The 55,576-nt window shown below is 67.2% G+C and carries 54 protein-coding genes and 1 tRNA gene (2 of these 55 cut by a window edge); 19 read left to right on the top strand and 36 right to left on the bottom strand.

The features are described 5' to 3' along the window. From OLX23_RS05155 to hflX, 5 genes are all read left to right on the top strand, one after another. Positions 1-428, top strand: the 3' portion of a protein-coding gene (locus tag OLX23_RS05155) for a sigma-54-dependent transcriptional regulator (protein ID WP_264443501.1). Its footprint begins 988 nt before the window's first position; 428 of the gene's 1,416 nt are visible here — the last part of the coding sequence; its start codon lies off the left edge, out of view; its stop codon occupies positions 426-428. Between the two features lie 89 nt (positions 429-517). After that, complete coding sequence (locus OLX23_RS05150; protein WP_264443500.1) at positions 518-2,746, top strand: ATP-binding protein; 2,229 nt, start codon at positions 518-520, stop codon at positions 2,744-2,746. A gap of 25 nt (positions 2,747-2,771) precedes the next feature. Further along, positions 2,772-4,172, top strand: coding sequence for a sigma-54-dependent transcriptional regulator (locus OLX23_RS05145; protein WP_264443499.1), 1,401 nt, complete (start codon positions 2,772-2,774; stop codon positions 4,170-4,172). 142 nt (positions 4,173-4,314) lie between these two features. Continuing rightward, positions 4,315-4,881 (top strand): RNA chaperone Hfq, encoded by a 567-nt coding sequence (gene hfq / locus OLX23_RS05140; protein WP_264443498.1) that lies wholly within the window; start codon positions 4,315-4,317, stop codon positions 4,879-4,881. 13 nt (positions 4,882-4,894) lie between these two features. Beyond that, positions 4,895-6,235, top strand: a complete 1,341-nt coding sequence (gene hflX, locus OLX23_RS05135; RefSeq protein ID WP_264443497.1) for a GTPase HflX — start codon at positions 4,895-4,897, stop codon at positions 6,233-6,235. 107 nt (positions 6,236-6,342) lie between these two features. Here hflX and mazG read toward each other — a convergent pair whose 3' ends face one another. The 10 genes from mazG to OLX23_RS05085 form a co-directional block, all read right to left on the bottom strand. Next, positions 6,343-7,134 (bottom strand): nucleoside triphosphate pyrophosphohydrolase, encoded by a 792-nt coding sequence (gene mazG, locus OLX23_RS05130; protein ID WP_264443496.1) that lies wholly within the window; start codon positions 7,132-7,134, stop codon positions 6,343-6,345. A gap of 62 nt (positions 7,135-7,196) precedes the next feature. Next, the gene (locus OLX23_RS05125) at positions 7,197-7,367 is read right to left on the bottom strand and encodes a hypothetical protein (protein WP_264443495.1); all 171 of its coding nucleotides are present in this window, start codon (positions 7,365-7,367) and stop codon (positions 7,197-7,199) included. Then, positions 7,364-8,143 carry an MBL fold metallo-hydrolase gene (locus OLX23_RS05120; RefSeq protein ID WP_264443494.1) on the bottom strand — a complete coding sequence of 260 codons (780 nt, stop codon included), beginning with the start codon at positions 8,141-8,143 and terminating at the stop codon, positions 7,364-7,366. Before OLX23_RS05120 ends, OLX23_RS05125 begins: the two co-directional genes overlap by 4 nt. Beyond that, entirely contained in the window at positions 8,140-8,931 is a 792-nt protein-coding gene (locus tag OLX23_RS05115) for a TatD family hydrolase (protein WP_264443492.1), read from the bottom strand. The genes OLX23_RS05120 and OLX23_RS05115 overlap by 4 nt, the downstream gene beginning before the upstream one ends. Continuing rightward, a complete protein-coding gene (gene metG, locus OLX23_RS05110; protein ID WP_264443491.1) occupies positions 8,931-10,490 on the bottom strand; it encodes a methionine--tRNA ligase in 1,560 nt (519 codons plus the stop codon). Before metG ends, OLX23_RS05115 begins: the two co-directional genes overlap by 1 nt. A gap of 24 nt (positions 10,491-10,514) precedes the next feature. After that, positions 10,515-11,489, bottom strand: coding sequence for a DNA polymerase III subunit delta' (locus tag OLX23_RS05105; RefSeq protein ID WP_264443490.1), 975 nt, complete (start codon positions 11,487-11,489; stop codon positions 10,515-10,517). Then, a complete protein-coding gene (gene tmk / locus OLX23_RS05100; RefSeq protein ID WP_264443489.1) occupies positions 11,486-12,133 on the bottom strand; it encodes a dTMP kinase in 648 nt (215 codons plus the stop codon). The genes OLX23_RS05105 and tmk overlap by 4 nt, the downstream gene beginning before the upstream one ends. Next, positions 12,130-13,281, bottom strand: coding sequence for a D-alanyl-D-alanine carboxypeptidase family protein (locus OLX23_RS05095; protein ID WP_264443488.1), 1,152 nt, complete (start codon positions 13,279-13,281; stop codon positions 12,130-12,132). The genes tmk and OLX23_RS05095 overlap by 4 nt, the downstream gene beginning before the upstream one ends. Before the next feature lie 45 nt (positions 13,282-13,326). Beyond that, positions 13,327-14,328: an SPOR domain-containing protein gene (locus OLX23_RS05090; protein ID WP_264443486.1), complete on the bottom strand. Its 1,002-nt coding sequence runs from the start codon at positions 14,326-14,328 to the stop codon at positions 13,327-13,329. Next, positions 14,312-15,340, bottom strand: coding sequence for a lytic transglycosylase domain-containing protein (locus tag OLX23_RS05085; protein WP_264443485.1), 1,029 nt, complete (start codon positions 15,338-15,340; stop codon positions 14,312-14,314). Before OLX23_RS05085 ends, OLX23_RS05090 begins: the two co-directional genes overlap by 17 nt. Before the next feature lie 173 nt (positions 15,341-15,513). Here OLX23_RS05085 and OLX23_RS05080 point away from each other — a divergent pair. Further along, a tRNA-Ser gene (locus OLX23_RS05080) sits at positions 15,514-15,603 on the top strand. 29 nt (positions 15,604-15,632) lie between these two features. Here OLX23_RS05080 and OLX23_RS05075 read toward each other — a convergent pair. The 3 genes from OLX23_RS05075 to OLX23_RS25805 all read right to left on the bottom strand — a co-directional run bounded on the left by OLX23_RS05075 (position 15,633) and on the right by OLX23_RS25805 (position 20,402). Next, positions 15,633-16,877, bottom strand: a complete 1,245-nt coding sequence (locus OLX23_RS05075; protein WP_264443483.1) for a hypothetical protein — start codon at positions 16,875-16,877, stop codon at positions 15,633-15,635. A 66-nt stretch (positions 16,878-16,943) separates the two neighbouring features. Next, positions 16,944-19,436 carry an ATP-binding protein gene (locus OLX23_RS05070; RefSeq protein WP_264443482.1) on the bottom strand — a complete coding sequence of 831 codons (2,493 nt, stop codon included), beginning with the start codon at positions 19,434-19,436 and terminating at the stop codon, positions 16,944-16,946. A 258-nt stretch (positions 19,437-19,694) separates the two neighbouring features. Further along, a complete protein-coding gene (locus OLX23_RS25805) occupies positions 19,695-20,402 on the bottom strand; it encodes a glycine zipper 2TM domain-containing protein (RefSeq protein ID WP_413629774.1) in 708 nt (235 codons plus the stop codon). 191 nt (positions 20,403-20,593) lie between these two features. Here OLX23_RS25805 and OLX23_RS05060 point away from each other — a divergent pair, with 191 nt between their 5' ends. The 3 genes from OLX23_RS05060 to OLX23_RS05050 all read left to right on the top strand — a co-directional run bounded on the left by OLX23_RS05060 (position 20,594) and on the right by OLX23_RS05050 (position 22,702). After that, positions 20,594-21,676, top strand: a complete 1,083-nt coding sequence (locus OLX23_RS05060) for an ecdysteroid 22-kinase family protein (protein WP_264443481.1) — start codon at positions 20,594-20,596, stop codon at positions 21,674-21,676. 57 nt (positions 21,677-21,733) lie between these two features. Continuing rightward, positions 21,734-22,309 (top strand): alpha-ketoglutarate-dependent dioxygenase AlkB, encoded by a 576-nt coding sequence (locus tag OLX23_RS05055; RefSeq protein WP_264443480.1) that lies wholly within the window; start codon positions 21,734-21,736, stop codon positions 22,307-22,309. Positions 22,310-22,372: 63 nt separating this feature from the next. Beyond that, positions 22,373-22,702: a PilZ domain-containing protein gene (locus tag OLX23_RS05050; RefSeq protein ID WP_264443478.1), complete on the top strand. Its 330-nt coding sequence runs from the start codon at positions 22,373-22,375 to the stop codon at positions 22,700-22,702. 48 nt (positions 22,703-22,750) lie between these two features. Here OLX23_RS05050 and lpdA read toward each other — a convergent pair whose 3' ends face one another. The 3 genes from lpdA to OLX23_RS05035 are packed head-to-tail and all read right to left on the bottom strand — an operon-like array spanning position 22,751 to position 25,919. After that, a complete protein-coding gene (lpdA, locus tag OLX23_RS05045) occupies positions 22,751-24,172 on the bottom strand; it encodes a dihydrolipoyl dehydrogenase (protein ID WP_264443476.1) in 1,422 nt (473 codons plus the stop codon). A 4-nt stretch (positions 24,173-24,176) separates the two neighbouring features. After that, on the bottom strand, positions 24,177-24,515 hold the full coding sequence (locus OLX23_RS05040; protein WP_264443739.1) for an acyl-CoA thioesterase: 339 nt from the start codon (positions 24,513-24,515) through the stop codon (positions 24,177-24,179). Positions 24,516-24,560: 45 nt separating this feature from the next. Continuing rightward, positions 24,561-25,919, bottom strand: a complete 1,359-nt coding sequence (locus OLX23_RS05035; protein WP_264443474.1) for a pyruvate dehydrogenase complex dihydrolipoamide acetyltransferase — start codon at positions 25,917-25,919, stop codon at positions 24,561-24,563. 117 nt (positions 25,920-26,036) lie between these two features. Between OLX23_RS05035 and OLX23_RS05030 the strand changes: the two genes are divergently transcribed. Beyond that, positions 26,037-26,489: a universal stress protein gene (locus OLX23_RS05030; protein ID WP_264443473.1), complete on the top strand. Its 453-nt coding sequence runs from the start codon at positions 26,037-26,039 to the stop codon at positions 26,487-26,489. Positions 26,490-26,670: 181 nt separating this feature from the next. Here the strand turns inward: OLX23_RS05030 and rnr are convergent, their stop codons facing one another. Then, positions 26,671-28,950 carry a ribonuclease R gene (gene rnr / locus OLX23_RS05025; protein ID WP_264443472.1) on the bottom strand — a complete coding sequence of 760 codons (2,280 nt, stop codon included), beginning with the start codon at positions 28,948-28,950 and terminating at the stop codon, positions 26,671-26,673. 155 nt (positions 28,951-29,105) lie between these two features. Between rnr and OLX23_RS05020 the strand changes: the two genes are divergently transcribed. Continuing rightward, on the top strand, positions 29,106-31,130 hold the full coding sequence (locus OLX23_RS05020; RefSeq protein WP_264443471.1) for a M3 family metallopeptidase: 2,025 nt from the start codon (positions 29,106-29,108) through the stop codon (positions 31,128-31,130). Between the two features lie 138 nt (positions 31,131-31,268). On the opposite strand, the gene OLX23_RS05015 is transcribed toward OLX23_RS05020, so the two are convergent. The 7 genes from OLX23_RS05015 to radA all read right to left on the bottom strand — a co-directional run bounded on the left by OLX23_RS05015 (position 31,269) and on the right by radA (position 38,615). Beyond that, on the bottom strand, positions 31,269-32,819 hold the full coding sequence (locus OLX23_RS05015; RefSeq protein ID WP_264443470.1) for a proline--tRNA ligase: 1,551 nt from the start codon (positions 32,817-32,819) through the stop codon (positions 31,269-31,271). A gap of 62 nt (positions 32,820-32,881) precedes the next feature. Next, on the bottom strand, positions 32,882-33,445 hold the full coding sequence (gene phaR / locus OLX23_RS05010) for a polyhydroxyalkanoate synthesis repressor PhaR (protein WP_264443469.1): 564 nt from the start codon (positions 33,443-33,445) through the stop codon (positions 32,882-32,884). A gap of 99 nt (positions 33,446-33,544) precedes the next feature. Then, positions 33,545-34,591, bottom strand: coding sequence for an alanine racemase (gene alr, locus OLX23_RS05005; RefSeq protein ID WP_264443467.1), 1,047 nt, complete (start codon positions 34,589-34,591; stop codon positions 33,545-33,547). Continuing rightward, on the bottom strand, positions 34,578-36,224 hold the full coding sequence (locus tag OLX23_RS05000; protein ID WP_264443466.1) for an MFS transporter: 1,647 nt from the start codon (positions 36,222-36,224) through the stop codon (positions 34,578-34,580). The genes alr and OLX23_RS05000 overlap by 14 nt, the downstream gene beginning before the upstream one ends. Before the next feature lie 43 nt (positions 36,225-36,267). Continuing rightward, entirely contained in the window at positions 36,268-36,687 is a 420-nt protein-coding gene (locus OLX23_RS04995; protein ID WP_264443465.1) for an iron-sulfur cluster assembly scaffold protein, read from the bottom strand. Continuing rightward, a complete protein-coding gene (locus OLX23_RS04990; RefSeq protein ID WP_264443463.1) occupies positions 36,687-37,235 on the bottom strand; it encodes a CvpA family protein in 549 nt (182 codons plus the stop codon). Before OLX23_RS04990 ends, OLX23_RS04995 begins: the two co-directional genes overlap by 1 nt. Before the next feature lie 12 nt (positions 37,236-37,247). Further along, positions 37,248-38,615, bottom strand: a complete 1,368-nt coding sequence (gene radA, locus OLX23_RS04985; protein ID WP_264443462.1) for a DNA repair protein RadA — start codon at positions 38,613-38,615, stop codon at positions 37,248-37,250. Between the two features lie 95 nt (positions 38,616-38,710). Between radA and OLX23_RS04980 the strand changes: the two genes are divergently transcribed. Then, on the top strand, positions 38,711-41,032 hold the full coding sequence (locus tag OLX23_RS04980) for a patatin-like protein (RefSeq protein ID WP_264443461.1): 2,322 nt from the start codon (positions 38,711-38,713) through the stop codon (positions 41,030-41,032). Continuing rightward, positions 41,032-41,538 (top strand): STM3941 family protein, encoded by a 507-nt coding sequence (locus OLX23_RS04975; protein ID WP_319641293.1) that lies wholly within the window; start codon positions 41,032-41,034, stop codon positions 41,536-41,538. Before OLX23_RS04980 ends, OLX23_RS04975 begins: the two co-directional genes overlap by 1 nt. Positions 41,539-41,562: 24 nt before the next feature. On the opposite strand, the gene dnaJ is transcribed toward OLX23_RS04975, so the two are convergent. Together dnaJ and dnaK are read right to left on the bottom strand one after the other, a co-directional pair. Beyond that, positions 41,563-42,690, bottom strand: coding sequence for a molecular chaperone DnaJ (gene dnaJ, locus OLX23_RS04970; RefSeq protein WP_264443459.1), 1,128 nt, complete (start codon positions 42,688-42,690; stop codon positions 41,563-41,565). A 72-nt stretch (positions 42,691-42,762) separates the two neighbouring features. Further along, positions 42,763-44,673: a molecular chaperone DnaK gene (dnaK, locus tag OLX23_RS04965; protein WP_264443457.1), complete on the bottom strand. Its 1,911-nt coding sequence runs from the start codon at positions 44,671-44,673 to the stop codon at positions 42,763-42,765. Positions 44,674-44,885: 212 nt separating this feature from the next. Between dnaK and OLX23_RS04960 the strand changes: the two genes are divergently transcribed. Then, positions 44,886-45,383, top strand: a complete 498-nt coding sequence (locus tag OLX23_RS04960; protein WP_264443455.1) for a copper chaperone PCu(A)C — start codon at positions 44,886-44,888, stop codon at positions 45,381-45,383. Positions 45,384-45,442: 59 nt separating this feature from the next. Continuing rightward, positions 45,443-45,871 carry a vgr related protein gene (locus tag OLX23_RS04955; protein WP_264443454.1) on the top strand — a complete coding sequence of 143 codons (429 nt, stop codon included), beginning with the start codon at positions 45,443-45,445 and terminating at the stop codon, positions 45,869-45,871. A 31-nt stretch (positions 45,872-45,902) separates the two neighbouring features. On the opposite strand, the gene OLX23_RS04950 is transcribed toward OLX23_RS04955, so the two are convergent. From OLX23_RS04950 to OLX23_RS04935, 4 genes are all read right to left on the bottom strand, one after another. Beyond that, on the bottom strand, positions 45,903-46,160 hold the full coding sequence (locus OLX23_RS04950; protein ID WP_264443453.1) for a YgdI/YgdR family lipoprotein: 258 nt from the start codon (positions 46,158-46,160) through the stop codon (positions 45,903-45,905). A 136-nt stretch (positions 46,161-46,296) separates the two neighbouring features. After that, complete coding sequence (locus tag OLX23_RS04945; RefSeq protein WP_264443452.1) at positions 46,297-46,857, bottom strand: nucleotide exchange factor GrpE; 561 nt, start codon at positions 46,855-46,857, stop codon at positions 46,297-46,299. A gap of 15 nt (positions 46,858-46,872) precedes the next feature. Continuing rightward, positions 46,873-47,916, bottom strand: coding sequence for a heat-inducible transcriptional repressor HrcA (hrcA, locus tag OLX23_RS04940; protein WP_264443451.1), 1,044 nt, complete (start codon positions 47,914-47,916; stop codon positions 46,873-46,875). Between the two features lie 4 nt (positions 47,917-47,920). Next, positions 47,921-48,424 carry a hypothetical protein gene (locus OLX23_RS04935; protein WP_264443449.1) on the bottom strand — a complete coding sequence of 168 codons (504 nt, stop codon included), beginning with the start codon at positions 48,422-48,424 and terminating at the stop codon, positions 47,921-47,923. A 99-nt stretch (positions 48,425-48,523) separates the two neighbouring features. Between OLX23_RS04935 and rph the strand changes: the two genes are divergently transcribed. Then, complete coding sequence (gene rph, locus OLX23_RS04930; protein WP_264443447.1) at positions 48,524-49,240, top strand: ribonuclease PH; 717 nt, start codon at positions 48,524-48,526, stop codon at positions 49,238-49,240. Next, the gene (gene rdgB / locus OLX23_RS04925; RefSeq protein ID WP_264443446.1) at positions 49,237-49,866 is read left to right on the top strand and encodes an RdgB/HAM1 family non-canonical purine NTP pyrophosphatase; all 630 of its coding nucleotides are present in this window, start codon (positions 49,237-49,239) and stop codon (positions 49,864-49,866) included. The genes rph and rdgB overlap by 4 nt, the downstream gene beginning before the upstream one ends. Before the next feature lie 171 nt (positions 49,867-50,037). On the opposite strand, the gene OLX23_RS04920 is transcribed toward rdgB, so the two are convergent. Then, positions 50,038-50,613: a CAP domain-containing protein gene (locus OLX23_RS04920; protein ID WP_264443445.1), complete on the bottom strand. Its 576-nt coding sequence runs from the start codon at positions 50,611-50,613 to the stop codon at positions 50,038-50,040. Positions 50,614-50,679: 66 nt separating this feature from the next. On the opposite strand from OLX23_RS04920, the gene hemW reads away from it, so the two are divergent. Both hemW and OLX23_RS04910 read left to right on the top strand, forming a co-directional pair. Continuing rightward, positions 50,680-51,831, top strand: coding sequence for a radical SAM family heme chaperone HemW (hemW, locus tag OLX23_RS04915; RefSeq protein ID WP_264443444.1), 1,152 nt, complete (start codon positions 50,680-50,682; stop codon positions 51,829-51,831). Then, the gene (locus tag OLX23_RS04910) at positions 51,828-52,730 is read left to right on the top strand and encodes a tyrosine recombinase XerC (RefSeq protein ID WP_264443442.1); all 903 of its coding nucleotides are present in this window, start codon (positions 51,828-51,830) and stop codon (positions 52,728-52,730) included. The genes hemW and OLX23_RS04910 overlap by 4 nt, the downstream gene beginning before the upstream one ends. Here OLX23_RS04910 and OLX23_RS04905 read toward each other — a convergent pair. The 5 genes from OLX23_RS04905 to rsmI form a co-directional block, all read right to left on the bottom strand. Continuing rightward, entirely contained in the window at positions 52,727-53,077 is a 351-nt protein-coding gene (locus OLX23_RS04905) for a hypothetical protein (RefSeq protein ID WP_264443441.1), read from the bottom strand. The two genes, OLX23_RS04910 and OLX23_RS04905, sit on opposite strands and share 4 nt — an antisense overlap. A 63-nt stretch (positions 53,078-53,140) precedes the next feature. Beyond that, positions 53,141-53,740 (bottom strand): DedA family protein, encoded by a 600-nt coding sequence (locus tag OLX23_RS04900; protein ID WP_264443440.1) that lies wholly within the window; start codon positions 53,738-53,740, stop codon positions 53,141-53,143. Between the two features lie 36 nt (positions 53,741-53,776). Then, positions 53,777-54,748: a glutathione synthase gene (gene gshB / locus OLX23_RS04895; RefSeq protein WP_264443439.1), complete on the bottom strand. Its 972-nt coding sequence runs from the start codon at positions 54,746-54,748 to the stop codon at positions 53,777-53,779. Positions 54,749-54,778: 30 nt separating this feature from the next. Then, on the bottom strand, positions 54,779-55,129 hold the full coding sequence (locus OLX23_RS04890; protein WP_264443438.1) for a YraN family protein: 351 nt from the start codon (positions 55,127-55,129) through the stop codon (positions 54,779-54,781). Continuing rightward, positions 55,126-55,576, bottom strand: partial view of a 16S rRNA (cytidine(1402)-2'-O)-methyltransferase gene (gene rsmI / locus OLX23_RS04885; RefSeq protein WP_264443437.1) — the 3' portion only. It continues 377 nt past the right edge of the window; 451 of the gene's 828 nt are visible here — the last part of the coding sequence; its start codon lies off the right edge, out of view; it ends in the stop codon at positions 55,126-55,128. Before rsmI ends, OLX23_RS04890 begins: the two co-directional genes overlap by 4 nt.

Below are 55,576 nucleotides of genomic sequence, written 5' to 3'. Positions count from 1 at the left end.
GCTTGCCGCGGCGCCAGCTGTCGAGCGATGCGGCTGCGCTGTTGAGCCGCCAGTCCTGGCGCGGAAACGTCCGCGAGCTGCGCAATTTCGTCTATCGCATGGCGCTTTTGGCGCGCGAGGACACGATCGACGCGGCCAATCTGACGCCGCTGCTCGATCAGGTCCGTCCGGCGCCGGCAGAAACGGGCGAGGGCGGGGCGATTGACACCGCGGTCAGCCGTTGGCTCGCCGAAGTACGCCCGGTGTCAGGGACGGTCTACGATGCCGCGCTGGCCGCCTTCGAACGCCCGCTTTTCGCGGAGATTCTGCGGGAAACCGGTGGCAATCAGGTCCGCGCGGCGCAGCAGCTCGGCATCAATCGCAACACCTTGCGCAAGCGGCTCGGCGAACTGGCGCTCGATCCCGAGGAATTCGCGCGCCGAAGCTGATGGGGCGACGCCGATGCGGCCGTGGTTCGCGGCTATCGGTGGAAAACGCTCTTGCCGTGGGGCAACAGTGGTGTTGTAAGGTTGCAACGATGACCGCCGAACCATCCTCGCGCAATCGGCCCTGGCAGCGGCTTTGGCGGCGTGCACAGGTTGCCGCGCGCCGCGCGAACTTCTTCGCGGTCATGGAAGTCGTGTCGGTCGTCGCCTTCCTGATCATGACGCTGACCACCTGGATCGCCTTGGAATCCCAGGCGAAAAAGGGGCAGTTGCTGCCTTCGGACCTCACCGCGACCTTGCTGATCGGCACGCTCGTGCCCGCGATGGCCATCCTGGTCATGATCGGCCGCCGTATGGCGCTCAAGCGGGCCGCTGAGACGATCGGCGGCACCGGGCGCATGCATGTCCGCCTGGTGTTCATCTTCTCGCTGATCGCCGCCGTGCCGACGCTGCTGGTCGTGATCTTCGCCTCGTGGCTGTTCCAGTCGGGCGTCGAATTCTGGTTTTCGGACAATTCGCGCGGCCTGCTCGAGAACGCGAACAAGCTGGCGCGCGGATATTACGAGCAAACTCAACGCGATGTCGGTTACGAGTCGGTGGCCATGGCCGAGGACATGCGCGCTTTCCTGAGCACCGAATCCACCGCCAGCCGCACTTTTGCGGAGTTCTATTCGTACCAGGTGGTCAATCGGAAGCTCAACGAGTCCGCGATCGTGCAGAAGGGCGTCGATGGCGAACTGCGCACGGCGGCGATCGTCGATCCCGAGGGCAACAACCAGCGCCCGCGCATCAGCCCCGACGTGCTGCGCCGCATCGACGGCGGCGAGACGATGGTGATCAACGCCAATGCCAACAAGATCGAGGCGGTGACACCGATCGACAGGCGCGCCGGGATCTACCTTTACACCGCCAGAAGCTCGGATTTGCTGGCTTTCACGCAGGGACAGCGTGCGCAGAATATCGTCCGCGCCTACGAGGTGCTGACCAGCCGGGCGAGGGTGCTCCAGCTGCGCTTCAACGTGGCCCTGTTCGGCGCCTCGCTGGCGCTGGTGGGCCTGTCGATCTGGTTCGGGCTGCGTTTCGCCGACCGCCAGGTCAAGCCGCTCTACGAGCTCGTCGAGGCCGCGCGCCGGGTGGGGGCGGGCAACTACGCGCTACGCGTCGAGGGTCGCACGGGGGCCGACGAGATCGGCCTGCTCAACCGAGCGTTCAACCGCATGAGCGCGCAGATCGAGCGACAGACGCAGGATCTGCTCTCGGCCAACGAGCAGCTCCAGCAGCGCCGCGCCTTCATGGAGGCCGTGCTGGAATCGGTGACCGCGGGGATCATCGCGCTCGATGACACCGGTAACGTTTCGCTTATGAACAGCACCGCCCAAAAGCTGCTGCTCGAGGCCGGAGGCCCCGGTCCGCTGGGATTGTCCCTGGGGGACATTGCCCCGCAGCTTGCCAGTCTCATCGAATCCGGGCTGTCCAGCGGCATCATCCAATACGCTAAGGGCGGCGACCTGCTGACTCTGGCGGTCAAGGTCAGTCGCGACGCCGGCGGGCCGGTGGTGACCTTCGAGGACATTACCCGCCAACTGCTCGATCAGCGCCAGGCCGCCTGGTCCGACGTCGCCCGGCGCATCGCGCACGAGATCAAGAACCCGCTGACCCCGATCCAGCTCGCCACCGAGCGGCTGAATCGCCGTTATGGCAAGCAAATCGAGACCGATCGCCCGCTTTTCGAGGAATTGACCGCGACGATCATCCGCCAGGTCGGCGATCTGCGGAAGATGGTGGACGAGTTCTCGTCCTTCGCACGGCTGCCCAAGCCCGTCTTCCGCGCCGAGGATCCCACCGCGCTGGCGCGGCAGGCGCTGTTTCTCCAGGAAGTCGCGCGCCCGGACATCGATTTCCGTTTCTCGGCCGACGACGCGATCACCACGATCGCCTGCGATCGCCACCAGTTCGGCCAGGCGATGACCAATGTCCTCAAGAACGCGGTCGAGGCGATCGAGGCCAAGGCTAAGGCGGAAACCGCCAATTTCCGGGGATTGATCGCGGTTACCATGACGCTTGTCCGCGAGACAGTGGTCGTGGCGATCGAGGACAACGGCATCGGTCTGCCGCAGGATCGCGAGCGGATCATCGAGCCCTACGTGACCACGCGCGAAAAGGGGACCGGGCTCGGCCTCGCGATCGTCAACAAGATCGTCGAGGAACACGGCGGGGACATGAGCTTCACGGCCGTCGAAGCGGGTGGGGGCACCCGCGTGACGATGAGCTTTGCCTGCGATCCGCTGGCCCAGCGGCGCGGGTCGGAGGCAGCAGAATGAACATTTTCAAATACTTGGAGGAATCATGGCGCTCGATATCCTGATCGTCGACGACGAACGCGACATTCGCGAACTCGTCGCCGGCGTGCTCAGCGATGAAGGCTACGATTGCCGCACCGCCGGCGACAGCCAGTCGGCGCTGGAGGCGGTCGACGAGCGGCGCCCGTCCTTGGTGTTGCTCGACGTCTGGCTGCACGGCAGCGCCATGGACGGGCTCGAAGTGCTCGACGCGCTCAAGGTGCGCGAGCCCGACCTGCCGGTGATCATCTTCTCGGGCCACGGCAACATCGACACCGCCGTCGCCGCGATCAGCCGCGGCGCGGTCGACTTCATCGAAAAGCCGTTCGAGGCCGAGCGTCTGCTCCATCTCGTTGGAAAGGCTACGGAAACCGAGCGACTGCGGCGCGAAAACGCGCGATTGCGGCAGGATTTCTCGAACGTCGAGGAGTTCACCGGCAACAGCTCGGCGATCAACCAGGTCCGCGCCACGCTCAAGCGCGTGGCCAATACCGGCAGCCGTCTGCTGATCACCGGGCCGGCCGGTGTCGGCAAGGAAGTCGCCGCGCGGATGCTTCACGCCTGGTCTCCGCGCGCCGGAAACGCCTTCGTCAGCGTCAATTCGGCGCGGATCACGCCCGAACGCTTCGAGCAGGAGCTGTTCGGCGAGGAGGCTGACGGAAGTCTCGTGCGTCCAGGGCTGCTCGAAATGGCCGATGGCGGCACGCTCTATCTCGACGAAGTGGCGGACATGCCGCTGTCGACGCAGGCCCGGATTCTGCGGGTTTTGACCGAACAGGCCTTCGTTCGCGTCGGCGGCCACCGGCAGATCCGCGTCGACGTCCGCGTGGTTTCGTCGACCTCGCGCAATCTCGAGCGCGAGATCGCCGAAAGGCGCTTCCGCGAGGATCTGTTCTACAGGCTCAACGTCGTTCCGGTCACGGTTCCGGCGCTTTCGGAGCGGCGCGACGATATTCCGGGCCTCGTGAACCACTTTTTCGCGCGCTATGCGAACGAGCAGGGGGTGACCCCGCCCGAGATCACGGCCGAGGCCATGACCGCGCTCCAGGCCTACGAATGGCCCGGAAACGTGCGGCAATTGCGCAATGTCGTCGAGCGGACGATCATCCTGACGCCGCGCGACAAGCTCGACAGCATCGAATCCAACATGCTGCCGCCCGAGATCCTCTCGGGCCGCCTGCAGAGCGACTCGCTAATGTCGGCGATGATGGGCGTGCCGCTGCGCGAGGCGCGCGAAACCTTCGAGCGCGAGTATCTGAAGGTCCAGATTCGCCGGTTCTCGGGCAACATTTCGAAGACCGCCGCGTTCATCGGCATGGAGCGTTCCGCGCTGCACCGCAAATTGAAGCTGCTGGGCATGGCGGAACGGCGGGAAGGGGCGCTCGAGGACGAGGATATCGCCGTCTGAGGCGGCTTGTCTCGCGCCTGCAATCTTTGGCGTTTACGCAGTCGCAGCAAAAGTCTACGAATTCCGTCTCAGTAACGGCCTGGAATGCAAGCCAGGCCAGATTGCGGACCGCTTAAGTGGCCGCCAAGAAAAGGAGAAAGTGATGACAGGACGTACGCTTTCCGCGCGCCCTAAGCCGACGCCGCCGCCCGCGCCGGAGCCGGCCGTTGTTCCCGCTGGCGGGAACGGTAAGGGCCAGAACCTGCAGGACCAGTTCCTCAACCTCCTGCGCAAGAACAAGACCCCGGTGACCATGTTCCTAGTCAAGGGCGTCAAGCTCCAGGGCATAGTCACCTGGTTCGACAACTTCTCGATCCTGCTGCGCCGCGACGGCCAGTCGCAGCTCGTCTACAAGCACGCAATCTCGACGATCATGCCGTCGACGCCGATCGATGCGCGCCAGTTCGGCGGCGGTGCCGACGGCAGCAAGAAGCAGCGCCTGCTCCAGGACGTGTTCCTGTCGAGCATTCGCAACGCGGGCGTGCAGGTGACCATGTTCCTGGTCAACGGCGTGATGCTCCAGGGCCGTGTCGCGGCCTATGATCTGTTCTGCATGCTGCTCGAGCGCGAAGGTTACGTCCAGCTCGCCTACAAGCACGCGGTTTCGACGATCCAGCCCGTCACGCCGGTCGATCTGACGGGCGAAAACGACGAGGACGACGAGGGCTGACCTCGCGCTGACCATGGGACAAGAGGACCTGAAAGGCGAGGTCACCCGCGGTGCGCGGGCGATCGTCGTCTGTCCGCAATTCCGGGGACGTTCCGGGCCTTCGGGCCCGGCCCAGGACGCCGAGGCTCGGCTCGAGGAAGGCAAGGGCCTCGCGCTGGCGATCGGCATCGAAGTGGTCGACGCCTTCGTCATCCCGATCCGCGAGGCCCGCGCCGCCACCCTGTTCGGCGAGGGGCAGGTTTCCAACATCGCCGTGGCTTGCGAGCAATCCGAGGCCGAGCTGGTCATCGTCGACGGCGCGCTCACCGCGATCCAGCAGCGCAATCTCGAGGAAAAGCTCAAGCGCAAGGTCATCGACCGCACTGGCCTGATCCTCGAGATCTTCGGCGAGCGTGCGGCGACGGCCGAAGGACGGCTTCAGGTCGAACTCGCGCACCTCGACTACCAGGCCGGCCGTCTCGTGCGCTCGTGGACCCACCTGGAGCGCCAGCGCGGCGGTTTCGGCTTCCTCGGCGGCCCCGGCGAGACGCAGATCGAGGCCGATCGCCGCATGATCCGCGATCGCATGGGCAAGTTGCGCCGCGAGTTGGACCAGGTGCGCCGTACGCGTGGACTCCATCGCGACCGGCGCGAGAAGGCGCCCTGGCCCGTGGTTGCGCTCGTCGGTTATACCAATGCCGGCAAGTCGACCTTGTTCAACCGCCTGACCGGGGCCTCGGTCATGGCCGAGAACCTGCTGTTCGCCACGCTCGATCCGACGATGCGCGCGGTGCGATTGCCCGGGCTCGACAAGGCGATCCTCTCGGATACCGTGGGGTTCATCTCCGACCTGCCGACCCAACTCGTCGCCGCTTTCCGTGCCACGCTCGAGGAAGTGACTGGCGCCGACGTCATCCTCCATGTCCGCGACATCGCCAATCCCGACACCGAGGCGCAGAAACGGCAGGTGCTCGCCGTGCTCGGCGACCTCGGGATGATCGAACCCGAGGAAACCGACGCGCCGCGCGTGCCGATCGTCGAGGTCTGGAACAAGTGGGATTTGCTCCCGCCCGATCGCATCGAAGACCTGCGCGAGATAATGGCGCATACGACGGACGAGGTCATCGTGCCCGTGTCCGCACTGACGGGCGAGGGTACCGAAGTGCTGCTCGAGGCTGTCGGTCGACTGCTCACCTCGGATGCCAAGACCTACACCTTCGTGCTTCCCGCCGCACAAGGGCACAGGCTTGCCTGGTTGCACGCACATGGCGAGGTGCTGGCCGAAAATCCCGCCGGCGAAGGGGAGGAGGGGCCTTTGATCCGGATCGAGGTGCGACTCTCGCCTCGAGAGATGGGTCGGTACGCGCGGCTCTAGAGAGTTTTTCCGGGTGTCATGCGTCCCGAGTGCTGTCGAGGCATTCTTCGGGCTGTAAGGTGCCTCTGAGGGCATTTTAGACCTTGTTGCGATATCGTGATCGCGTCTCAAGAGTCGTTTTGGGTCTCTTGGAGCTTCACAGCATTCCAAAGAACTTCCTGCTGGTCGAGATTTAGCGCAGCGAAATCGTCGCCACTTCCCGCCGCGAGCTCTTCCATTGCCCGGAAGCGTCGTTCGAACTTCGCATTGGCATCACGCAATGCGTTCTCCGGCGGGATGCCATAAGCGCGAACTAGGTTGACCGCAGCGAACAGCAGGTCGCCAGCTTCCTGCTGGCGGGAACTTTCGTCCGCTTCGGCAAGCTCTGCCATCTCTTCGACCACCTTTGCGGCCGGACCGGCGGGATCGGGCCAGTCGAAGCCGACCCGCGCTGCGCGCTTCTGCAGCTTCTCCGCACGCATGAGAGCCGGCAGCGCCATGGCCACGCCGTCGAGCGCGCTGGTGGCACCCTGGGCCGCACGCTCGGCGGCCTTCAATTCCTCCCAGCGTCGGGTCTGCGTCTGTCCGTCGTCTTCCGCGGTACCGAAGATGTGCGGGTGGCGTGCTTCGAGCTTGCCGGCGATCGCCGCGGCGACGTCCTGGAAGGCGAAGTGGCCGGCTTCCTCGGCCATGCGCGCGTGGAACACGACCTGGAGCAGCAGGTCGCCGAGTTCGTCGCGCAGTGCGCGCAGATCCTGACGCTCGATCGCGTCGGCGACCTCGTAAGCTTCTTCGATCGTATAGGGCGCGATCGAGGCGAAGTCCTGCGCGCGGTCCCATTCGCAGCCGCTCACCGGGTCGCGGAGGCGTGCCATGATGCCGAGGAGGCGATCTAGAGGGGCTTGTGGTGTCTGGGTCATATTGGAATGATAATATATATTATGTTAAATATCGTATCGAGCGATTGCGCCCCGGCAGGGCTTCATGCCGCGAAACGCTGGAGAACGAAAGCCAGCAAGACGATGATGACCACCCAGGCAACCGCCATCGCCGCCTTGTTCTCGAAGCTTATGCCGCGCGATTGCAGGCCGCGGACCGCCAGGAACAACGCGCCGGTCACGCCGACCAGCGCGACGAGCGTGTCCATCGTCACGCCACCAGTTCCAGCCCGTCGTAGCCGACCTCGACATGCGGCGGCACTTCGCGGCTCAGCTCGGCGTAGTCCATCGACTTGTCGAGATGCGTCAGCACCGCGCGGCGCACGCGCGCGGCTTCGGCCAGTTCGAGCGCCATGCCTAGGTGCGCGTGCGTCGGATGCGGCTCGCGGCGCAGGCAGTCGATCACGAGGATGTCGCAGCGATCGAACAGCGTGACCATCTCGGCGGTCAAGGCGCTGAAGTCGGTGGCATAGCCGATCGAGGCGCCGTCGGCCTCGAAGCGATAGGCGGTCGACTGCGCGGGCCCGTGCGGCATCTGGCAGAACGAAACGCCGAAACCCGCGCACATGCGCAGCCGGCTCAGGTTGTCGAGCTCGACGATCGTGGGATAGCCGTGCTCGCCGGCGAACACGTAGGAGAAGCGCTGGCGCAGCCGGCGCGCGGTCTCGTCCGAGGCGTAACCGAGCAGCGGACCGCCGCGGCCGTATCGCATCGGGCGCAGGTCATCGATGCCGTGGACGTGATCGGCATGGTCGTGCGTCCAGAACACGGCGTCGAGTTTCTGGATGTCGTTGGCCAGAAGTTGCGCCCGCAGATCAGGCGACGTGTCGACCAGGATCCGGCGGCCTTCGTTGCTCTCGACGACAATCGAAACGCGCGTGCGGCGGTTTTTCGGCTCGTTTGGATCGCAGAGCCCCCAGTCGCCGCCGGGCACGTCCCCGACGCGCGGTACGCCGGTCGATGTACCGCAACCGAGCATGCGCAACTTCACGGCGCAACCTCGCTCAACCGGGCCTTCGAGAACAGTTCGAGGAAGTTGCGCGAGGTCGTTTCCGCCAGTTTCGCGGGATCCTCGCCGCGCAACTTCGCGACAAAGCGCGCGGTGTCGGCCGTAAAGGCCGGCTCGCAGGTCTGGCCGCGATGCGGGATCGGCGCCAGGAACGGTGCGTCGGTTTCGACCAGGATCCTGCCGGCGGGAAGTTTTGAGGCGACCTCCTGAAGGTCCTTGGCGTTCTTGAAGGTGACGATGCCCGACAGCGAGATGTAGAGCCCGAGGTCGAGCATAAGTTGCGCGAAATGGGCCGAGGCGGTGAAGCAATGTATCAGCGCGGGAAAGGCCCCCTGCTCCATCTCTTCGGCGATGATCCGCGCGGTATCGTCCTCGGCGTCGCGCGTGTGGACGATCAGCGGCAGCCCGGTCTCGCGCGCCACGGCGATGTGCGTGCGGAACAGCGCCTGCTGGGTCTGGCGGTCAGAATGATCGTAGTAATAGTCGAGCCCGGTCTCGCCGATGCCGATGACCTTGGGGTGCGCCGCCGCCTCGAGCAGCGCCGCGGCGCCGAGATCGGCATGCGCGTCGGCCTCGTGCGGGTGGATGCCGACAGAGGCCCAGACGTTGGTTTCGCGCGCGGCCGTGCCGATGACTTGGTCCCATTCGCGCTGACGCGTCGAAATGTTGAGAAAACCGCCGATTCCGGCCTCTCTGGCGCGGGCGATGACGCCCTGCTGGTCCTCGACAAGACCCTTGTATTCGAGGTGGCAGTGCGAATCGATCAGCATCAGGCGTCTTCGGCCGGCAGTTCGAGCCGCGGGAACACGCCAACCGGCTGGGCCACCACAAAGCCACCGGCGACGAGGTCCGCGAACCAGTTCGCATCGGCCAGGGCCGCGAAATCGCGCGCTTCCGCGGTGATGCCCATCTGGTCGAGCAGTTTGTCGGCCGAGCCCGGCACGACGGGGCGCACGGCGATGGCGAGATCGCGCACGCAGCGGAACAGGGTCATCAGCACGGCGGCCATCCGCTCGGGATCGGTCTTGCGCAGAGTCCACGGCGCCTGCTCGTCAACATATTGATTGCAGGCGAAAACCGCCTTCATCCAGGCGTCGAGGCCGTCGCTGAATGCAAGCGCGTCGAAATGGGTTTGCAACGCGACGATTCCGCCCTGCACCGCCTCTGCAAGCGCCTGGTCGGCCGGCGAAGCCTCGAGATCGGCGCGCAGCTTGCCGTCGAGGTTCTTGAAGATCATCGACAGCGAGCGCTGCGCGAGGTTGCCGAACGAATTGGCCAGCTCGGCATTGGCGCGCGTGACGATCGCCTCGGGCGAATAGGAGCCATCCTGGCCGAAGGCGACTTCGCGCAGGAGGAAATAGCGCAGGGTATCAACGCCGTAGCGCCCGGCCAGCTCGACCGGATCGGTGACGTTGCCGAGCGACTTCGATTCCTTCTGGCCGCGGTTCAAAAGGAAACCGTGGCCGAAAACCTGCTTGGGCAGATCGAGCCCGGCGCTCCACAGGAAGGCCGGCCAGTAGACCGCGTGGAAGCGGACGATGTCCTTGCCGATTAGATGCAGGTCGGCCGGCCACCACTGGCTCATGTCCGCGGTGTCATCAGGAAAACCGAGCCCGGTCAGATAGTTGGTTAGCGCGTCGACCCAGACGTACATGACATGGCCGTCCGAACCGGGCACCTTGACGCCCCAGTCGAAGCTCGTGCGCGAGACCGAGAGATCGCGCAGGCCTCCCTCGACGAAGCGCGCGACCTCGTTGCGGCGGCTGTCTGGCAGGAGGAACGACGGATTGTCCTCGTAGAGCGCGAGCAGCCGGTCGGCATATTTCGACAGGCGGAAGAACCAGGATTCCTCGACGGTCCATTCGACCGGCGTCCCCTGCGGCGAGAGCTTCTGCCCCCCTTCCCCGGCCTGCAGTTCGCTTTCGTCGTAATAGGCCTCGTCGCGGATCGAGTACCAGCCCTCGTAACGGTCGAGATAGAGGTCGCCATTGGCTTCCATCCGCTGCCACAGCGCCTGGCTGGCCTTGTGGTGGCGATCCTCGCTGGTACGCAGGAAGACGTCGTATGACACCGCGAGGCAGTCGCACATGTCGATGAAATGCTGGGACATTTCATCGGCCAGGGCCTTGGGCGTGATGCCCAGGTCGCGCGCTTTCTGCGCCATCTTGAGGCCATGCTCGTCGGTGCCGGTCTGGAACCGCACGGCGAAGCCCTGCGCGCGCTTGAACCGGGCCATGACGTCGGCCGCGATCGCCTCGTAGGCATGGCCGATGTGCGGCTTGCCGTTGGGATAGCTGATGGCGGTGGTCAGGTAATAGGGTTCGGCCATTGGCGCGCGCAGTCTTTCACAATGTCAGGTTGCCGCCTCTCTAGGCACGGCGGCCGAGGCCAGCAACCCGCCAATCTCCATGATAAGCAGCCCGGGATCGAAATTGTAGGTCGGTGCCTGCGCGGAAAGCTTGGTCACCGCCTCATGCGCGGCGATCAGCTTGATCTGGCGCGCGCGCGATGCGCTGGCGAGGTCTTCGGCCAGGGTCGCGCGTGCGAGATCGAGCGTCGCGAGCACTCTTTCGCGGTCGGGCCGCGCGCCGATCGCCTCCGAAAGCGCGCCGCGCAGCGCGAAAGCGCCGTCGCCCTCGCGCATGATCCGCTGCATCAGGCCGTGGATCGGACCGAGATCACGCCCGACGAAGGCCAAAGCCGCGCCCGGCGAGCCCGCGGCGGCGGCGATCGCGGCGGCGCGCGTCTCGGCGTCGGCCGAGGGCTCCTCGCGGCGCAGGATCGCGTCGATCTGCGCCGCGTCGAGCGCGGGAAACCGCAAAATCCGGCAGCGCGAGCGCACCGTCGGCAGCAGCCGGCCGGGCTGGTGCGTGACCAGCAGGAAATAGGTGCCCGCCGGCGGTTCCTCGAGGCTCTTGAGCAGCGCGTTGACCGAGGCCTTCTCGAGCCCGTCGGCCGGATCGATGATCACCGCGCGCCGGCTGCCCAGGGTCGGGCGCGTGACGAGCCGGCCCTGCATGCGCCGGATCTGGTCGATCGAGATGTTGCGCTTGGTCTGGTAGGGCTTGCCCTCCTCGCGCTTCTTCTCCTCGTCCTCGTTCGCGGGCAGTGGATCGAGCAGCAGGATGTCGGGATGCGCGCCTTCGGGCTGGTGGACGCCGGGCTCGGCGACGAGCGCGCGCGCGGCGGCGCGGGCAAAGGCGCCCTTCCCCAGCCCCTTGGGCCCGGCGAGGATCCAGCCGTGATGCATGCGCGTGGATTCGAGCGCAGCTGTCCACTCGCGCCAGGCGCCGTCATGCCCCAAAAGCGCGCTGTCCCGTGGTGTCATGACCGGGACAAGCCCGAGGACAATAGCGAAGACAGCGCGGACAGGACCGCGGCATGGGCCTGCTCGGGGCTGCCCGCGGCGTCGATCCGGGCGAAGCGAGCGGGCTCGGCCTCGGCGATCCGCGCGAAGGCTTGGGCCACGCGCGCGTGATAGGCGGCGTCGCGCCCGCCGATGCGGTCGCTTCCCCCGGTGTCCCGCAGGGACAGTCGGGCCTCGGCCACCGCGGGCGGCACTTGGAGCAGCAGGGTCAGGTCGGGGAGCAGTCCCTCGCTGCCGATCCGGTGCAGATCGGCGATGTCGGCATCGGACAGACCGCCACCACCGCCCTGATAGGCACGGCTCGAATCCACGAAGCGGTCGCAAATGACCCATTGTCCCCGGGACAAGGCCGGGCGGATCAGGCGTTCGACGTGGTCGGCGCGCGCGGCGGCGAAGAGCAGCGCCTCGGCGCGCGGATGCCAGCCCTCGCCGTCGAGTCCGAGCAGCAGGCCGCGGATCACTTCGGCGCCGGGCGTGCCGCCGGGCTCGCGCGTGACGACGACGTCGATGCCGCGCGCGCGCAGCGCATCGGCGAGCAGCCGGGTCTGGGTCGACTTGCCCACCCCTTCCCCGCCTTCGAGCGCGATGAATTGTCCCCGGGTCATGAAAACCACCCCATGACACCGTTGACCAGTCGGTCAAGCGGCCCGGCCTTGGCCACGGCCTGCCCGGCGAACAGCGGCAGCCGGCTCGACGGTGCGTCGCCGGCGCGGATTTCGAGCTCGGCGACCTGCGCATCCTTGGCGATCGGCGCGACGAGCGGGCCGCGGTAGTGGACGGTCAGCGTGATCGGTCCGGTTTCGCCCCTGGCCAGGGTCGCGGCGATCGCGCGATGGGTGACGAGCGGCACTTCGCGCGCATCGCCGGCCTGGACCGCGGCCTTGGCCACCGCTTTCCCCGATGCGAACAGCGGGCGATCGTGCCATTCGGCGAAACCCCACTCGAGCAAGGCGCGCGAGGAGCTGGCGCGATCGGCTTCGGTCTTCGCGCCGGCGACGACCATGACCAGTCGGCGTCCGTCGCGCTCGGCCGAGCCGAGGAAATTGTAGCCGGCTTCGTTGGTGTGCCCGGTCTTGATCCCGTCGGCGCCGCGCACCACGCCGACCGTCGGATCATGGCTGATCAGTTCGACGCCGTTCCAGGTCATCCGCTTCTGGCCGAAATAGGTGCGATACAGTTGCGGGTGGCGCGTGATCGTCGCTTCGCCGAGCGTGACGAGATCGCGCGCGGTGACATAGGTCGCGCCCTGATCGGGCCAGCCGTTGGGCGTGGCGAACCGGCTGCCGGTCATGCCCAGCATCGCGGCTGCGCGGTTCATCATCGCGCACCAGCGCGGCACGTCGCCGGCATAGCTTTCGGCCAGAACGATCGAGGCGTCGTTGGCCGAGGCGGTGGCGATGCCGTGAAGCAGATCGTCGGTCGACACCCGATCGCCGGCTTTCAGGTACATCGAGGTGCCGCGCCCGTTCCATTGCCGGGCGGTCGGATCGCTCACGATGAATTGCCGATCGGAGGCGAGACGTCCGGCCGCGATTTCCTCGAACGCGACGAAGGCTGTCATCACCTTGGTGGTCGAGGCGGGGAGAAAGCGCCGGTCGGGCTCGCGCGAATAGAGCGTGCGGCCCGAGTTGACGTCGACGAGCAGCGCGACCGGGATCGGGGCCAGTTCTGCGGGCGGTGCCAGCAGTTCAGCCGTGGCCGGCGCCGCGATCAGCGCCGGAACGAGCAGGATTGCCAGGGATCTTCGCAACAATCGCGCTCCGGTGCAGGATTTCCCGCGCGGCGCGATTGCGTCAGGTCAGTCGGCGCGCTGGATTCGAGCGTCGCTATACCCCGCGGCCTTGGCCTTCGCCAGCGCCGCCTCGGCTTGTCCACGCGTTGTGAAGGGACCCATGCGGACGCGGAAGAAGCGGCCCGCGGGGCTGACGCTGCCGCCGAGCTTGTTCGCCAGGGCCGCCGCGCGGTCGCGCGCGGACAGCGCCGCGACCTGGACCACCAGCGAGCCCGAGGCGGCGGGGGCCGAAGCGATGGGGCGCGGAGCGGCCGGAGCACTCGCCGCCGGTGCGGGAGTGGGCGCAGGCGTCGGGGGAGCCGCAGGCGTCGCGGCGGGTTTCGGCGCGGGGCTCGGCTTCGGCGTGGCGGCAGGCTTCGGAGCAGGACGCGTCGTCGGCGAGGCCGTGGGTGCCGGCGTCGGGCTCGCGCTCGGCCGCGGTGCCGCGGCTGCGGGTGTAACCGGCTTGGGCGACAGAAGTCCTGTCCCTGCGGCGAGCTTGCGGTTCAGCGCGTCGAGCAGGCCCTTGGGCGTCTCCATGCGCTCGGGCGCGCGGCCGCCGGAGCGCAGCATGGCGCGCTCCTGTTCGGGCGGATTGACGCGACGGACGCGCACGGCCGGCCTGGCGCTGCCCGCCAGCCCGAGCTGTGCGGCGGCGCCGGGCGAAAGCTCGATCAGACGGTCGTTCATCGGCCCGCGGCGTTCGGCGCGCACGAGGATGGTCTTGCCGCTCTCGAGCGAGGTGACCTCGATGTAGCTGGGTAGCGGTAGGGTCTTGTGCGCGGCCGAGATGCCCGCACCGCCTTCGGTGCCGATGTCGGCATAGCCGACGGCATCGTAGTTCAGCCGGTCTTCGGGGGTGTAGGTCGTGCTACCGACCTGGAAGGGATCGCCGACAACGACCGGATAGTCGGCCGCGGGGCCGCTGACCGGCGCCGGCGCGGGGCTCTGCTTGGCATAGGCGGTCACGCCGCCGGCAAGCACCAGGACCAGCGCGAGCGGAATAGCAGGGTTAACGGGCAATCTCATCTGCAAGCAACCCCACCGACAAAGCGTAGTAGTTCGAGCAGTTGTACTGGAGGATGACCCTATAATTCCCGGTTAACAGCCACGAAGGCGTGCCGGGTCCATCGGGCTGGAACAGTGCCGCAAGCGTCTGGTCGCCGATCGCGCCGACCGGCGTGACCCCCAGGCGGCGCCATTCGGCCACGGTCTTCCACGCCGAATGGCGCGCGTAGACCGCCGGGCAGGTCGGCGAGACCAGGCGATTGCTCACCTGCGACCAGTCGAAGTTCGCGGGGATCGCGGCGCTGACGCCCCAGGGCTCGCCCGTGCGCCAGCCCGCCTTGCTGAAGTAATTGGCGATCGAGGCCAGGGTATCGGCGCGGCTCGACCAGATGTCGGGCCGCCCGTCGCCGTCGCCGTCGACCGCGGTGGTCAGGTAGACGCTGGGCAGGAACTGCGGATTGCCGAAGGCGCCGGCCCAGGAACCCTTGAGCCGGTCGCGCGGGACGCCGCGGTCGGCCATCTTGAGCACGGCGATGAATTCGCCGGCGAAGAGATCGCGGCGGCGGCCCTCGTAGGCCAGGGTCGCCAGCGAGCGGGCCAGATCGAAATCGCCGGTGTAGGAGCCGTAGTGCGTCTCGTGCCCCCAGATCGACAGCAGCATCTTGCCGGGCACGCCATAGGTCGCCTCGATCCGTGGCAGCAGGCCCGAGACGTTCTGGAGCATCGTGCGCCCGGCTGCGATGCGGCCGGCATCGACGTGGGTGCGGCGATAGGGCGCGAAGGGCGAAGGCTTGGCCGAGGGCGGACCGCCCGGCTGCGCCCGGTCGAGCTGAACCACGCGCGGGTTTACGGTCAGGCCTGCGGTCATGCGCGCGATCGTCGCCTCGCTGACGCCTTCGGCGCGCGCGCGCGCGGCCAGAAGCTGGAGATAGGCCTGGAAACCCGCCTCCTCGGCGGTTTGCGCGATGGCGGGACCGGCCGACAGGGCGAGCGCGAGCGCGGCGGCGATGGAGGACAGACGGCGCAGTTTCATCGCCGACGACTGTTGCACAGGCCCTCCGGCTTGTGAATGCCGGGCGGGCCGATCAGCTGTCGAAAGCCTGCCCCATGCGGTGGCCAGTGTGGAGGCCAGTACGACGATCCGTCGAACGATAGCGTCCGGTGGCGCTTGCGCTTTGCCGCATTCCGGCTATGCCCGCGCTCCGAGGACAGGTGGCCGAGTGGTTTAAGGCAGCGGTCTTGAAAACCGCCGTGGGTGGAAGCTCACCGTGGGTTCGAATCCCACCCTGTCCGCCAGGACCGCGCTCAGCGCGCCAAGACTGCGCTCAGCGCGAGGGCGACGGTTCTTCCTCGTCCTGCGCCAGGGCACCGAGATCGAGCACGTCGCCGTCGCTGCCTTCGAGCCCGGCCAGATCGAGCACCGGTTCGGGCGCGTGGTCGGGCAGCGGCACGCCCAGCGCTTCGAGATCGAGCACCGCTTCCGAAGCGCCTGCGAGCGGCGCGTCCTCGACCGCATCCGATGCTGCGAAGGCCTCGTTCCAGGCGTCTTGTGGCACCTCGGCCAGGCCTTCGAGTACCAGCACGGCCTCGGATGCGCCGGCTTCGGCGGTCTCATCGTCGAGCGTCACGTCGCGCGGCGTCTCGGGCTCGGCCGCGATTTCTTCGAGGTCGAGGACCGAGCCGAAGTCGGCGAAATCGAGCGGCGGCGGGGCTGCCGGTGCAGCGTTGCCTGCCGGTTCGAAGGCATCGGGCGCATCCCAATCGTCAGACGCGTGCGGAAAGAACTCGTCTTCGGCTGGCGGCGTGTCGTCCGTGGCGGCGAGCGCGAGATCGAGCACGTCGTCCTCGACCTGTTCGACCTGCGCGTCGTCGATCTCGTCTTCGGGCATCGCCCGCGCAGCGATGGTGTCATGGTCGATGATGGCATCGGCTGCCGCCTGGGTCGGCAGCTCGAATTCCGCTTCGGCCTGCGGTTCGGGCTCGGGCTCGGGTTCCGCCCTCGCCCGGCCCGTGTCGGGATCGATCTCGGCGCCGCTCTCGGCGAAGGCGGCGAAGGCGCGTGCGGCTTCCATGCGCAGCGCCGGCGACAGCCGGTTGTAGGCGCGGTAGAGCCCGGCGAGTTCGGCCGAGCCGGGGCGCGCCGGGGCGCCGCCGCGGATCGTCGTGACCGCGGCGCGGACCTGCGCCTTCGACATCTTGTCGCGCTCGGCGAGGTCGAGCAGCATGTCGGCGGCATTGGGCGAGAGCGCCGCAGCCTCGGCGTGATGCGACCAGCTCAGCTCCTCGCGCCGTCGGCCGGGCTCGAAGGCGCGGCAGACGCTGGCGATGTTGGCGAGTGTCTTGAACTCCTTGCCGAACAGTCCGCGCGCGGCGAGCCGGGCGCGGTCGCCATAGCGGTGATGCCCCGCCGCCCACCAGTCGCCGATCCACCAGTTGAGCTTTTTGGCGCGGTTGGCGAGCTCGGCTCCGACCGCCTCCCATTCCTCGAAGGACATGGTTTCGGGGAGGCTCAGACTGATGCTGGTCGCCTCGGGTAGCGCCTCGGGCTTCATGGTTACCACCAGGTTCATGAATCGGTTGTGCCACAAGTCGGCGGGCTTGCCAATTTCCCGCCGGCAGGACGCGATGACCGAAAATCAGACGGTCTTGTCGATGGCTTCACGGATCTTCTCGGCCAGGTCGCGCCGCGAATAGGGCTTGGGCAGGAGCGTGGTGTGATCGATCTCGTGCCCGGTCTGGTTCAGCACCTCGTCCGAATAGCCCGAGGAGAACAGGATGCGCAGCTGGGGCTGCAGGACGCGCGCTCTTTCGGCGAGTTCGAGCCCGTTCATCCCGCCCGGCATCATGACGTCAGTGAACAGCAGCGAGACGTCCGGCCGGCCTTCGAGGATCGCCAGGGCGCCGGCGCCTTCTTCGGCTTCCATGACGTCATAGCCAAGCCCGCGAAGCTGGTTGCAGACGTGTCGGCGGACAATGCCGTCGTCCTCGACGACGAGAATCGTTTCGGCGCCGCCGCGGATGGCGTCGGGTGCGGTCGGATCCTCGGCCGCGGCCCTGGTATGCGCGACCGGCAGATAGAGCGAGAAGGTGGTCCCCTCGCCCTCGCGTGTCTCGACGTCGATATACCCGTGCGACTGCTGGACGAAGCCGTAGACCATGCTCAGGCCCAGCCCGGTGCCGCGGCCCGATTCCTTGGTGGTGAAGAACGGCTCGAAGATGCGGTCGAGCACCTCGGGCGCGATGCCGGTTCCCGTGTCGCTCACGCAGATGACCACGAAATCGCCGATGCGCGCGCCCGAATGGGTGCGCACGAACTCCTCGTCGAGCACCGTCCTTCCCGTGGTCACGGTGAGCCGGCCGCCGTCGGGCATTGCGTCGCGGGCGTTGAGACAGAGGTTGATTACCGCGGCTTCGGTCTGGCTGCGATCGGCGAAGATCGTGCCGGCGTCCGGCGCACTTTCGATCTTGAAGTCGAGATTGGGGCCGAGAGTCCGACGGATCAGCGGCTCGCAGTTGTCGAGCAGCCGATTCACTTCGAATGCCGTCGGCGAAAGCGGCTGGCGCCGGGCAAAGGCCAGGAGACCGCGCGTGAGTTCGCCCGCGCGCTCGGCGGTGTCGAGGATCAGCCGTGCCAGTTCGCGCTGTTCCGGGTCATCGAGTTCGTCGGCCAAGGCCTCGCTGCTGCCAATGACCACGGTGAGCAGGTTGTTGAAGTCGTGTGCGATACCACCGGTGAGCTGGCCCACGGCTTCGAGCCGCTGGACGGCGTGCAACTGCTGCTGGAACGCTTTTCGCTCGCTGATGTCCTCGATCATCACGAGCAGGCGGCCGCTGTCGCTACCCGGGATGGTAATGTAGGTCACCGCCAGGTTCACCCAGACGGTACTTCCGTCGGTGCGCGGATAGGACTTCTCGATCTGGAAGGTCGGCACCTCGCCGCTGATCAGCGCCTGGGCCTTGTCGGCCTCTTCCACCAGCGTTCGCGGATCGGTGATGTCCCGCCAGGTTTCCTTGAGGATGTCCTCGCGTTTCCAGCCGGCGATCTCGACGAAGTTCGGATTGACGTCGAGAAAACGGTTCGTCTCGGGATCGACCAGGGCGATGCCGAGTGGTGCGCGTTCGAAGATCGTGCGGAAGCGCTGCTCCGACTGTTCGAGAATCGTCTGGCTCCGGCGGATCGCGGCTTCGCTGTCGGCCAATTGCGCGGCCCGGCGCTCGGCCGCGCTGAGTGCGGCGGCGAGTTCGCTCTCGGTGTTCTTCTGCTGCACGCGTGCGACCGCGACGGGCAGGCTGATCAGGATCGCGGCGTTGTAGAACAGCCCCAGATAGACGCCGATGCTGGTGTTGTCGTAGCCCGCCGCCATCAGCCGCACGGTGATGCCGCTGGTCGTGATCGCGAGCACCGATCCCAGAACGTTGTTCACCAGCGCGCCGAGGCCGGCGGCAAACAGACCATAGCGCCAGGCCAGCAGCATCAGCGGCGGCATGATCAGGTACAGCGCCGTGAAAGCGGGTGGGCCATAGATGATAAAGCCCAGCACGACGATGAAGCCGACGATCGCGGCGCCGAGCGTGTCGAAACGCATGCGTTGCTGCTGTTGCGGGCTTGCGATCGCGAGGAGCGGGAGCGACAGGACGAAAAGCCCGAGCAGGCACGACAGGAACCAGATGAGCGGGATTTCGAGCGTCGCCGCGCGGTGACCGCTAGCGGCGGCTGCGATCGTCTGGATCAGGCCTTTGAGCAGGGTCGCGGGTACGCTCAGCATCAGCAGCCAGCGGACCTGCCGTGCATGGAGTAGATTGAAGTATGCGCCGAAGCGTGCGCGCAGCACCAGGGCGATGAAGCCGTACTGGGCGACGTTGCTGATGCAGGCGGCCATGTTCAGCACGAAGCCCGGCTGGCGGAACAAGAGGCCCGCTACGAAATCCCCCACCACGGCCCCGGCGATCAGCAGCGGCCAACGCTTGCGCGAAGTCCGCAGGAGCACGGCCAGCGGAATGCCGTTGGCCACCCAGAAGCCGACGGGAAACGAATGCGGACCGATATTGGCAATAGTGGCGGTAACGGCGGCGAAGGTCGCCAGGCCCAGCAGGAGGGCCGCTGCGATCTGGCGCGCGGCTTTAGTCATGAAGGACTGCGATCAGCGGCATCGGCCGTGCCTCACCTCCCCCGCAGCAAGACGGTCGTGGGCGGCCTCGAACTGCGCCGCCAGCGCAATCGCTCGATCGCAAGCCATGGCATACCAGCCATATTGCCCCTCCCCAGTTGCATCACGATTGAACGGGAAGCTGGGGATTTGGTCAATAGGATTCGCTAAAGCGATGCGACCAAACGAAAAAGGCCGGCATCGCGGGATGCCGGCCTTCGGGTTTCTGCCGAGCGTTGGTTAGCGGCAGCGCACGTTGCTGTTGGCGCTGTTCTGCTCGACCGTGCGGCCCAGCAGCGCGCCCAGCGCACCGCCGATCAGGGTGCCACCGACGCGGTTGCGCCCGCCGTCGATGACGTTGCCGAGCACGCCGCCGCCGATCGCGCCGACGATCAGGCCGGTCGTGCCGTCGCTGCGCTTGCAGTAATAGCGTCCGTCGGACCCGCGATAGACCTCGTCGTTGTACGACAGCGAACGCTCGGTGTAGCGCGGATCGTCGCGGTAATAGCGCGAGGCGTCGTAGTCGGTGCGATAGCGGTCGTCGTTGTAGCCGTCGCGGTTGCCGTAGCGGTCGTCGCCATCGCGGCGCTGCCAGCGAATCTGCCGGCTCAGATCGTCCATTCGCGCCTGCAGGCTGTCGCGGCGCGACGCGCTCAGCGAACCGCGACGCGCGTCGCGGCGGATCGTGTCGAGCCGGCGATCGAGATCGCGGGCCTCGTTGCGCGTCAGCGATCCGTCGCGCACGCCGGCATCGATGCGCTGCTGGAGGAATTCGACGCGCTGGCGCGTGTCGCTTGGCGCATCGCGCCAGAAGGCATCGCGGTCCCAGCCCCCGCGGTTCTGCCAGGAGGACTGGTTGTTCTGCCAGCTGGCCTGCGCGAGGACCGGCGTGGTCCCGAGTAGCGCGAGCGCGAGAAAGCTTGCGACCGTCTTCGTTGTCCGAGGCATCATTCATCTCCTTCGGTCATTTGTGATCGAAGCAACGTCCTGCGCTCCTCATTGTTGCGTCGGCCTGAATCGCTTCGACAGGCTGGCGACACGTTAGCGAGAACGCCCGCCACGCCTGTTCCAAGGATCGCCTTAGCGCTCGGACGCGCCTGTCCATAGGATCGCGCGCGACACGGATCCGAGGAGAGGCTATGTCCGCCGCCAGCTACTTCCCCCTGCCCGTCACGGTCGAAGGGGTGACCGCCGAATGGTTGACCGCGGCGCTGCGTCAGCGCACACCGGGGGTGACGATCACCGGCGCCGAGGTGGTCGACACTATTTTCACTACTTGCTCGAAGATCCGCCTGCGGCTCGACCGCGACGCGGCCGCGGTCGCCGCCGGCATTCCCGAACTGATCATCGTCAAGGGCGGGTTCGAGGAACACGCGCGCAAGCTCGATCACATGCACCTGCGCGAGGTGCGTGGCTATCGCGACATCTATCCCGAAGTGCCCCTGCCCCACCCGCGCTGCTTCTTCGCCGACTTCGATCCCGAAGCGCGCCAGGGCATCATCATCATGGAGGACCTCGTCGCCAAGGGCGTCGAGTGGTGCCATGCTACCCGGCCGCAGAGCCACGAGCAGGTCGCACAGCGGCTGGCCCTGCTCGCCGCCTTCCATGCCAAGACCTGGGACAGCGCCGCGATCAAGCCCGGGGGCAAATGGGACGACCTCGTCGATTTCTTCGAGGTCATGCAGGGCTTCTTCGACGACAAGGCTTCGCCCGCGAACTGGGCACGGTTCCTCGGCCTGCCGCGCGGCGTTGCCGTTGCCGAGCGCTTCAAGGATCACGGCTGGATGCTCGAGGCCTGGCGCAAGACCGTCGCCTTCAGCAAGACCATGCCGCACTGCGTGCTCCACGGCGACATCCACCTGGGCAATCTCTACATCGATACCGACGGCACGCCGGGCTTCCTCGACACGCTCGCCAGCACCGGCCCGGCGATGCTCGAGGTGTCCTATCACATCTCGGCCTCGATCGACCTCGCCGACCGGCGCAACTGGGAGGGCGCGCTGGTGCGGCACTACCTCGACGCGCTCGCCGCCAACGGCGTGACCCCGCCGAGCTTCGACGAGGCGATGCACCAGTACGGGGTGTTCCTCGTCTACGGTCACTTCATCTGGATGACGACCGAATCGAAGTACCAGCCCGAGACGGTCAACACCGCGAACACCGCGCGGATGAGCCAGGCCATGCTCGATCACGACACGATCGGAATGGTCGCCGCGCTCTAGGGACTTGTCCCGGTCGCGGCCCGCGCGCACCCTGCTGCCAAACACAGGAGAGGCGTGATGTCGTCGACCGGACTGCCGCCGGGGCTGAAGCTGGCGTACGAGGTGATCTCGCCCGCAGAGGAAGCCACACTCGTCGCGCTGATCGAGGCGGCCGATCTGACATGCTCGGCCTATGATCCCGGTAACCCGCGCGCGAGCGCCTCGTTCGGTTGGAAGTACGATTTCGCGAACGACGGCTTCGTGCGCTGCGTAGCCATGCCCGAGGGGTTTCGTGCTCTGGCCGAGACCGCCGCGACCTTCGCAGGTCTGGTCAGCGACGATCTCGCCGAATGCCTGCTCAACCGCTACGCACCCGGCGCGGTGATCCAGCCGCATTGCGACAAGCCGGTATGGGAGCATGTCGTCGGCGTCTCGCTCGGCGCTCCGGCGACGATGCTGTTCAGTCATCCCGACAGCGGCGAGGAGCTTGCGGTCGTCCTGCCGCCGCGGTCGATCTATCTGCTTGCCGGCGAGGCGCGCCACGTCTGGCGGCACGCACTGCCGCCGATGCGCGACACCCGCCATTCGATCACCTTCCGCAGCCTCTCGGCGGAAGGACTGCGCCGGCTCGAGACCTGTCCGAATGCGATCTAGTTCTGCTTTGCGCTAACCGCTTCGAAACCTCCGGCGCCTATCGAGGAAGCAGGGAGTCCAGCGGTGAAGTACGAGTCCATATCGTCCGATCTCGGTTGCACGCGCGCTTTCGCGGAGCGTGCCGAAGTCAGCCTGTCCTGCGAAGTCCGCCTGGGCTCGCGGGCCTGGACCCGCGTCCAGCTCGACGACATCTCGCAGGCCGGTTTCCGGATCGCGGCCTTGCCCGGCGCCAAGCGGGGTACGCCGCTGCGCATCCGTATCCCTGGCCTGGAAATGCTGAATGCGGAAATCCGCTGGCTGCAGGACGAGACCGTCGGCTGCGAGTTCACCAGCCAGCTTCACGTTGCCGTGTTCGAGCACATCGTGCGGCAGTGCCGCATCGCGCCCCGCTAAGCTGAGCGGAGCGAATAGCCCTCCCCGCGAACGGAGAGGGCTTTCACCTTACATGTGGATGACGCGGCCGTAGGCGGCGAGCACCGACTCGTGCATCATCTCGCTGAGCGTCGGGTGCGGGAACACCGTCTGGATCAGCTCGGCCTCGGTGGTCTCGAGCGTCTTGCCGACGACGTAGCCCTGGATCAGTTCGGTCACTTCGGCGCCGATCATGTGCGCGCCGAGCAGTTCGCCGGTCTTGCCGTCGAACACCGTCTTGACGAAGCCCTCCTGCTCGCCGAGCGCGATCGCCTTGCCGTTGCCGATGAACGGGAAGGTGCCGACCTTGACCTCGTAGCCGGCTTCCTTGGCCTTGGCCTCGGTCAGGCCGACGCTGGCGATCTGCGGGTGGCAATAGGTGCAACCCGGGATGTTGCGACGGTCGAGCGCGTGCGGGTGCACGTCCTTGTTGCCCAGCTCCTGCGCGATCGCCTCGGCGGCGGTGACGCCCTCGTGGCTCGCCTTGTGCGCCAGCCACGGACCGGCGGTGACGTCGCCGATCGCCCAGATGCCCTTGACGTTGGTGCGGCCGTAGGGGTCGGTCTTGATGTTGAAGCGCTCGTCGGGCTCGACGCCCACGTCTTCGAGGCCGATGTTCTCGATGTTGGGGACGATGCCGATCGCGGCGATGACGTGGCTGAAGCTCTCGTCGGAGACCTTGCCGTCCTTGTCCTTGATCTTGACCGCGACCGCGTCGGCGCCCGGCTGGATGTCCTCGAGCTTGGCCGAGGTCAGGATCTTGATGCCCTGCTTCTTGAGCTGCTTCTCGAGGAAGGCCGAGACGTCGGCGTCCTCGACCGGCACCACGCGGTCCATCATCTCGATGACGGTCACGTCGACGCCGATGTCGTTATAGAAGCTGGCGAACTCGATGCCGATCGCGCCCGAGCCGACCACGAGCAGCTTCGTCGGCTTCTCGGGCGGGGTCATCGCGTGGCGATAGGTCCAGATGCGCTTGCCGTCGGCCTTGCCCGTCTTCTTGGGCAGTTCGCGCGCGCGCGCGCCGGTGGCGACGATGATGTGCTTGGCCGAAAGCTCGGTGGTCTTGCCGTCGGTCTCGACCGACAGCTTGCCGGCACCGGTGATCTTGCCCGTGCCCATGTGCACGTCGATCTTGTTCTTCTTCATCAGCCCGGTGACGCCCTTGTTGAGCTGGGCCGCGACCCCGCGCGAGCGCTTGACGATCGCCTCGAGGTCGGCGCTGATGTTCTCCGCTGCCAGGCCGAAGTCCTTGGCGTGCTTCATGTTGTGGAACACCTCGGCCGAGCGCAGCAGCGCCTTGGTCGGGATGCAGCCCCAGTTGAGACAGATGCCGCCGAGCAGTTCGCGCTCGACGATCGCGGTCTTCAGACCCAGCTGCGCCGCGCGGATCGCCGCGACATAGCCACCGGGGCCGGAACCGAGGACGATGACGTCATACTGATCGGACACGTTGCTACTTCTCCTGTTTGACCGCTCTGGGTTTCCCCGCTTCGTCGATCGCGACGAAGGTGAAGACCGCCTCGGTCACCTTGATGCTCTCTTCCTGGTGACGGTCGCGCCGCCAGGCCTCGATCTGGATGGCCATCGACGTGCGGCCGACCTTGGCCAGCTTGCCGTAGACCGAAACTTCGTCGCCCACCTTGACCGGGGCGTGGAACTGCATGCCGTCCATCGCCACCGTCACCGCGCGCCCGTGCGAATATCGTGCGGCGATGAGCCCGGCGCCACTGTCCATAAGGCTCATCAGCCAGCCGCCGAAAATGTCGCCATAGGCATTGGCGTCGGCCGGCATGGCCGAAACGCGGATGACGGGCTCCGTGGTGGGCGCTTCGGCCACTTAGGCCAGCATCCCCAGCGGCTTCTCGACGAATTCCTTGAAGGCGGCCATCAGGCGTGCGCCGTCGGCGCCGTCGACCGCACGATGGTCGAACGAGCCGGTGGCCGACATGACCGTGGCGACGCCGAGCGCGCCGTCGATCACGTAGGGGCGCTGCTCGCCCGCGCCGATCGCGAGGATCGTCGACTGCGGCGGGTTGATCACCGCGGTGAACTGCTTGATCCCCATCATGCCCATGTTGGAGATCGAGGCGGTGCCGCCCTGGTACTCGCTGGGCAGCAGCTTGCCCGACTTGGCGCGCTCGGCCAGGTCCTTGGTCGCCGTGGCGATCGAGGACAGGCTGCGGCCGTCGGCATCCTGGACGATCGGGGTGATCAGGCCGCCGGGGATCGACACGGCGACCGAGATGTCGGCGCGCGAATAGCGGATCAGCTCGTTGCCGGCGAAGGTCACGTTGCACTCGGGCACGACGATCAGCGCCTTGCCCAGCGCCTTGATCAGCATGTCGTTGACCGAGAGCTTGACGTTCTGGCTCTTGAGCGCGTCGTTGAGCTCAGCGCGCAGGGCCATCAGCTTGTCGAGCTGGATGTCGACCGTGAGGTAGATGTGCGGCGCCTGCTGCATCGATTCGGTCAGGCGCTTGGCGATCGTCTTGCGCATGCCCGAGAGCTTCTCGACGCTGTGCGGGATGCGGTCGTCGAGCAGCTTGCGCGTCTCGGGGGCCATATCGACCGAGGCCGGCTTGTCGGCGGCGGCCGGAGCCGGCGTCGCCGCGGGGGCACTGGCAGCGGCAGGCGAGGCGGCCTGGTCGTTCGCCGGTTTCGCGGTGCCGGCCTTGGCGCCTTCGATGTCGGCCTTGACGATGCGGCCGTGCGGACCGGAGCCGGTCAGGCCGGAAAGATCGACGCCCTTTTCGGCGGCGAGGCGCTTGGCGAGTGGCGATGCGAGGATACGTCCCTCCTGGGTCTGCGATGTGGTGGATACGGGCTTGGCTTCGGCCTTCGGCGCTTCGGGCTCGGCCGTAGCCTTGGGTTCTTCGGCGGCGGCCTTGGGCTGCGCCGCTTCGGGCTTCTTCTCTTCGGCAGGCTTTTCCGCCTTGGCCGGCGCAGCGTCTTCGTCCTCGCCCGCGAGCGTGGCGATGACCGTGCCGACCTTCACGCCGTCGGTGCCCTCGGCCACGGTGATCGCGGCGATCTTGCCTTCGTCGACCGCTTCGAATTCCATCGTTGCCTTGTCGGTCTCGATTTCGGCGAGGATGTCGCCGGCCTGGACCGCGTCGCCTTCCTTGACCAGCCACTTGGCCAGCTTGCCGGCCTCCATGGTCGGCGAAAGCGCGGGCATCTTGATCTCGATGGGCATGTGGGGAGGTCCTCGGCGATGCTGTGTCCCGTCCTTGGCCAAAATGCCAGGACAGGGCAAGGACCTTGCACAGATCGTCGCTATGGCGGATATCGAGAACCAGCGGGGGCTATTAGAATGCGCGTCTACCTGGTGGTGATCGATGAGAGCGAAGAAGCGCTGAGCGCGCTGCGCTTCGCCTCGCGCCGCGCGGCCAAGACCGACGGCACCGTGCATCTGGTCGCCGTGGTCGCGCCGCAGCCGTTCAACGCCTTCGCCGGCGTCCAGGCGACGATCGAGGAGGAAGCACGCTCGCGCGCCGAGGCGCTGGCAAGTTCCGCCGCGGGCAGCCTGCTGTCGGAAAGCGGGCGCATGCCGGTGATCTCGGTGATCCAGGGCGAGGCCGAGAAGGTCGTGCGCGACTATCTGGCCGAGCATCCCGAGGTGTCGGCATTGGTGCTCGGCGCGGCCAAGGACGGCAGCCCCGGGCCGCTGGTCCAGCACTTCACCAGCCACCTCTCGCACCTGCCCTGCCCGATGTTCGTGATTCCGGGTTCGCTGAATGCCGAGGACATCGATCGGGTCAGTTGAGGGGCGCCACCCTCATCCAAGCTTCGCTAGCCCGCGGTGCGGGCAAGCTGCGCTATCCTTCTCCCGCCAGCGGGAGAAGGGGGCGGTACCTAACCCCCTCTCCCGCTGGCGGGAGAGGAGCGAGACTTACCGAACGCAGTGAGGTTAGTCGCAGCGGTGAGGGTGGCCTGCGCCCCCGCCCCTACTTCCGCTTGCGCCCCTGGTGCCGGATGTTCGCCGGCCGACCACGCGGGCCGACGATGAAGCCGCCCTTGCGCTTGGGCGGCGGTGCCGAGCGACGTCCCCGCGGCTCGATCGGGGCCGAGCCGCCCTCCTCCAACTCGAATTTGAGCGCGCCGGTCAGCGGATTGGCCTCGGCCAGTCGCAGCCGCAGGCGGTTGCCCATGGCATAGGTCGTGCGGCTCTCCTCGCCGACCAGGACCTGTGCCTTCTCGTCGTAATGGAAGCGCTCGTCGCCCAGGGTCGAGACCGGCACTAGCCCGTCGCCGCCGAGGCCGATGATCGTCGCGAAGAAGCCGAACTTCTGCACGCCGGTGATCCGCGTCTCGAACACCTCGCCGACGCGGGCCGATAGCCAAGCGGCGACGTAGCGGTCGATCGTCTCGCGCTCGGCCTCCATCGCGCGGCGTTCGGCGGCGCTGATCGCTTCGGAGACGCGCACGAGATCGGAGCGGTCACGGTCCGATAGGCCCGAGGTCGGCGGAATGTCGCTTTTGGGTGTCGGCTGTTCGAGCCCGAAGGCATCGACCAGCGCGCGGTGCACCAGCAGGTCGGCATAGCGCCGGATCGGCGAGGTGAAGTGCGCGTAGGAGCCCAGCGACAGGCCGAAGTGGCCGAGGTTCTTCGGGCCATAATAGGCCTGGGTCTGGCTGCGCAGCACGGCTTCCATGATCAGCGCCTTCTCGGCCTCGTCGGCCACGTCCTTGAGCAGGCGGTTGAACAGGCTCGGCGTGATGACCTGGCCGAGCGCCAGCTTCTTGTCGAAGGTCGACAGGTAGTCCTTGAGCGCGACCAGCTTCTCGCGCGTCGGCGGCTCGTGTAGGCGGTAGACGACGGGCGCGACCTTGCTTTCGAGCGCCTTGGCTGCGGCGACGTTGGCAGCGATCATGAAGTCCTCGACCACGCGGTGCGCGTCGAGCGCCTCGCGCAGGCGGATCTCGGCGATGCGCCCTTTCTCGTCGAGCATGACGCGGCGTTCGGGCATGTCGAGCGCGAGCGGATCGCGCTCCTTGCGCGCCCTGGTCAGCGCGCCCCAGGCGGACCAAAGGTTCTTGAGGTTATCGCCGGCTTCGTTCTCGTCGATGCGGCGCTGGGCCTCTTCATAGGCGATGACTTCGGCGATGCGGACGATCGCGCGGGTGAAGCGCCAATCCTTGATCTTGCCCTCGGAGTCGATCGACAGGTGGCAGGCCATGGCCGCCCGGTCCTCGCCCGCGCGCAGCGAGCAGACGTCGGCCGAGAGCACTTCGGGCAGCATCGGCACGACGCGGTCGGGGAAGTAGCACGAGTTGCCGCGCTTGCGCGCCTCGCGATCGAGCGAGCCGCCGGGGCGGACGTAGAACGAGACGTCGGCGATCGCGACGAGCGCGTTGAACCCGCCCTTCCCGTCCGGCTCGGCCCAGATCGCGTCATCGTGGTCGCGCGCGTCGCTGGGGTCGATCGCGACGATCGGCAGATGGCGCAGGTCCTCGCGCTTGTCCTGCGACAGCGGCAGCTTCGCGGCGGTCTCGGCTTCCTTGAGCACTTCGTCGGTAAAGACGTTGGGGATGCCGTGCTTGTGGATGGCGATGAGGCTGAACGATCGCGGCGCCAGCGGATCGCCGAGCACTTCGGTGACCTTGACGCCGGCGCGTGGGGATCGGCCGGCGGGCTCGGCCAGCACGAGCTGGCCCTTTTCGGCACCGCCGAGATCGGAAATCTGCACGGCGTTGCGCACGCGCTTGTCGACCGGCGCCAGCCAGGGCTTGCCCGCGCCGTCGAGCTCGACGACGCCGAGCAACTGCTCTTCGGAAGCCGGCAGCTTCTTCATCGGATGGGCGAGCCAGCCGTTGCCAACCTCCTCGGTCCGTGCCAGCACGCGATCACCCTTGCGCAGCGCCGGGCCATGTGCGCGCAGCTTGCCCTTGGGCTCGATCACGCGCAGCCGCGGCGGCGGGGTGGCGTCATCGGGCTGCCAGGAATCGGGGATAGCGATCGGCTGGCCGTCCTCGGTATCGACCACGCGTAGCACGGTGACTCTCGGCAGGCCGCCCAAGCGGTGAAAGGCGGTGCGCTTGCCGTCGATCAGGCCTTCGTCGGCCATGTCCTTGAGCAGCGATTTGAGCTGGATCTTCTCCTGCCCCTTGAGCCCGAAGTATTTCCCAATCTCGCGCTTGCCCGCCGGTTCTTCGGACTGGGCGATGAAATCGAGGATCTGCTGGCGGCTGGGAAGGCCAGGCTGCGGCTTGGATTTTGCGGGCATCGCGCGGATGTGGCGACTTAGCGCGGGGATGACAACGTAAGAATGGCGGCAAGACCGGATCGACGAACGATCGGTGGGATCGACGAGCGGCAATTGCGCGGCTGCTGACATCTCCGTAAGCACGGGCCAGAACATAGTCCCGGAGGCATAACCCCATGAAAACCCTCGTCACCGCCGGCCTGCTGGCGGCCACGATGCTGGCCGGTACGGCCCAGGCTGCGGCATCCAAAACGAACGTCGACACGTTCCTCGGCGCCGACATCTTCGCCACGCCGGCCGACGCGGCGGCGATCACCAAGCGCTGCGACGACATGATCGCCGAGATCCAGCGCCGCCAGGCCGAACTGGCGGCCGAAACGGGACCGGCCACGGTCGACGGCACCCTGCGCCGCTTCGACGACATCGGCAACATCCTGGGATCGGCCGGTGGCGAATTCACGCTCTACCGCGAGGTCATGGCCGACGACGCGCGGCGGGCGGCGGGCGGCGCTTGCGAAGTGCGCATCTCGTCGGAAGCGAGCAAGCTGTCGCTGTCGCGCCCGATCTACGAGCGCCTCAAGGCGATCCCGGCGGCCAGCGCCGATGCCGCCACGCAATATTATCTCAAGCGCACGCTCGGCGACTTCGAGCGTGCCGGCGTCGGCCTGCCCGACGCGCAGCGCGCCAAGGCACAGGCGCTGCAAGACAAGATCGCCGAGCTCGGCACCCAGTTCGACAAGAACATCGCCGATGGCCGCAAGACCGTGACCGCCGATCCGGCCGAGCTCGACGGCCTGCCCGCGGACTACATCGCCCGGCACAAGCCCGGTGCCGACGGCAAGGTCGTGATCTCGACCGACACGCCCGACTACACCCCGGTCATGACCTATGCCAAGAGCGCCGCGCTGCGCGAGCGTCTGTCGCGGGCCTACAACACGCGCGCCTATCCGGCGAACGATGCGGTGCTCAAGGACCTGCTCAACGCGCGCCAGGAGCTGGCGACGCTGCTCGGCCGCAAGGACTATGCGACGCTCGCGGTCGAGAACAAGATGCTCGACACGCCGGCGAAGATCGAGAACCTGCTGACCGAGATGAACACGGCCGCGCGCCCCGCGGGCGAGCGCGACTATGCGCGCAAGCTGGCCTTCCATCAGGGCGAACACCCCGGTGCCAAGACCTTCGAGTTCTGGGACAACGCGATCCTGGCGCAGCAGGTGCAGAAGCGCGACTATGCCTATGACCGCCAGGAGGCGCGCCAGTATTTCGCCTATGACAACGTCCGCGACGGTATCCTCAAGCTGACGCAGGACCTGTTCGGCGTCCAGATCCGGCCGTGGAAGACCGCGACCTGGGATCCGCAGGTCGAGGCCTACGAGATGCTCGATGGTGGCAAGGTCATCGGCCGCTTCTATTTCGACAGTCATCCGCGTCCGGGCAAGTACAACCACGCCAATGCCGTGCCGCTGCGCAATGGCCTGGCCGGGCGCATGGTCCCCGTCGCCGCGCTGGTAATGAACATGCCCGCGGGCGACCACACCACCGGCCTGATGGAACACCGCGACGTCGAGACCTTCCTCCACGAGTTCGGCCACCTGATCCACCACATCTTCGGCGGCCAGACCCCGCGCTGGGCCGGCCAGAGCGGCGTTGCCACCGAATGGGACTTCGTCGAGGCGCCCTCGCAGATGCTCGAGGAATGGGTCTACGACTACGACACGCTCAAGGGCTTCGCGGTCAACGCCAAGGGCGAGACAATCCCGCAGGCGCTGGTCGAGAAGATGAACAAGGCGCGCTATTTCGACCAGGGCATGGGCGACCTGCGCCAGCTGGGCCTGTCGAACATCTCGCTGAAGCTGCACCAGGGCACCGCCCCCGCCGACGTCGGCGCGCGCACGCGCGAGCTGGCGGCGGCCTATGATCTCAACCCCTTCCCCGAATGGTCGCAGATGCAGGACGCCTTCGGCCATCTCAACGGCTACTCGGCGTTCTACTACACCTATCGCTGGTCGAAGGTGATCGCCGACGACATGTTCACGCGGTTCGAGACCAAGGGCCTGCGCGATGCGGCGACGGCGCAGCGCTATCGCAAGATGGTGCTCGAACCGGGCGGCACCAAGCCCGCAGCGGAGCTGGTCCAGAGCTTCCTGGAGCGACCGATCAGCCTCGACGCCTATCGGGCGGAGATGGCGAAGGACAAGTAAGCGAAGTGGGCGGAGCCTCAGCGCTCCGCCTCTTCTTCCGTCACCCCCGCGAAAGCGGGGGCCTTTGGCCGGTGTGTCTCCGCGACGTCGGAATAAACCGATAGAGGTCCCCGCTTTCGCGGGGATGACGGAGCGTCCTCAATAAGCCCGCGCGACGTAGATCGTCTCGACCGCAGGCTCGCCGGTGAACGGGCAGGTGCCCGTCGGCTTGGCCGCATCCATCGGCGTGTTGCGGATCGTCAGCTTGAGCGCCTTGAGCTTGGTCACCACCGCCTCGAGCGCAGCGCCCGTCGGGCGCGACCAGCCGAGTTCGACCCAGCCGGGGAACTTCTGGTCGTCGGCATAGACCTTGGCCAGCCCCTCGAGGCTGTCGATGCCGCGCACGATCTGCGCGTCGCGGCGCGCCGTGGCTTCGGCGTGGAGCGAGGTCTGGATGTCTTCGAGCTCGGCCGCGGCCTTTGCGACGAATTCGTCCTTGGCCTGGCCGACGAAGTTGGGCTTGGCATCCTCGCGCCACAGGCGGTCGCGGCGCAGAACCGAGACCTGGCCGCCGGCGGCATCGCGCCCGCCGATCTCGAGGATCAGCGGCACGCCCTTCTTGACCCAGGCCCAGCGCTTCTGCGTGGCCTTGCCCGGCCGCTTGTCGAGCAGCACGCGCACGGGCTCGCCCAGCGCCGAGAGCTTGACCAGCGCCTTGCGCAGGTCCTCGCAATAGGCGAGCAGCGCCTCGTCCTCGTCATTGTCGCGCAGCATCGGCAGGATGACGATCTGCTGCGGCGCGATCTGCGGCGGCACGCGCAGGCCGTCGTCGTCGCCGTGGGTCATGATGACGCCGCCGATCATGCGCGTCGACACGCCCCAAGAGGTCGTGTGGCAGTGCGCCTGCTGGCCTTCCTTGTTCTGATACTGGATGCCCGCCGCCTCGGCGAAGCCCGTGCCGAGATAGTGCGAGGTGCCCGCCTGGAGCGCCTTGCCGTCCTGCATCATGGCTTCGATCGAATAGGTTGCGACAGCACCGGGGAAGCGCTCGTTCTCGGGCTTCTCGCCGGCGACCACGGGCATGGCCAGCGGGCCTTCGGCGAAGGCGCGGTACATCTCGAGCGCGCGCAAGGTCTCTTCCATCGCGTCGTCGCGATCGGCGTGGGCGGTGTGGCCCTCCTGCCAGAGGAATTCGCTGGTGCGCAGGAACATGCGCGTGCGCATTTCCCAACGCACGACGTTGGCCCACTGGTTGGTCAGCAGCGGCAGGTCGCGCCACGACTGCACCCAGCGCGCCATGGCCGCGCCGATCACGGTTTCCGAGGTCGGGCGGACGATCAGCGGTTCTTCGAGCTTGGCCTCGGGATCGGGCACGAGCCCGCCCTTGCCGTCACCGATCAGGCGGTGATGCGTGACGACCGCCATTTCCTTGGCGAAGCCCTCGACGTGCTCGGCTTCCTTGGCGAAGTAGCTGAGCGGAATGAACAGCGGGAAATAGCAGTTCTCGACCCCGGCGGCCTTGATCTGCTCGTCCATCAGCTTCTGGATGCGTTCCCAGATGCCGTAGCCCCACGGCTTGATGACCATGCAGCCGCGCACGCCGCTCTCCTCGGCCATCTCGGCTTCGGCAATGACTTCCTGGTACCACTGGGCGAAGTCGCCTTCGCGGGTGGTGTTGAGTGCGTGCTTGATCTTGGCGGGCTGATTCATGCGCGCCTGTTAGCGGGATCGGCGCGGCGGCGAAAGACACCGCGTCCCGATGGGACGTCGTCTTAGCGCCCCAGCCCGTCGAGCTTCTTCTGGATCTCGGCCATCTGCTCGCGCAGCGCCGCGAGTTCGTCGTTGGCGGCGGGCGGCGCAGGCGGCGGTGTAGTCTCGCCCTTGTCGGCGCCGGGCATGAAGGCGGCGGCGGCGGCCTTGAACATCGCCATGTTCTGCTCGGCCAGCCGCGCGAGCGGGTTGTTGCCGAGGCTGTCCTCGAAGGCCTTGTGGAGCTTCGCCTGATTGGCGCGGAAGTTCTCCATCGAGGCTTCGAGATAGTGCGGGATCAGCGACTGCATCGAGTTGCCGTACATCGAGATCAGCTGGCGCAGGAAGGAGACAGGCAGCATCTGCTCGCCCGAGCTTTCCTCTTCCATGATGATCTGGGTCAGGATCTGGTGCGTAATGTCGGTGCCGGTCTTGGCGTCGAGCACCTTGTAGTCGACATTGTCGCGGGTCATCTTAGCGAGGTGTTCGAGCGTGATGTAGCTCGACGAACGCGTGTTGTAGAGACGCCGGTTCGCGTACTTCTTGATGATGACGGTATCGCCGGACTTCTCTGCCGCTTCAGCCATTGCCTGATCCCGCTTATAGTTCGTTAGGCATGTTAGCATTTGCAGCAACGGCAATGCAACATGTCTTGCTGCGCAGCAAAGTTCAGAAACGAGAAAAGTTTAGCGGCCGAAACGCGCGCCCAGCAGGGTGAACAGCTCGTACTGCGAAAGCCCGCTTTGCGCCGCTGCGGCAACGGGCTCGTATTCGGCCTCGACCCAGTCGCCTTCGCGCAGATCGGGCGCAGCGGAGAGGTCGATGATTGTCATGTCCATCGATACCCGGCCGAGCACGGCGAGGCGCCGGCCCTGCGACAGCATGACGCCTTTGCCGGACCAGCAGCGCAGGTAGCCGTCGGCATAGCCGAGCGCGATCGTGCCCACGCGCATCGGCGCCGGTGCATGGAAGGTGGTGTTGTAGCCGAGCCCCTCGCCCGCGGCGACCTCGCGGACTTGCAGGATCGCCGCCGCGGGCCGCGCGACCTGTGCGATCCGGCCTTCGAACTCGGCGCGCGGGATGCCGCCGTAGAGCGCCAGGCCGGGGCGCGTCAGGTCGCCGTGATAGGCCGCGCCGAGCGCGATGCCGGCGCTGTTGGCCAGGCTGGCGCGGCGGTGCGCGACCGCGCGCCGCGCCTCTTCCCAGCGTGCGAGTTGGACGGTGTTGAGCGCTGCGTCCTCGTCGGCCGAGGCGAGGTGCGAGAGCAACAGGTCGATCTCGAGCCCAGCGATCGCGGGATCGCCGAGTTCGCTCATCGGCAAGCCCAGCCGGTTCATGCCGGTATCGACCATGAGGTCGCAGAGCCCTCCGCCAGCTTCGCGCCAGCGCTGCGCCTGCGGCAGCGAGTTGATCACCGGCTTGACGCCGAGCGCCTTGGCATAGGCAGCGTCGGCCGCGGTCAGCGGGCCGTGCAGCACCGATATCGCACCGGCGGAAACATGCTGCGCAACCGCGGCGACCTCGCTCCAGTGTGCAACGAAGAACTGCGCGCAGCCCGCGTCGCGCAGCACGGGCACGACTGCGGCCACGCCGAGGCCATAGGCATTGGCCTTGACCGCGGCGCCCGCGCTGGCCTGGCCCGACATGGCATCGAGCATGCGCCAGTTGGCGGCGAGCGCATCACGGTCGATAGCGAGGCGGAGGGCCGCCGGGGGCAGTTCAGGCAGAAGCATCGTCACCATAATCACGCGGCGGTCCGCTGGGGAGGCCCCAAAGCGCCACCACGAAAGCCACTGCCACGACGCCCCAGGTGTACCAGAGGCCGGCATAGGCATTGCCGGCGAGCGCCGAGATCGAGGTGGCGATGAGCGGCAGGAAGCCGCCGAAATAACCGGTGCCGATGTGGTAAGGGATCGACATCGACGAATAGCGGATGCGCGGCGGGAACATCTCCGACAGCAGCGCCGCGACGGGGCCATAGGTCGCGCCCGAAAGCGCCATCAGCAGCAAGAGTGCGGCGAGGATCGTGGCGATCTGGCCGGCCGAGGGCTGGACCTTGGTGAAGTCGTAGCCGGCCTCGCCCAGCCAGGCCTGGAGCTGCTTGCCGCGCGCGACCTTGTCTGCCCAGGGATAGCTGTCGAGCGCCAGCGGCGTGCCGCCCACCGTCGCCGAGAGCTGCGCGGCATCGGCGCGCTCATAGCTGACGCCGAGGCCGGTCAGGTCCGACAGCAGCTTGCCGCAGTCGCTCTTCTGCTCGGCATCGAACAGCGCATAGTGGCAGTCCGGGCCCTGGATCACGACCGGGCTGCGCTCGGCCGCAGCGGCCAGGCTGGGATTGGCGGCATTGCCCATGATCCAATAAGTGGGGAACAGCGCCAGCAGGGTCAGCAGGTAGCCGATGACGATCGGCTTCTTGCGGCCGATCCGGTCGGACAGCTTGCCGAAGATCACGAAGAACACCATGCCGATCGCGGCGCCGGCTCCGATGATGATCTCGGCGGTCAGTTCCTCCACGCGCATCGGCCCCTTGAGGAAGCTCAGCGCGGAGAACATCGCCGTGTACCAGATCACGGTCAGACCAGCGGCGATGCCGAACAGCGCGATGAAGATGCGCTTCTTGTTGCCCGGATAGGTGAAGCTCTCGACGAAAGGATTGCCGGCGAGTTCGCCCTGTTCCTGCATCGCCTTGAACACGGGGCTCTCTGACAGCTTCATGCGCATCCACAGCGAGATCGCAAGCAGCGCGATCGACAGCAGGAACGGCAGGCGCCAGCCCCATTCGGCCCAGGTTTCGGCGCTCATCAGCGCCTTGCAGCCGAGCACGACGATCAGGCTGAGCACGAAGCCACCAACCACTGAGGCTTGGATATAGCTGGTGAAATAGCCGCGGCGTTCGGGCGGCGAGTGTTCGGCGACGTAGATCGCGGCGCCGCCGTATTCGCCGCCGAGCGCGAGGCCCTGGAGCACGCGCAGCAGGATGATGATGATCGGCGCGGCAATGCCGATGCTCGCGGCCGAGGGGATCAGGCCGACGCCGGCCGTGGCGACGCCCATCAGGGTCACGGTCACCAAGAAGGTATACTTGCGGCCGAGACGGTCGCCGAGGAAGCCGAACAGCACCGCGCCGAGCGGGCGGAAGCCGAAGCCGACGGCGAAGCCCGCCCAGACGAGCAGCGTCTCGAGCGTCGCATTGCCCGAAGGAAAGAAGGTCTTGCCGATGATCGCGGCGAGCGTGCCGTAGATGAAGAAGTCGTACCATTCGAACACCGTGCCGGCCGAGGAGGCGGCGATGACCAGGCGGATGTCCGAAGCGCTTGGCTCCGCATGTGTCTGACTGGCGTTCACGGTTGCACTTCCCCCCGACATTCAAATCTCCCGCATTCCCTCGCGCAAACCTCTAGCGAGGCAATCAGTCCGTGGGAAGCAGTTGCCGTGCGGCCTGCCAGGCAAGGCGGATGGCGCCGTGGCGGGCGGGGTAGTCGCGTGCGGCGGCGATGGCGGCCAGGCCGGGCCAGTCGGGCAGACCGCCCTCGCCCGCGAGCCAGGCGGTGATGGCATCGTCGGCGCGGGCGATGTCGCGGGCGTCGCGGCCGCTCGCGGCCTCGGCGAAGATCGCCGCGGCGGCCTGGCCGATCGCGCAGGCCTGCGAGCGCAGCGCGATCCTGGCGATCCGCCCCTCGGCGTCGAGCGCGAGCGCCAGCGCGATCGTGCTGCCGCAGCTCTTCGAGCGGGCATCGGCCTTGAGCGGCAGGGCATCGTCCCAGGGATAGGCGGCCAGACCCGTCGCCAGGCCCAGGACCTCGGGTGTGTAGAGCGCGGCGGTCGCCATCAGCCCTTCTCGGCGTCTTCCTTGGCCGCCTCTTCCTTGGCGGCGGCTTCGGATGCGGCATTGCGGCGCTCGGAGATCATCTTGACCAGCGCCTCGCTGCTCGCGTTGACGAAGCGATAGGAGCGCGCCTGAGTGATCCAGTCGGGCCGGCCGCCGACGCCCCAGACGGTGTCGTAGCCGAGCACGAGCACCGAGAAGGCGAGGACGACGATGATCAGGCCCTTGAGTCCGCCGAAGCCGAAACCGAGCACGCGGTCGATCGGCCCGAGCAGCGAATTGCGGCTCTTGGCGCCGAGCCAGTTGGCCACGAGCTTGACCACGGCATAGGGCACCAGCAGCAGCAGCGCGAAGGCCAGCACGGTCGCACCCGAGCCGGTGCCGATCGTCGGCGTCAGCGCGTGGCTCAGCGGCGTGTGCAGGAAGTGGATCGCGAAGAGCGCGAAGATCCAGGCGAAGAGTGCGAGCATTTCCTGCACGAAGCCGCGCAAGAAACCGGTCACCGCCCCTACGCCGACAAGCAACAAAACAGCGATATCGAAGCCCGTCATGCGCGCCGGTACCTAAGCGTCGGACAGAATCCGGTCAACGACATTCGGGAGCAGCGCAATTTCGGCATAGCGCGTGTCGACCTCAGGCTGGGCGCCGCCGGGCGGACCGAAGGCGCGATGGAAACCGAGCTTGGCCGCCTCGCGCTGACGAATGCCTGAATGGGCGACGGGACGCACCTCGCCGGCGAGCGAGACTTCGCCGAACCAGACGGCATGGCTCGGCAGAGCCCGGTCGCCCAGCGCCGAGATCAGCGCGGCGGCCACGGCAAGGTCGGCGCCGGGATCGGACAGGCGATAGCCGCCCGCGACATTGAGATAGACCTCGGCCGAGGAGAAGTTCAGCCCGCAGCGCGCCTCGAGCACGGCGAGCAGCATGGCGAGGCGGCCCGAATCCCAGCCGACCACGGCGCGCCGCGGCGTCGCGCCGCTCTGCAGCCGCACGATCAGCGCCTGGATCTCGACCAGCACCGGCCGCGTCCCTTCCATCGCCGGAAACACCGCCGAGCCGGGCACCGGGTTCTCGCGGCCCGAGAGGAACAGCATCGACGGGTTGCCCACTTCCTCGAGCCCCTGCCCCTGCATGGCGAAGACGCCGATCTCGTCGACGGGGCCGAAGCGGTTCTTGAGGCTGCGCAGGATGCGGTACTGGTGGCTGCGCTCGCCCTCGAAGCTCATAACCACGTCGACCATGTGCTCGAGCACGCGCGGGCCGGCGATGTTGCCGTCCTTGGTGACGTGGCCGACCAGGACCAGCGCGGTGCCGCTCTCCTTTGCGAAGCGGATCAGCTCGAAGGCGCAGCCGCGCACCTGGCTGACCGTGCCGGGCGCGCCCTCGATCTGGTCCGAATGCATCGTCTGGATCGAATCGATCACCAGCAGGGTCGGCGGTTCCATGCCGCCCAAGGTGGTCAGGATGTCGCGCACCGAAGTGGCCGAAGCGAGTTGCACCGGCGCCTTGGCCAGCCCCATGCGCTCGGCCCGCATGCGTACCTGGCCTGCCGCCTCCTCGCCGCTGATGTAGACCACCGATCCGCCGCTGAGCGCGATCTTGCCCGCGGCCTGCATCAGCAGGGTGGACTTGCCGATGCCGGGATCGCCGCCCATCAGGATCGCCGAGCCCGGGACCAGGCCCCCACCCAGCGCGCGGTCGAGCTCGGCCAGGCCGGTGGTGCGGCGCTGCAGCTTCTCGTTCGGCGCGTCGAGCGGCTCGAAGCGGATCGCGCGGCCGCCCGAGGACAGGTCGTGCTTGGCCGAGAAGACCGTTGCGGGCGCGTCTTCGACGAGCGTGTTCCATTCGGCGCAGTCGGGGCATTGGCCCTGCCAGCGCTGGGAGACGGAGCCGCAAGCCTGGCAGACGTAACGACGTTTCGGTTTGGCCATGCGCGCGGCTTATCGGGAACGTATGGGGAACGCAAGGGGCGGACTTGGCAGTCCCCCTCGCCCGTGCCATCTCTCGTGCAAGAACGGGGAGGCCCATGCGCCAGAAGGAACTCCGCATCGCGCTCGTCTGCTATGGCGGCGTCAGCCTTGCGGTCTACATGCACGGCGTCACCAAGGAGCTGTGGAAAGTCGCGCGCGCCAGCCAGGCCTTCTGCGACGGCACGGGCCGGCTCTCTGGTGTCGAACACGTCTATCGGCGTTTGCTGCAGCACATGGAGGCGCAGCATGGCCTTCGCCTGCGCGTGATGAACGACGTCATCGCCGGGGCCAGTGCCGGTGGGCTCAACGGCGTGTTCCTTGCCCAGGCGATCCATTCGGGCCAGTCGCTCGAGCCGCTGACCCATCTCTGGCTCGAACGTGCGGACGTCGACGTGCTGCTCGATCCCGATGCGCGGCCCGGTTGGCGCTTCGCCAAGATGTGGGCGCTGCCGCTGGTCGGCTGGATGCTGCGGCGGCCGGGTAACGTCGTGTCCGAAAGCGTCGCCCCCGAGACGCGCGCCGAAGTGCGCGGCAAGCTGTCGCGCCTGATCCGCTCGCGCTGGTTCGAGCCGCCGTTCGGCGGGCTCGGTTTCGCGCGGCTGATCGCCGAGGCGCTCGAAGCGATGCAAGACAACGAGACCGGACCGCCGTTGCTCCCCGTCGGGCATCCGCTCGACCTCTTCGTCACCGCGACCGACTTCAAGGGGCACATGGAAGTGCTGCGGCTCAACAGTCCGCCGCTGGTGCAGGAGAGCGAGCATCGCCTGTCAATCGGCTTCCGCGCCGCGACTCCCGCACACCCCGGCGGCCAACTCGCGCCTGTGCCTGAACTGGTCTTCGCCGCGCGCGCGACGGCGAGCTTCCCCGGCGCCTTCCCCGCCCTGCAATTGTCCGAGATCGACAGCCTCGCCCGCGAGCGCGAGATCGGCTGGCCGACACGCGAGGCCTTCGTCGAGCGGATCATGCCCGAACATGCGCGCCGCGGCGTTGCCGATGGCGTGTCGCTGATCGACGGTTCGGTGCTGGTCAACGCACCTTTCGCCGATGCCATGGGCGTGCTGCGCGATCGTCCGGCGCAGCGCGAGGTCGATCGGCGCTTCGTCTACATCGATCCGCGGCCCGATCGCATCGGCGGGCTCGATCGCGGCGATCCCAAGCCGCCGGGCTGGTTCTCGGTGATCTTCGGCTCGCTTTCCTCGATCCCGCGCGAACAGCCGGTGCGCGACAACCTCGAGGAGATCGCACGGCAATCGAGCGAGCGCGCGCACCTGCGCTCGATCGTTTCGGCGCTGCGGCCCGAGGTCGAGGCGACGGTCGACAAGCTGTTCGGCCGCACCCTGTTCCTCGATCGGCCGACGGTGAAACGGTTGTCGAATTGGCGTGGCAAGGCGCAGCAGGCGGCCGCCGAGCAGGCGGGCTTCGCCTATCACGGCTATGCCCAGGTCAAGTTCGCTGGCGTGGTCGACATGCTGGCAGAGATCATCTGCGAGGCGGCGCGCGGGCTCTCGCTGCCCTCGCGCGAGCCGATTGCCAACCACCTGACCAGTTATCTCGCGGCGCACGGGCTCGATCGCATCTCTGATCTCAAGGGCGGCGCGACCAAGGAGGCGATCGCCTTCTTCAGTGATCACGACCTGCCGTTTCGCATCCGCCGACTGCGGCTGCTTGCGCGCCGGCTGACGCAGGACTGGGACGGAGAAGGCGGCGAAGTGGGCGAAGACGCGCGCGAGAAGGCGCGCGAGGCGGTCTACAACGCGCTGTCGCTCTATTTCGATCGCGAGAGTTCGAACTGTCTCGGTCCCGACTTCCCCAAGCTGGCCGAACGCGTGTTCCAGGATCCGGGGGCCGTGCTCGCGGGGATCGCCGAGAGCCGCCGCCTGGCCGAGACCGACCAACTCGTCGATGCGATGCTGGCCACGGCCATGGCCGACATGCCCGCGCCGCTGCGCCGCCGCATGTTGCTCGCCTATCTCGGCTATCCGTTCTACGACACGGTCACCCTGCCCCTGTTGCGCGGCGAAGGCCTGACCGAGTTCGATCCGGTCAAGGTCGATCGCATATCGCCCGACGACGCGCGTTCGATCCGTGCGGGTGGGACCCAGGCGACTCTGCGCGGGGTCGAGTTCTACAACTTCGGTGCCTTCTTCAGCCGTGCCTATCGCGAGAACGACTATCTGTGGGGGCGGCTCCACGGGGCCGAGCGGATGATCGACTTGATGGTCTCGTCACTGCCCGACAATGCGACCCTCTCGGCCGAGGAAATGCAGGCCTTCAAGCGCGAAGCCTTCCTCGCAATTCTCGACGAGGAGGAAGGCCGGCTCTGCGCCGATCCTGGGTTGGTGCGCGGGATACGCGCGGAAGTGATGGGAGGTTCGTGATGCCGGAATTCGTCGCGCGGTCGTCGCCCTGGCGGATGGTCTTGCTCGTGCTCGGTTCCGCGGTCTTCGTGGTGCTTGGCCTATGGATGATCGGTGCGTTTGGCGCGCAGCCTGAAACCGCGCGCTATCCGGCGTCGGTTGCTTCGGCGATCGGCTGGGCCTCTATCCTGTTTTTCGGGCTTTGCGGTTTGGTCGGGCTCAGGCGGCTGTTCGATACCGGTGAGGAGATGCGCATCGGCCCGACGGGCATCCGCTGGGTACGCTGGTCCGATCAGACGATCCCCTGGTCGCAGATAGAGCGCGTGAGCGAGTGGAGCTTTCGCGGCCAGCGCTCGATCATTCTGCATCTGCGCGAACCGGCGATGTTCCCCGGCAAGGGTATTTCCGGAATGCTGGCCAAGGCCAATCGCGGACTAACGGGTGGAGACGTGGCGCTGACGACTTCGGCGACCGATCGCAGCCATGACGAGGCCATGGCTGCGATCGCGCATTTCGCATCGAAATAACCCTGAGCAGATGCTCTTTCGGGGTTAGTCGGTCAGGTCGTTCCAGGCTTCCTTGATCCGGTCGAAAAAGCCCTTCGAACCTGGGCACTCGTCGCCGGTCTCGGTGGCCTGCAGTTCGCGCAGCAGTTCCTTCTGACGCGCCGAAAGCTTGGTCGGCGTTTCGACCGAGATCTCGACCACGAGGTCGCCGCGACCGCGGCCCTGGAGGACGGGCATGCCGACGCCGCGCTTGCGCAGCTGCTTGCCCGACTGGATGCCCGCGGGAATGGCGATCTGATGGCGCTCGCCGTCGAGCCCGGGAATCTCGATCTCGCCACCGAGCGCGGCGGTGGTGAAGGTGATCGGCACGCGCGTGATCAGGTTCGTGCCTTCGCGCTCGAACACCTTGTGACGCTTGACGTGCAGGAAGATGTAGAGGTCGCCCGGAGGTGCGCCGAACGGCCCCGCCTCGCCCTTGCCGGCGACGCGGATGCGCGTCCCCGAATCTACGCCCGGCGGCACGTTGACTTCGAGCGTCTGCGGCTTGTCGACGCGGCCCTCGCCACCGCACGAACGGCAGGGCTTCTCGATCACCTCGCCGCGGCCGTGGCAGGTCGGGCAGGTGCGCTCGACCATGAAGAAGCCTTGCTGCGAGCGGACCTTGCCATGGCCGCCGCACAGCGTGCAGCGACGCGTGCCGGTGCCCGGCTCGGCGCCCTGGCCGTCGCAGGGTTCGCAAACCTGCGAGACCTCGATTTCGATCTGCGCGGACTTGCCGTGGAACGCCTCGTCGAGGCTGATTTCCATGTCGTAACGCAGATCGGCACCGCGGCGCGCCTGCTGGCGTCCGCCGCCACCGAAGGCGCTGCCGAAAATAGACTCGAAGATGTCGCCGAAATCGCCGCCGAAGCCCTGACCGGCGCCAGCTCCGCCGCCACCGTTCTGGAAGGCCTCGTGGCCATAGCGATCATAGGCTGCGCGCTTTTGCGGATCCTTCAGGCAGTCATAGGCCTGGCTGATCGCCTTGAAGCGCGCTTCGGAATCGGCACAGCCGGGGTTCTTGTCCGGGTGCCACTTCATCGCAAGCTTGCGATAGGACGACTTGATAGTCGCGTCGTCCGCGGTCCGCTCGACTTCGAGCAGCTCGTAAAAATCAATCTCGGCTGACGCCATTACCCGACCCCGATCAAATTCCCGCCGCTTCCGCCGAAGCGAAAGCGACGGAAATTCGCTAGTTCGTTACCATCAAGCCTTGTTGTCGTCGACTTCCGAGAACTCGGCGTCCACCACATCGTCGTCACCCGCGGGGGCGTCGGCACCCGGAGAAGCGCCAGCAGCCTGGTCCTTCTCGTAGATCGCCTGACCCATCTTCATGGCCACTTCGGTCAGAGCCTGAGCCTTGGCGGTCATCTCGGCGGCATCGTTGCCTTCGAGCGCAGTCTTGGTCGCGGCGATCGCGGCTTCGACTTCGCCCTTGAGACCGGCGTCGATCTTGTCGCCGTGTTCAGCGATCTGCTGTTCGGTCGCGTGGACAAGGCTGTCGGCGTTGTTGCGCGCCTCGGCCGCCTCGCGCCGCTTCTTGTCCTCTTCGGCGAACTTCTCGGCGTCACGAACCATCTGGTCGATGTCGCTGTCCGAAAGGCCGCCCGAGGCCTGGATGCGGATCTGCTGCTCCTTGCCGGTGCCCTTGTCCTTGGCGCTGACGTTGACGATGCCGTTGGCGTCGATGTCGAAGGTGACCTCGATCTGCGGCACGCCGCGACGCGCCGGCGGGATGCCGACGAGGTCGAACTGGCCCAGGATCTTGTTGTCCTGCGCCATCTCGCGCTCGCCCTGGAACACGCGGATCGTCACCGCCTGCTGGTTGTCCTCGGCGGTCGAGTAGACCTGGCTCTTCTTGGTCGGGATCGTCGTGTTGCGGTCGATCATCTTGGTCATGATGCCGCCCAGCGTCTCGATGCCCAGCGACAGCGGGGTCACGTCGAGCAGCAGAACGTCCTTGACGTCGCCCTGGAGCACGCCCGCCTGGATCGCCGCGCCCATGGCGACGACTTCGTCGGGGTTCACGCCGGTGTGGGGTTCCTTGCCGAAGAACTCCTTCACGACTTCGCGGACCTTGGGCATGCGCGTCATGCCGCCGACGAGGACGACCTCGTCGATGTCACCGGTCTTCAGGCCGGCGTCGGCCAGCGCCTTGCGCATCGGCTCCTTGGTGCGCTCGATCAGGTCGGCGACCATCTTCTCGAGGTCCGAACGCGTGATCGTTTCGACCAGGTGCAGCGGCGTGGTGGCGCCGCCTTCCATGCGTGCGGTGATGAAGGGCAGATTGATCTCGGTCGAAGCCGTGCTCGACAGCTCGATCTTGGCCTTTTCCGCGGCTTCCTTCAGGCGCTGCAGGGCAAGCTTGTCGGTGCGGAGATCCATGTTCTCCTTGGCCTTGAACTTGTCCGCCAGCCATTCGACCAGCTTCGAGTCGAAGTCCTCGCCGCCCAGGAAGGTGTCGCCGTTCGTCGACTTCACCTCGAACACGCCGTCGCCGATCTCGAGGATCGAGACGTCGAAGGTGCCGCCGCCAAGGTCATAGACCGCGATGGTCTTGCCGTCGTTCTTCTCGAGGCCATAGGCCAGAGCGGCCGCGGTCGGCTCGTTGATGATGCGCAGCACTTCGAGGCCCGCGATCTGGCCGGCGTCCTTGGTCGCCTGGCGCTGCGCGTCGTTGAAGTAGGCCGGCACGGTGATGACCGCCTGGGTGACCGTCTCGCCGAGATACGATTCGGCGGTTTCCTTCATCTTCTGCAGGATGAAGGCCGAGATCTGCGACGGCGAATAGTCTTCGCCGCCGGCGTTGACCCAAGCGTCGCCGTTCTTGCCCTTGACGATCGTATAGGGGACGAGCTCAGTGTCCTTCTTGGTCACCGGATCGTCGAAGCGGCGGCCGATCAGGCGCTTCACCGCGAAAATCGTGTTGTCGCCGTTGGTCACGGCCTGGCGCTTGGCCGGCTGACCGATCAGGCGTTCGCCGTCCTTGGTGAAGGCGACGATCGAAGGCGTGGTGCGCGCGCCTTCCGCGTTTTCAATGACCTTGGGCTTGCCGCCGTCCATCACGGACACGCAGCTGTTGGTGGTGCCAAGGTCGATACCGATTACTTTAGCCATTCTTACCCCATTCCTCGCATCGTGTGTGACACCGCGCGGTGCGCATCCCCGAAGGCGAAGCGGCTCGGCGGCTCTCGACAAAGGTTCCACGCCGGGACGCGGGAACCGCCATCGTTGCTGCGCGATATAGGAGCGGTTTTTATTGGCACAAGAGCGTTGCGGCATTAGCGAGGCGGCGGCCCCGTTCTGTCTCGCCCGAAAGGATTCCGCCGATGAAATCGCCGCTTTTTCTCGCCCCGTTGGCGCTGCTCGCGTTGAGCGCATGCGGTGAGGCGAACAAGCCCGCGGCGCAGCCGAGCGACGCGGCGGCGATGCCCGATGCCAAGCCGGGCATCACGGTTGCGGATGGCATGCTGTCGCTGCCGGTGGTGAAAGGGCGCCCGGGTGCGGCCTATTTTGCGGTGACCAACGGCAGCGCCGCCGCGGTCACGCTCGCGGCCGTGACCATCGACGGTGCCGCCAAGGCCGAGATGCACGAGACCAAGGGTGGCACGATGGCGCCACTCGGCATGATCGAACTCAAGCCGGGCGAATCGGTAAGGTTCGAGCGCGGTGGCAAGCATGTGATGGTGTTCGACCTCGCCGAGACGGTGAAGGCCGGCGGCACCGCCGAGATGACCCTGACCTTCGCCGGCGGCGACAAGGTTTCGGTACCGCTCAAGGTCGAGAGCATGTCGGGTGCGATGGATATGGAAGGCCACGGCAACTGAGCGCAGCCGCCTGCCCTGTCGGCGGCGAGCGTAGCCTGACCGCGGGTGAACGCGCGCTGGTGCGTTCGATCTTCGGCACGGCGGTCGATTGCGATCCGGTGCGAATCCGGCGCCGGCGCTGGCATCCGCTGCAACCGCGCACCGTGACGATGGCGCCTTGCGGCCACATCCATTTCCCGCCGGCTTCGCCGTTCTACTGTGACGACTTCGCCCAGGCCGGGCTCGATCGGCAGGGCCTGTTCATCCACGAGATGACGCACGTCTGGCAATCGCAGCGGCACGGCAGGCTCTACCTACCGCTCGCGCGCCATCCGTTGTGCCGCTACGATTACAGCCTCAAACCGGGCTGGCCGCTGACGCGCTACGGCATCGAGCAACAGGCGGAGATCGTCCGCCATGCCTTCCTGCTGCGCCGCGGCGTGAAAATGGCCGGGGTTTCGGACCCGGCCATCTACGATGCTCTTGTGGATTTCCCCGGCGCGGGCTGATGCCGTCACATCGCGCCCGCACCGGAGCGCATCAGCAACGGCGATCCCAGTAGCGGTCGCCATTGCGGTCACGGCGATAGCAGCCGCGGTCGTTCTTCGAGGCGGTAGAGCCGGCCACCGCACCAGCGGCAGCACCGATTGCAGCGCCCGCGCCGACGTCACCCGCCAGCGCACCGACACCAGCGCCGAGCGCGCCGCCCGCGAGGGCGCCTTCACCGGCATAGTTCGAAGCACAGCCACCGAGCGCAAGCGCGCCGGCGGCCATGACGGGAAGGATGAGGGAACGCATGATAAGTCTCCGATTGCCTAACGCTGTACGAGGCAAACGGCTGATTTATCCGCGAGTTCCGTAACGTTTTGTACTTAGCCGCTGGCGACGGGCGGCCCAGCCGACGTTTCGCCGGCCGGGCCCTGCCCCGCGTGGCTCAATCAGGCTTCTTCGCCACGGCGACCATCGCCGGGCGCAGGAGGCGGTCCTTGATCATGTAGCCGGCCTGCAGTTCCTGCACGACGGTGCCGGGTTCGGCGTCGGCGGAGGGCACTTCGAGCATGGCCTGGTGCTGGTTGGGATCGAGCGGCAGGCCCTTGGCGGCGATGCGGCTGATGCCGTGCAGGCCGAAGACCTTGTCGATCTCGCGCGCAGTGGCCTCGATGCCCGCGACGAGGCCCTTGAGCTTGTCGTCCTCGCGCAGGTCGGCCGGAACCGACTCGAGCGCGCGCGACAGGTTGTCGGCGACCGACAGGATGTCGCGCGCGAAGCCGGTCGCGGCATAGGCGCGGGTGTCGGCGATGTCCTTCTCGAGCCGGCGGCGCACGTTCTGCGTCTCGGCGCGCGCATAGAGCACTTCCTGCTTCTGCGCTTCGAGCTGGTCCTGCAAATCCTTGAGTTCGCCGCCGAGCGAGGCGCCGCCAAGCAGTTCCTCGGGCACGCCCTTCAATTCCTCGGCCACCGCCGCATCGTCCTGCTGCGTCTTGTCTTCGTTCATTATACTGTAGTTCCGCTATCCGATAAGCTTGCCCAGGCTCTGGGCGGTGAAGTCCACCATGGGGACCACGCGCGCATAATTCAACCGCGTGGGTCCGATAACCCCCACCACGCCGATGACCCGTCCATCGCGGTCGCGATAGGGCGATGCGATCACCGAGGACCCCGAAAGCGCGAAGAGCCGGTTCTCCGAACCGATGAAGATTCGCGTCGAATCGGCCTCGCGCGCAAGGTCGAGCATCTCGGCGACCGACTGCTTGTTCTCGAGATCGTCGAGCAGCAGGCGTACCCTTTCGAGGTCGCTGAGCATGGCCTCGTCGAGCAGGTTGGCTTGGCCGCGGACGATCAGCACCGGGCGACGTGCAGCATCCTCGCTCCATACCGCGAGCCCACGTTCGACGAGGTCGCGGCTCGCGGCGTCGAGTGCCGAGCGGCCCGACGCGATCTCCGCGCGCATCGCCTGCGCGGCCTGGGCCAGCGTCCGTCCGCCGAGCCGCGCGGTGACGTAGTTCGACACCTGCTCGAGCGCGCCGGGCGGTACGGGTGCCGGCAGCGGCACGACGCGGTTTTCGATTCCACCATCCTCGCCCACGAGCACGGCCAGCGCACGATCGGCGCCGAGCGGAACGAGGCTGAACTGCGCGAGTTGCGGTTCACGCCGCGGCACCATGACGACGCCGGCGCAGGCCGACAGGTCGGACAGCACCGCGCTGGTCGCGGCGAGCGCGTGCTCGATCGGGCCAGGCTCTTTCATCCGCCGCTCGATCGCCGCGCGTTCGTCGGCGGTGGGCTCGGCCGCCTGCATCATGCCGTCGACGAAGAGGCGCAGTCCAACCTCGGTGGGCATGCGCCCCGCGCTGGTATGCGGCGCGGCGAGCAGGCCGAGTTGTTCGAGATCGGCCAGGACCGAGCGTATCGATGCCGGCGAGAGATTGAGCCCGCCGGCTCCGGCCAGGGTCTTCGATCCCACGGGCATTCCCGAGGACAGATAGCCTTCGACCGCCAGGCGAAAGATCTCGCGGGCGCGGTCGGTCAGTTCGGAGATCGGGAGCGTGGGCATGGTCTCAACGCGGTCCTGCAGGATCCACCATGTAGGGCGTCGCCTCGATCTTCGCCAAATTCTCGACGTTGTCGTTCGCCAAGGTGAGCAATTCCTGCGCGGCGTCGCCCGCTTCCGAGCGGCAGCCCGCGTCGAAAGCATAGGTCTGCCTGGCTCCTGGGAAATCCCAGGTGATCGAGCCGTAAGGCAGGTCGAAGATTTCCTTCTTGCAAGCAATACCCTCGCGGGTGGCCAGGCGCGCATCCTCGACGTTCCGTGTGAAGGTGCGCAGGGCGTCGCCCTCCAGCCGCAGCCGGTACTTGCTGATTGCGCCGGCATCCTTCTGTTGGCGGGCGCCGCGCCAGATCTCGCCGCTACCGTCGGGATTGACCTGCCAGCGCACTAGCAGACGGCCCCAGCTGCGCACCTCGTAGCTGACCGGCCCGGCCAGCACGGCGGCACTTGCCGGCGCGGCGGGATTCGTCGGTGCCGCCGCGCTGGCCGCGCAGGCGGACAGCGGCAGGATCATCAGCAACGACAGCAGGCGTGCATGCAACGGTCTTCTCCACGGATTGCCACTGTCATGGCTAGGGGATAGGGCGCCGCCAACTCAAGTGAAAGGATTCCCATGCGACCCTCCGGCCGCGCGCCTGACGAAATGCGCGCCCTGTCTTTCGAGACCAACTTCACGATTCACGCCGAGGGTTCGGTGCTGGTCTCGTTCGGCAACACCCGTGTGCTCGTCACCGCCTCGGTCGAAGAGAAGGTGCCGCCCTTCATGCGCGGCAAGGGCGAAGGATGGGTCACGGCCGAATATTCGATGCTGCCTCGCGCCACCCACACCCGCGGCAGCCGCGAGGCGGCCAAGGGTAAGCAGTCGGGTCGCACGCAGGAAATCCAGCGCCTGATCGGCCGCGCGCTGCGCTCGGTGGTCGACTTCAAGAAGCTCGGCGAGCGCCAGGTCGTGCTCGACTGCGACGTGATCCAGGCTGACGGCGGCACGCGCACCGCGGCGATCTCGGGCGCCTGGGTGGCGCTGCGCATCGCGATCGACAAGCTGATGGCCGCCGGCCTCGTCAAGGAAGACCCGCTGACCCGCAAGGTCGCCGCGGTCTCCTGCGGTATCTGCGAGGGCGTGCCCGTGCTCGACCTCGACTACGTCGAGGACAGCTCGGCCGATGCCGACGCCAACTTCGTGCTGATCGAGGGCGGCCACATCGCAGAGGTCCAGGCAACGGCGGAAGGCGCGACCTACGACGAGGAAAGCCTGCTGCGCCTGCTGCGCCTCGCGCGCATCGGCTGCGACCGCATCATGGCGGCTCAGGCGGAGGCCGTCGCCAAGTGACCCGTCGGCTCGGCTCCGAGACGCTCGTCATCGCCACGCACAATGCGGGGAAGCTCAAGGAGATCTCCGCGCTGCTCGCCCCGCATGGCGTGCAGTGCGTATCGGCGGGCGCGCTCGGGCTGGCCGAGCCGGTCGAGGACGGCACGACCTTTGTCGAAAACGCACTGATCAAGGCGCGCGCTGCGGCGCAGGCTTCGGGGCTGCCCGCCCTCGCTGACGATAGCGGCATGAGCGTGGCGGCTCTGGGCGGACGGCCCGGCGTCTACACCGCCGACTGGGCCGAGCGGCAGAGCTTCGAAGGCGAGCCCGGCCGCGACTGGTACATGGCGATGGGCAAGGTCGAAGGTCTGCTTTGCGAACAGGGCTCTGAGGTCGACCGCTCGTGCTGGTTTTCCTGCGTGCTCGCGATCGCCTGGCCCGATGGCGAGACCGCGGTCTACCAGGGCCGCGTCGACGGCACCTATTCGTGGCCGCCGCGCGGGACCATGGGCTTCGGCTACGATCCGGTCTTCGTGCCCCAGGGCGACACGCGCAGCTTCGCCGAGCTCGATCCCGAGGAAAAGCACAAGATCAGCCACCGGGCGGATGCTTTCGCCAAGCTGGTGGCGGCGCAGTTCGGCGGCTGAGAGACAGGTAGTTACCTGCAACCGCACTCCTTAACGTCATCCCCGCGAAAGCGGGGATCCATCTCCTACCGTAGCAGCAAACACGGCCGCAGTGCGGAACGCAACCTCTGGTGGTGGATCCCCGCTTTCGCGGGGATGACGGGGTGTGGGGGAAGAGAGGCTACCCGGACCTCACCCCACGCTCTGCCCATAGACATTCCCCGCCGGCCAGTAGCGGCAGACCATGACCTCATCCCGCCCGCCGCGGACGACGGCGCAGCCGACTTCCTGCGTTTCGGGCCAGATGATCTGGGTATAGTGGCCGACGTCGGCCCAGTTGCCCGTGCGCGAGACGTTAGGGAAGCGGCCGGGGCGGAAGGCGCGGCGTTCGGAGAGGAACGAGCCGACCATCTGCTCGGGGCTGTAGCCGTTGGCCGTGCCCATCCACAGGTTCTCGCCATCGTCGCCGTTCGAATGCTCGAAGGCGCCGCGGCGCGCGAGCGAAGAGGCCCATTGCTGCGCCTGGGCCGAGAGGCGCGCGTTCCAGCGCAGCGGTCGCAGGCCCATGCGCGCGCGCTCGCCATTGTGGGTGTTCAGTACGCGCGCGGCGAAATCGGTCGCCGGAGCGGCGGAGTAGCGCGAGGCGTAGCCCGCATAGCGCGGCGCGTAATCTGCGGCTTCGCCAGCGGAGACGGTTGATGGTACGAGAGTGGCGGTCAGCGCGGCACCGGCGGCGGCGAGGACCAGGGCATTGAGCAGGCGTTTCATGCCGCTGATTTTGGCGAAGCGGGGTAAAGCCCGGTTCAAGTTCGAGGTTTAACGAGTTTTAACCCCATGGCGCGCGCGCTCTACATCCACTGGCCCTTCTGCTTGGCGAAGTGTCCTTATTGCGATTTCAACAGCCATGTCCGCGACCGGGTCGACGTGGCCCTGTGGGAGCGCGGGCTGCTCGCCGACATGGCGCGCGAGGCCGAGATCGCTAGTGGTGAAAGGCTCGCTTCGATCTTCTTCGGCGGCGGCACGCCATCGCTGATGCCGCCTGCGCTGGTCGAGCGGCTGCTCGCCGAGGCCGAGCGGCTCTGGGGCTTTGCCGAGGGGATAGAGATCACGCTGGAGGGCAATCCCTCTTCGGTCGAAGCGGCGAACTATGCGACTCTCGCGCAGGTCGGGATCAATCGCGTATCGCTCGGGCTGCAGGCGCTCGACGACGAGACCCTGCGGTTTCTCGGCCGGTTGCACGATGCCAGGGAAGGTCTCGCCGCGCTCGACGTTGCGCAGAAGCATTTCGATCGCGTCAGCTTCGATCTGATCTATGCGCGGCCCGGACAGTCGCCCGACATGTGGCAGGCCGAGCTGGCGCGTGCACTGTCGTTCGGCACCGGCCATCTCTCGCTCTACCAGCTGACGATCGAGCCGGGCACGCGCTTCGCGACCCTGGTGCGCGAGGGCAAGTTCGATCCGCTCGACGACGATGCCGCGGCAGACCTGTTCGAATTGACCCGCGCCATGACCGAAGCGGCCGGCCTGCCCGCTTACGAGATCAGCAACCACGCCCGCCCCGGCGAGGAGAGCCGGCACAATCTCACCTATTGGCGCTACGAGGACTATTGCGGGATCGGCCCCGGCGCCCATGGGCGGCGTGCGAATCGCGCGACGGTGCGCCACAAGAAGCCCGAGAACTGGCTCGCCGCGATCGAGCGTCAGAGCGACGGGATCGCCGAGGCGCGCGAACTCGGCGTGCACGAGCAGGCGAGCGAAGCCATGCTGATGGGGCTGCGGCTGGCCGAGGGCGTCGATCTCGCGGCCAAGGCTCGGCGGTTCGAGCTGCGCGAGGATCAGCTCTGCGATCCCGCCAAGCTCGACTTCTACACCGGCCAGGGTCTCGCCTGGCGCGAGGGGACGCGCGTGGGCGTGACGCCGCAGGGCATGCCGCTACTCGATGCACTGCTCGGTGAACTGGTCCCTGCGGACCTGGTCGAGGCATGAATCTGACCCATGCCGACATCCTAGAGGCCTGGGGTACACACCTCGCACAGGGCCGCCGGCGTTCGCCGCATACGGTGCGCGCCTATGTCGCGACGGCGGCACGGCTGCTCGACGAACACCCGGTGACCGATTGGCCCACGCTCGCGCGGTTCGATACCGCGGTGCTGCGCGAACAGCTGGCTTCGCGGCGCGCCGACGGCCTATCCAACGTCTCGGCCGCGCGCGAGCTTTCGGCGCTCAAGGGCTTCCTCGCTTTTGCGCGCAGCCAGGCCGGCGAGATCGATGCCAGTCTGCCGCGCATGCGCGGGCCGCGGATCAAGAAGGGTCTGCCACGTCCCATCACCCCCGACGAGGCGGTAAACCTCGCGGTCGCGGTCGACGAGGATGCCGCCGAGCCCTGGATCGGCGCGCGTGATCGCGCCGTGCTGCTGCTGCTCTATGGTGCGGGCCTGCGTATCGCCGAAGCGCTGTCGCTCAAGGGCAGCGCGCTGCCGCTGGGCGAGGTGCTCCAGGTCACCGGCAAGGGCGGCAAGCAGCGGGTCGTGCCGATCCTGCCGATCGTGCGCGACGGCGTCGCCGACTATGTCGCCAAGTCACCCTGGGGCGCGCCGCGCGACGAGCCGCTGTTCCGCGGCGCCAAGGGCGGGCCGCTATCGCAGGGCATGGTGCAGAAGGCCGTGGCCCGCGCGCGCGTCTCGCTCGGTCTGCCGCCGACCGCGACACCGCACGCCTTGCGCCATTCCTTCGCGACGCATCTGCTCGGCGCCGGTGCCGACCTGCGCTCGCTGCAGGAACTGCTGGGGCATGCCAGCCTGGGTTCGACGCAGATCTACACCAAGGTCGATGCGGCCGTGCTACTCGACGTCTACCGCAACGCGCACCCGCGCGAGCAGGCCTAGCGTCGAACGGCGTTGAACGTCCCGCTGCGCCCGGCAGCGCGCATGGTTCCGGTGATGCGATTGCCCGCAACGCGGCCCGCGAAGCTCAAGGTCACGCTCATGATCGCGACCTTGGTCTTGAAGCTCCAGGCGACCTGATCGCCAGTCGCCGAAAGGCTGGCCAGCGGGTGCGTCTTCTTGCTGTCGGTATCGGTGCAGGTGCCGGCATTGCCGTTGAACTGACAGTCGAGCACGAAGGTCCGCCCGGCGATCGCGCCGTTTACCCGCCAGGCGCCGTTGGCTTCGGCCTGGGCCGAAGAGGCCGAGAGAGCCAGCGCCACCGCGCCGAGCCTGGTCCAGAGCCGCATAGACGATACCTCCCGTGGTTATGATCCACGATGTATCGCAGTGACGGGGAAAGTAAAGGCGGGCTAGCTGCGCGGCTTCCAGGTGACGACGCGCCAGGCATAGGCGACCAGAGCGACGATCACCGAACCGATGATCAGCGCGTTGAGCCAGACCTCTGCCTCCGCGAGATAGCGTGAGAGCCAGCGGCCGCCCTGGATCAGCCCGGCGTTCCACACCGCCGCACCGACGAAGGTGAAGGCCAGGAACTTGCCGTGCTTCATGTGCGCGAGGCCTGCGGGCAGCGAGATCATCGTGCGCAGGAACGGCGAGAAGCGCATGGCGAAGACGACCCACTGGCCGTGGCTGCGGAAGAACCGGCTAGCCCGTTCGATGTCTTCCCATTCGAGCGTCAGCCAGCGGCCCCAGCGATCAACCAGCGGCTGGAGCCGCCGGTAGCCGAACCTGTCGCCGACGAGGAACCAGACGTAGTTGCCCAGGGTCGAACCGACCGTGCCGATGAACAGCAGCGGCCAGAACTCCATCGATCCGCGCGCGACGGCGATGCCGCCGAGCCCCATGATCACCTCCGACGGAATCGGCGGGAACACGTTCTCGATGAACATCAGGAAGGCGATGCCCCAATAGCCGCCCTGCTCGATCAGCCGGAGAATCCATTCGGTCATGTAACGGTCAACGTCCGGCGGCGGGGTGGGTTCGCATCAGCCCTGCAGCATTGCGGCGTGGCGTGTCTCGATCGCGTCCCAGATCATGCCGGCGACGTCCGAGCCGTTGAACCGGTCGATCGCGACGATGCCCGTCGGCGAAGTGACGTTGATCTCGGTCAGGTACTTGCCGCCGATCACGTCGATGCCGACGAAGACCAGGCCCTTCTCCTTGAGTACGGGACCGAGCGCGGCGCAGATCTCTTCCTCGCGTGCGGTCAGGGTCGTCGCCTCGGCATAGCCGCCGACCGCGAGGTTCGAGCGGAACTCGCCCTGCCCCGGCTTGCGGTTGATCGCGCCGGCGACCACGCCGTCGACCAGGACGATGCGCTTGTCGCCTTCGGACACTTCGGGGAGAAACGGCTGGACCATGAACGGCTCGGGCCAGACCGTGCCGAACAGCTCGGTCAGCGCGCCGAGGTTGCTGCCGTCGGCGGGCACGCGGAACACGGCCTTGCCGCCATTGCCGTGGAGCGGCTTGACCACGAGATCGCCCGGATGCTTGGCGTGGAAGATCTTCACGTCCTCGATCCGCCGCGCGACGAGCGTGGGCGGCATGAATTCGGCGAAATCGAGCACCATGACCTTCTCGGGCGCATTGCGCACCGAAACCGGATCGTTGACCACCAGGGTGCGGCCCGCGAGCCGTTCGAGCAGGTGGGTGCCGGTGATGTAGCCGAGGTCGAACGGCGGATCCTGGCGCATCAGCACGACGTCGATGTCGTCGGCCAGGTCGATCAGCTGGTATTCGCCGCGCTGGAAGTGATCGCCGGCGACGCGTTGCACCGTCACCGGCGCAGCCCAGGCGGTCAGCCTGTTGCCGTCGGTGTCGTAGGCCAGGGTTCGCACGTCGTAGTGCCATAGCGGATAGCCGCGTTCCTGCGCCGCCAGCATCAGGTGGAAGCTCGAGTCGCCGGCGATGTTGATCGTCTCCAGCGGGTCCATCTGGACCGCCACGCGCAGGGTCATCGAATATCCTTTTCTAACGGTTCGGAGGGGCTAGCCCATCCAGGCGTTGACGATGTGGCGCGGGAAGCGGCCTGGCGCAAGGAGCAGCACGTCGATCCGCATGTCGTCGCCACCGCGAACGTAGCGCGGGGCGATCGCCTCGGCCGCGGCGGCGACGCGGCGCAGGCGGTAGTGATCTATCGCGCGGTCGAGTTCGACGGCGGTGCTGCGCCATTTGACTTCGACGAAGGCGACCACGCAGCCGCGTCGCGCCACCAAGTCCACTTCGCCGCGCGGCGTCTTCACGCGGCGCGCGAGGATCCGCCAGCCCTTGAGGCGGAGATACCAGGCCGCGAGCACTTCGCTCCGCCGGCCCCGGCGCTCCGCCTCTGCTCGCTTCATTTGAGCTCCAGCGCGCGGGCGTAGAGTGCCTTGCGATCGAGCCCCGTGGCCTTGGCGACGTTGCCCGCGGCCTTCGAAGCCTTCTCGGTCGCGAGCTCGGCGCGCAGCAGGGCGTCGACGTCGATCTCTTCGGGCGAGACCGGCACGGGCGGGCCGACCAGCAGCACGATCTCGCCCTTGGGCGGATGCGCGGCATAGTGCGCGATCAGCTCGGCAGGGTTGCCACTGCGGCATTCCTCGAACTTCTTGGTCAGCTCGCGCGCGACCGCGACTTCGCGGCCCGGCAGCACCGCGTCGATCGCCTGCAGCGAATCCTCGAGCCGCGGCGCGGTGTCGTAGAAAGCCAGGGTGGCGGGCACCGCCGCCAACTCGGTCAGCACGTCGCGGCGTGCCTTGTCCTTGTTCGGCAGGAAGCCGGCGAAGAGGAAGCGGTCGCTGGGCAGGCCC

Origin of the sequence: Novosphingobium sp. JCM 18896 (genome assembly GCF_025938095.1) — a bacterium.
GTDB lineage: Bacteria > Pseudomonadota > Alphaproteobacteria > Sphingomonadales > Sphingomonadaceae > Novosphingobium.
This window is presented reverse-complemented; position numbering and strand designations above follow the sequence as displayed.

What these genes read in the sequence shown, in the direction of transcription:
- hemW (WP_264443444.1), top strand. Translation starts at nt 50,680, where the DNA reads ATGGCGCGCGCGCTCTACATCCACTGGCCCTTCTGCTTGGCGAAGTGT.
- OLX23_RS04990 (WP_264443463.1), bottom strand. Translation starts at nt 37,235, where the DNA reads ATGACGGGCTTCGATATCGCTGTTTTGTTGCTTGTCGGCGTAGGGGCG.
- OLX23_RS05105 (WP_264443490.1), bottom strand. Translation starts at nt 11,489, where the DNA reads ATGACACCACGGGACAGCGCGCTTTTGGGGCATGACGGCGCCTGGCGC.
- OLX23_RS04900 (WP_264443440.1), bottom strand. Translation starts at nt 53,740, where the DNA reads ATGACCGAATGGATTCTCCGGCTGATCGAGCAGGGCGGCTATTGGGGC.
- OLX23_RS04905 (WP_264443441.1), bottom strand. Translation starts at nt 53,077, where the DNA reads ATGCGGCTCTGGACCAGGCTCGGCGCGGTGGCGCTGGCTCTCTCGGCC.
- OLX23_RS04950 (WP_264443453.1), bottom strand. Translation starts at nt 46,160, where the DNA reads ATGCGTTCCCTCATCCTTCCCGTCATGGCCGCCGGCGCGCTTGCGCTC.
- OLX23_RS04975 (WP_319641293.1), top strand. Translation starts at nt 41,032, where the DNA reads ATGCCGGAATTCGTCGCGCGGTCGTCGCCCTGGCGGATGGTCTTGCTC.
- OLX23_RS04995 (WP_264443465.1), bottom strand. Translation starts at nt 36,687, where the DNA reads ATGGCGACCGCCGCGCTCTACACACCCGAGGTCCTGGGCCTGGCGACG.
- tmk (WP_264443489.1), bottom strand. Translation starts at nt 12,133, where the DNA reads ATGACCCGGGGACAATTCATCGCGCTCGAAGGCGGGGAAGGGGTGGGC.
- OLX23_RS05035 (WP_264443474.1), bottom strand. Translation starts at nt 25,919, where the DNA reads ATGCCCATCGAGATCAAGATGCCCGCGCTTTCGCCGACCATGGAGGCC.
- hflX (WP_264443497.1), top strand. Translation starts at nt 4,895, where the DNA reads ATGGGACAAGAGGACCTGAAAGGCGAGGTCACCCGCGGTGCGCGGGCG.
- gshB (WP_264443439.1), bottom strand. Translation starts at nt 54,748, where the DNA reads ATGACCCTGCGCGTGGCGGTCCAGATGGACCCGCTGGAGACGATCAAC.
- OLX23_RS05075 (WP_264443483.1), bottom strand. Translation starts at nt 16,877, where the DNA reads ATGAACCTGGTGGTAACCATGAAGCCCGAGGCGCTACCCGAGGCGACC.
- hrcA (WP_264443451.1), bottom strand. Translation starts at nt 47,916, where the DNA reads ATGCCCACGCTCCCGATCTCCGAACTGACCGACCGCGCCCGCGAGATC.
- OLX23_RS05150 (WP_264443500.1), top strand. Translation starts at nt 518, where the DNA reads ATGACCGCCGAACCATCCTCGCGCAATCGGCCCTGGCAGCGGCTTTGG.
- OLX23_RS05000 (WP_264443466.1), bottom strand. Translation starts at nt 36,224, where the DNA reads ATGTCGGGGGGAAGTGCAACCGTGAACGCCAGTCAGACACATGCGGAG.
- OLX23_RS05030 (WP_264443473.1), top strand. Translation starts at nt 26,037, where the DNA reads ATGCGCGTCTACCTGGTGGTGATCGATGAGAGCGAAGAAGCGCTGAGC.
- OLX23_RS05085 (WP_264443485.1), bottom strand. Translation starts at nt 15,340, where the DNA reads ATGAAACTGCGCCGTCTGTCCTCCATCGCCGCCGCGCTCGCGCTCGCC.
- OLX23_RS05070 (WP_264443482.1), bottom strand. Translation starts at nt 19,436, where the DNA reads ATGACTAAAGCCGCGCGCCAGATCGCAGCGGCCCTCCTGCTGGGCCTG.
- OLX23_RS04890 (WP_264443438.1), bottom strand. Translation starts at nt 55,129, where the DNA reads ATGAAGCGAGCAGAGGCGGAGCGCCGGGGCCGGCGGAGCGAAGTGCTC.
- OLX23_RS04980 (WP_264443461.1), top strand. Translation starts at nt 38,711, where the DNA reads ATGCGCCAGAAGGAACTCCGCATCGCGCTCGTCTGCTATGGCGGCGTC.
- OLX23_RS04935 (WP_264443449.1), bottom strand. Translation starts at nt 48,424, where the DNA reads ATGATCCTGCCGCTGTCCGCCTGCGCGGCCAGCGCGGCGGCACCGACG.
- OLX23_RS04920 (WP_264443445.1), bottom strand. Translation starts at nt 50,613, where the DNA reads ATGAAACGCCTGCTCAATGCCCTGGTCCTCGCCGCCGCCGGTGCCGCG.
- OLX23_RS05115 (WP_264443492.1), bottom strand. Translation starts at nt 8,931, where the DNA reads ATGCTGATCGATTCGCACTGCCACCTCGAATACAAGGGTCTTGTCGAG.
- OLX23_RS05015 (WP_264443470.1), bottom strand. Translation starts at nt 32,819, where the DNA reads ATGAATCAGCCCGCCAAGATCAAGCACGCACTCAACACCACCCGCGAA.
- OLX23_RS05055 (WP_264443480.1), top strand. Translation starts at nt 21,734, where the DNA reads ATGTCGTCGACCGGACTGCCGCCGGGGCTGAAGCTGGCGTACGAGGTG.
- dnaK (WP_264443457.1), bottom strand. Translation starts at nt 44,673, where the DNA reads ATGGCTAAAGTAATCGGTATCGACCTTGGCACCACCAACAGCTGCGTG.
- OLX23_RS04945 (WP_264443452.1), bottom strand. Translation starts at nt 46,857, where the DNA reads ATGAACGAAGACAAGACGCAGCAGGACGATGCGGCGGTGGCCGAGGAA.
- dnaJ (WP_264443459.1), bottom strand. Translation starts at nt 42,690, where the DNA reads ATGGCGTCAGCCGAGATTGATTTTTACGAGCTGCTCGAAGTCGAGCGG.
- radA (WP_264443462.1), bottom strand. Translation starts at nt 38,615, where the DNA reads ATGGCCAAACCGAAACGTCGTTACGTCTGCCAGGCTTGCGGCTCCGTC.
- mazG (WP_264443496.1), bottom strand. Translation starts at nt 7,134, where the DNA reads ATGACCCAGACACCACAAGCCCCTCTAGATCGCCTCCTCGGCATCATG.
- alr (WP_264443467.1), bottom strand. Translation starts at nt 34,591, where the DNA reads ATGCTTCTGCCTGAACTGCCCCCGGCGGCCCTCCGCCTCGCTATCGAC.
- OLX23_RS04910 (WP_264443442.1), top strand. Translation starts at nt 51,828, where the DNA reads ATGAATCTGACCCATGCCGACATCCTAGAGGCCTGGGGTACACACCTC.
- rnr (WP_264443472.1), bottom strand. Translation starts at nt 28,950, where the DNA reads ATGCCCGCAAAATCCAAGCCGCAGCCTGGCCTTCCCAGCCGCCAGCAG.
- phaR (WP_264443469.1), bottom strand. Translation starts at nt 33,445, where the DNA reads ATGGCTGAAGCGGCAGAGAAGTCCGGCGATACCGTCATCATCAAGAAG.
- OLX23_RS05020 (WP_264443471.1), top strand. Translation starts at nt 29,106, where the DNA reads ATGAAAACCCTCGTCACCGCCGGCCTGCTGGCGGCCACGATGCTGGCC.
- OLX23_RS25805 (WP_413629774.1), bottom strand. Translation starts at nt 20,402, where the DNA reads ATGCCTCGGACAACGAAGACGGTCGCAAGCTTTCTCGCGCTCGCGCTA.
- OLX23_RS05090 (WP_264443486.1), bottom strand. Translation starts at nt 14,328, where the DNA reads ATGAGATTGCCCGTTAACCCTGCTATTCCGCTCGCGCTGGTCCTGGTG.
- OLX23_RS04960 (WP_264443455.1), top strand. Translation starts at nt 44,886, where the DNA reads ATGAAATCGCCGCTTTTTCTCGCCCCGTTGGCGCTGCTCGCGTTGAGC.
- OLX23_RS05040 (WP_264443739.1), bottom strand. Translation starts at nt 24,515, where the DNA reads ATGCCGGCCGACGCCAATGCCTATGGCGACATTTTCGGCGGCTGGCTG.
- hfq (WP_264443498.1), top strand. Translation starts at nt 4,315, where the DNA reads ATGACAGGACGTACGCTTTCCGCGCGCCCTAAGCCGACGCCGCCGCCC.
- metG (WP_264443491.1), bottom strand. Translation starts at nt 10,490, where the DNA reads ATGGCCGAACCCTATTACCTGACCACCGCCATCAGCTATCCCAACGGC.
- rph (WP_264443447.1), top strand. Translation starts at nt 48,524, where the DNA reads ATGCGACCCTCCGGCCGCGCGCCTGACGAAATGCGCGCCCTGTCTTTC.
- OLX23_RS05145 (WP_264443499.1), top strand. Translation starts at nt 2,772, where the DNA reads ATGGCGCTCGATATCCTGATCGTCGACGACGAACGCGACATTCGCGAA.
- OLX23_RS05060 (WP_264443481.1), top strand. Translation starts at nt 20,594, where the DNA reads ATGTCCGCCGCCAGCTACTTCCCCCTGCCCGTCACGGTCGAAGGGGTG.